The organism is Clavibacter michiganensis, from assembly GCF_021216655.1.
GTDB lineage: Bacteria > Actinomycetota > Actinomycetes > Actinomycetales > Microbacteriaceae > Clavibacter > Clavibacter michiganensis.
Genome location: NZ_CP080437.1, coordinates 2828115 through 2883883, shown reverse-complemented (window position 1 = coordinate 2883883; position 55769 = coordinate 2828115). Strand labels below are relative to the sequence as shown.

Below are 55769 nucleotides of genomic sequence, written 5' to 3'. Positions count from 1 at the left end.
GGTGGGGATCCACGCCTCGACGTCGTACTTGCGGGCGGCGCTGGATCCGAGGTCGCCCGCCGCCGTGTCGATGACGCGGTAGGAGAGGCCGAGGTCCTGCATCATGCGCTCCTGCATGGCGAGCAGGCGCTCGTGCTCCGCCTCGGCGTCGGCCGGGTCGACGTAGCTGAACATCTCGAGCTTCTGGAACTGGTGCACGCGGATGATGCCGCGGGTGTCCTTGCCGTAGGAGCCCGCCTCCTTGCGGTAGCAGGTCGACCAGCCGGCGTAGCGGATGGGGCCCTGGGCGAGGTCGAGGATCTCGTCGGCGTGGTACCCGGCGAGCGCCACCTCGCTCGTGCCCGTGAGGTAGAGGTCGTCGTCGTCGAGGTGGTAGACCTCGTCGGCGTGGGCGCCGAGGAAGCCGGTGCCGGCCATGATCTCGGGCTTCACGAGCGTGGGGGTGATGAGCGGCACGAGGCCCGCCTCGAGCGCGCGGGCGAGGCCGAAGTTCATCAGGGCGATCTCGAGCCGCGCGCCGATGCCCTTGAGGTAGTGGAAGCGGGCGCCGGAGACCTTGGCTCCGCGGCCCATGTCGATGGCGTCGAGGATCTCGCCGATCTCCAGATGGTCGCGCGGGGCGAAGTCGAACGAGGGCTTCGCGCCGACCTCCCGTACGAGCGCCCAGTCGTCCTCACCGCCGGCGGGGACCCCGTCGATGACGATGTTCGGGATCCGCCGCATGGCCTCGTCGAGCGCCGACTCGGCCTCCTGCGCGCGCTCCTGCGCGGCGGTGACGCGTGCCTTCAGCTCCTGCACCTCGGCGATGAGGCGCGGCTTGTCGGCCTTGTCGGCCTTCGCGACGAGCTTGCCGTGCGCGTTCTGCTCGGCGCGGAGGCCCTCGAACTCGGTGACCGCCCGGCGGCGCTCGGAGTCCGCGGCGACCGCCTGGTCGACCACCTCCACGGATGCGCCGCGCAGCTCCTGCGAGGCGATGACGAGGTCGGGATGGTCGCGGAGGGTCTGCGGATCGATCACCCCGTCACTCTAACGAAGCGGATCGGGCGCGTCCGGGCCGGAACCGGCCGGCGGCGACGCGTCAGTCGCCCGCGCCTGGCTCGGCCGAGACGATGCCGCGCAGCCAGTCGCGCGCCTCGAGGAAGACGTCGTCCTCGTACCGCGCGCGGTAGGTGCTGGGCGTGCCGTCGGCCCGGGGGTACGAGCCGAGGAAGGTGACGCGCGGGCTGAAGCGGCGGATCCCGAGCAGGGCGTCGGCCACGCGCTCGTCGCGCACGTGCCCCTCCGCGTCGATGACGAACCGGTAGCGGCCGAGCGCGTCGCCGATGGGCCGCGACTGGATGAGCGTGAGGTTCACCCCGCGGGTCGCGAACTGCTCCAGGAGGTCGAGCAGGGATCCGGCGCGGTCGTCGGGCAGCTCGACGATGAGGCTCGTCTTGTCGGCGCCCGTGCGCTGCGGCAGCGTGGTCGCGCGGCCGACGAGCACGAAGCGCGTGACGGCGTTCGGGTTGTCGCCGATGCCGCGGGCGACGGCCTCGAGCGGCTGGCTCTCCGTGATCTGCGGGGGCGCGATGGCGGCGTCCGCGATCCCGCCGTCCAGCAGGGACAGCGCCGCGGCCACGTTCGAGGACGCGGGCACGTGCCCGTGCGTGGGAAGCTCGCGCTCGAGGAAGCGGCGGCACTGGCCGTAGGCGACGGGGTGCGCGGCGACCGTGCGCACGTCGGCGAGCGCGGTACCCGGCCGCACCACGAGGTCGAACGTCACCGGCACGAGGTGCTCGCTGAGGATCCGCAGCCCCGGGATGTTCGCGAGCGCGTCCTGCGTGGCCGTCACCCCGCCCTCGATCGAGTTCTCGATCGCGATCATGGCGGCGACCGAGGTGCCGGACACGACGTCGGCGAGGGCCTCCGAGGCGTTGTTCACCGCGCGCCACGTGCGCCCGCGAGCGGCCTCCACCTGCTTGAGCGCTGCCTCCGTGAAGGTGCCCGACGGCCCGAGGTAGCTGTACGTCTCGTCGGGTCGCGGGGTCTCGGCCATGCCTGCACCCTAGATGGGAATCGGCCGGGCCCGGTGCCAGGATGGATCCATGCATGACCGCGCAGGCACCGCCGCCCTCCCGTCCGACCTCATCGACATCGACGAGCTGATCCGGGCGTACCACGACCTCCACCCCGACGTGGAGGATCCGGAGCAGAAGGTGGCGTTCGGCACGAGCGGCCACCGCGGCAGCTCGCTGAAGGCGGCGTTCAACGAGGACCACATCCTCGCGATCACGCAGGCGATCGTGGAGCACCGCGCCGAGCAGGGCATCACCGGCCCCCTCTTCATCGGCCGGGACACCCACGGGCTCTCCAAGCCCGCCGAGGACACCGCGCTCGAGGTGCTCGTCGCCAACGGCGTGCGCGTGCTCGCCGACTCCCGCGACTCCTGGTGCCCCACCCCCGCGCTCTCGCACGCGATCCTCCGCTGGAACCGCGACGACGCGCACGGGGACGACGACGTGGCCGACGGCATCGTCGTGACCCCCAGCCACAACCCGCCCGCCGACGGCGGCTTCAAGTACAACCCGCCGCACGGCGGCCCGGCCGACTCCGACGCCACCGGCTGGATCGCCGCACGCGCCAACGCGATCATCGCGGGCGGCCTCGTCGACGTGAAGCGCGTCCCGCTCGAGGAGGCCCGCGGGCGCGTCGAGGGCTACGACTTCCTCGGCCACTACGTGGACGACCTCGGCTCCATCATCGACATGGAGGCCATCCGGAAGGCGGGCGTACGCATCGGCGCGGACCCGCTCGGCGGCGCGTCCGTCGAGTACTGGGCGGCGATCGGCGAGCGCCACAGCCTCGACCTCGAGGTCGTGAACCCCGAGGTGGATCCCGCGTGGTCGTTCATGACGCTCGACTGGGACGGGAAGATCCGCATGGACCCGTCCTCCTCCTCCGCGATGGCGAGCGTGCTCGCGCGCAAGGACGACTTCGACATCCTCACCGGCAACGACGCCGACGCCGACCGACACGGCATCGTCACGCCCGACGCCGGGCTCATGAACCCGAACCACTACCTCGCCGTCGCGATCGACTACCTCTACGCGCACCGGCCCGAGTGGCGCGCGGACGCGGCGATCGGCAAGACGCTCGTCTCCTCCAGCGTGATCGACCGGGTCGCCGAGTCGCTCGGCCGTCGCCTCTGGGAGGTGCCGGTCGGCTTCAAGTGGTTCGTGCCCGGCCTCATCGACGGATCCGTGGGCTTCGGCGGCGAGGAGTCCGCCGGCGCGAGCTTCCTCCGCATGGACGGCACGGTCTGGACCACGGACAAGGACGGGATCCTGCTGGCGCTGCTCGCGTCGGAGATCCTCGCGGTCACGGGCAAGACGCCGAGCGTCCTCTACCGCGAGCTCACCGAGCGCTTCGGCGACCCGGTCTACGAGCGCGTCGACGCCGCCGCGACCAAGGCGCAGAAGGCGACGCTCGGCAAGCTCGACGGAGACGCCATCGCGGCCACGGAGGTGGCGGGCGACCCGATCACCGCGAAACTCAGCACCGCGCCCGGCAACGGCGCTGCGGTCGGCGGGGTCAAGGTCGTCACGGACAAGGCGTGGTTCGCCGCGCGCCCGAGCGGCACCGAGGACGTCTACAAGATCTACGCCGAGTCGTTCGTGGGGCTCGACCACCTGCACGCGGTGCAGGCGGAGGCCAAGCGGATCGTCGACGCGGCGCTCGACGCGTAGCGGGAGGTCGCGGATCCGGCGCCGCCCTGGGCGCGTTCGCATCCGAGGTGCATACGCTGGGAGCATGCGCCATTCCGGGGATGTGGACGCGTTCGTCTGGGACGAGCCGTCGATGCACCCCGCCGACGGTCCTCGCGATGCCGCGCCGGTCGTCGACCGGGACGTGCGGCTCCCCGACGGCCACGCGCGCCGCCGGATCGTGTCGCTCGGGGCGCTCCTCGCTGTGGTCGTCGCCGGCATGGTCGTCACGCACAGCGACGGCCGCGGGCTGTGGCCGGACGTCTTCTACGCCGCGGCGATCCACCTCGCGCTCATCGCGGTGATGCCGCGGGTCGACCCCGTCGTGCACGGGGCCGCCGTGCTCGTGTGGTGCACCGGCATCGAGCTGCTGCAGATCACCGGGTGGCCGGCGCTGTGGGCGCTGCACGTGCCGCTCTGCCGGCTGCTGATCGGCACGGGCTTCGACCCGGTGGACCTCGCGGCCTACGCGGCGGGGGTCCTGCTCGTGCTGCTCGTCGACCGGCTGCTGCGCGCCGGGCGCGGGATCGGCGACGCGGGCTAGGCGACGCTCCAGAAGTGGACCTCGGCGCCCGGGTGCTCCGTGGTGATGGTCGCGTCGAGGTCGCGGTAGTCGTTGTCGAGGTTGTGGCCGACCATCTTCACGACGTTCCCGCCGTCCTTCGGCTCGATGGCCGAGACGATCTGCGTGTGGTCGGGCGAGGAGTTGCGGTTCCAGTCGAAGATGACGATGTCGCCGACCTTCAGCTGGTCGCGGTCGGCGAGCTCGAGGCGCTTCACGCCGAGCGTGGACGCGTTGGCCGCGAGCCACTTGTCGAAGGTGGGCACGTGGATCCACGCGTAGGTCCAGTCGGATCCGCCGCCGCGGTTGTGCCACTCGTTCGTCATCTGCCATCCGCGCTGGATGAGGCTCTGGCTCACGAAGTTGACGCAGTCGCCGCCGGAGGGGTTGAAGTTCCCGTACTCCTCGAGGTTGTAGGCGTCCCAGTGGGCGAGCGCGTACTGGAGCTGCTTGTCGACCGGCGTCTGCGCGGCGTACGCGGCGGTCGCCGTGGTCAGCGCGGCGTCGCCGGCCATGACCTGGATGTCGGCGGAGCGGTCCTCGTAGTCGGTAGAGCGGGGCGCCACCACGGTGACGGATCCATCGCCGGCGACCTGCAGGTCGGTGCCCGCGGTGCCCGCGAACATGACGGCGGTCGCGCCGGAGAGGCCGGCGCCGGTGAGCGTGACGGTCTGGCCACCCGACACGGAGAGCGTCGCCGGCTCGACGGAGGTGACGGCGGGCGAGGACCCGGAGGCGGCGGGCTGCCCATCGGCTCCGGCGCCGAGGGTCGCGCGCGGCGCCGGCTCCTGACGGGTGCAGGCGGCGAGGACGGCGGTCACGGGGACCGCGAGCGCGGCGGCGAGGATGTTGCGGCGGCGGATGTCGGCGGTCACGTGGTGCTCCGGGGATAGGCGATGCCCGGGTCCCGGGCCTCGTCAGGATACCTCGCGTCCCCGAGCGTCCCTGGATGCCGCGGCCGGTTCACGCTCGGTGCCGCGCGACGTCCCTCACCCGCGGGATACCGGGGATTGACCAGACGTTCGTCTGACAAAACCTCCCGAGATCACCCTCGGTGCGCCATCCCCGACGCCGTGGCGCACGACGCCACGATCACGAACACCACCATCGAGGAGAGGAACACATGCCCCGCTTCATCGCCGCAGCATCTCCACGGAGGACGGACGAGCGGCCGCGCCGCAGCGCACGCCGACAGCTCGCCGTCCTCGCCATCGCCATCACCGCGGCCCTCACCACGGTCATCGGCCACTCCATCCCGGCGGAGGCCGCCGAGCACCCGGTCAGCGCGGCCACCGCCGTGCACGCGGGGGCAGCTTCCGCCGCCGCGCCGACGTCCGCCGTCACCGCTCCCGCCTCGGCCGCCGGCGGTACGTCGACCGCCTACACGCCGTCGGGCGCGGAGGCGGCGGACCCGCACCAGATCGGCGCGAGCGCGAGGTCGTTCGGCTGGAACTGGCACGGCGGCTTCTGAGTGGACATCCCCGCGAGCGCGTGGCCGATCCTCGTCGCGTTCGCGGGCAGCGCCGCCACGGCGGACTTCTGCCGGGTCCCGGAGGTCGGGTGGCTCCTCTGCGCGATCGGCGGCGCCGTGACCGCGGCCGTGGTCGAGTGGGTCAAGCACCACCCGCCGTGCCCGAACGACGGGACCTTCCGGTTCTACACCGGAGACCGGGAGAGCTACTGCCACTGATCCCGGCATCCCGCGATGCGCGCCCCCTCCCTGGGAGGGGGCGCGCATCCGCGCATAGGCTGGCGGGATGAGCGTCGACGTGACCCACGACCCCGACGGCTCGCGCTACACGCTGTGGCTCGACGGCGAGCGCGCGGGCTTCGCGGACTACCTGATCCAGGGCGACCGCATCGTCTTCACCCACACGGAGGTCGACCCCGCGAAGCGGCGCGGCGGCCTCGGCGGGGAGCTGGTGCGGGCGGCGCTCGACGACGTGCGCGGCGGATCCCGGACGGTCGTGGCCGCGTGCCCGTTCGTCGCGGAGTGGATCGACGAGCATCCCGACTATCGGGAGCTGCTCGAGCGGGGCTGAGCGGGTGCGCTCGCGAGGCGCACGCATGCACCTCGCGAGTCCGCTCCCCCGACGGGTCTCCCCGTCGCCCGCGGTCGCGAGCGGAGCCTCCTGGAGAGGTTCGATCGGACCGCTGTCGCCGCTCGGCCCCGCGGGGCCGGAAGGACGACGAGGTGACTCTATGCGCGCGGATCCGGATGGGAGCTGGGCCCGTCGCCCGGTGGACAGGTCCGACGTGGAGCGGACATCCGGGCTTCGCCAGGCGGACAGTCCCCCGTTCAGGGGACGCGCGTGAGCCACTCCGGCGTCGAGAACTTGTCCTCCACGAGCTGGCGGGTCTTCGCCCACTCCTCGGGCGTGACCCGCCCCGGCTTCCCGCCGTAGAGGCCCGTGAAGGTGTCCTTCATCCGGTCGATGATGTCGGCGCGGCTCATGCCCGTCTGGCTCCGGAGCGGATCCACGCGCTTGGCGGCGCTGGTGATGCCCTTGTCGCTGATCTTCTCGCGGCCGATGCGGAGCACCTGCACCATCTTCTCGCCGTCCATGTCGTAGCTCATGGTGACGTGGTGCAGCACGGCGCCCGCGCCCAGGCGCTTCTGCGCGGCGCCGCCGATCTTGCCGGTGGGGCTCGTGATGTCGTTGAGCGGCTGGTACGACGCGTCGATGCCCAGCGAGCGGAGCGCGGTGATGACCCACTCGTCGAGGTAGGCGTACGAGTCGGCGAACGTCATGCCCTGCACGAGGTCGACGGGCGCGTAGATCGAGTACGTGATGACGGCGCCGGCCTCCATGTACATGGCGCCGCCGCCCGAGACGCGGCGCACGACGTCGAAGCCGTGGGCCGCGGCCTGCTCGGCGTCGACCTCGTTGCGGAGCGACTGGAAGCTGCCGATGACGACGGCCGGCTGCTCCCACTCCCAGATGCGCAGCGTGGGGTTCCGGCGACCGGCGCCGACCTCCTCGGCGAGCACCTGGTCGAGCGCCATCTGCTCGACGGGCCGGTAGGCGCGGTCGTGGATGACCTCCCACTCGTAGTCGCCCCAGTTCGTGGCGCGCGCGAGCGAGCGGCGGATCGCGACGGCGACGGCCTCGGGCGAGAAGCCGAGGAGCACGGCCTGCGGCGGGAGAGCGCGGCGGATGGCGGCGGCGATCGCGTTGGCGTCGCTGTCCTCCGGGAGGCCGTTCACCGCGCCGTCGATGGCCTCGAGCGCGTCGTCCGGCTCGAGGAAGAAGTCGCCCGCCAGGCGGAAGCCGGAGATGCGCCCGTCGGTCACGTCCAGGTCGACCACGACGAGCTTGCCGCCGGGGACCTTGTACTCACCATGCATCCACCCAGCCTAGGCCGCGGCACGGGCCGCGCACGGATCCCGGATCACCATCGCCTGGGCGATGTGGGACGGTGGAGCGTGCGCATCATCTGGGCGGCCATCCGCCTCCTCACCGCCCTGACCGTGCTGGTCGCCGTCGCGAGCCAGTACGTCGTGAGCTCCTCGTACTGGCGCAGCATCGGGGTCGAGGGGATCTGGGGCAAGACGGTCGACTTCCTCATGTACTTCACGATCGAGTCGAACCTGCTGGCCGCCGTCGTGATGGCGGTCGGCGCGGTGCGGCTGCTGCGGCGGGCACCCGCGCCCGGACGCGGCTGGACGACGCTCCGGCTGGCGGCCACCACGTACATGGTCACGACCGGCATCGTCTACAACCTGCTCCTGCGCGGCCTGCCGACGATCCCCGGCGGCGACCTCCCGTGGTCGAACGAGGTGCTGCACGTGGCCGTGCCGCTGCTCGTGCTGCTCGACTGGCTGTTCGCGCCCGACCGCCGGGCGCTCGACTACGCCGCGGTCGGCCGGGTCGTGGTCTTCCCGCTCGCGTGGGTCGCGATCACGCTCGCGCGCGGGCCGTTCACGGGCAACGAGGTGACGGGGGCCGCCACCTACTACCCGTACCCCTTCCTGGATCCCGCGACGGGCGGCGGCGGGTACGGGACGGTCGCGGTGTGGGTGCTCGTCATCGCGGCGCTGATCTGCGGACTGACGCTCCTCCTCACGTGGGCCGGCCGTCGCGCGTCCCGCGCTCCGGCAGCCTGATCGCTCTCTCCCCGGCCGATCGTCGTTCGAACATGCGTTCGAACATCCGGGCTATGCTCGCGCCATGAGCATCGCATTCCAGGCCTCCCTCTTCGACGACCTCCAGGCGGATCCCGGCCTCGGCGCGCTCGGCGCGGAGGTCGAGCGGCTCGACCTCGGGCAGGGTGCCTGGCTCGACATCCGGCCCGGCTGGGTCAGCGACTCCGACGCGCTGTTCGAGCGCCTCGTGGAGGACGTGGAGTGGACGGCGGACACGCGGCTCATGCACGGGCGCACCGTGGAGGTGCCGCGCCTCCTGTCGTGGTTCGGCCCGCGCGCGCCCCTGCCCGCGCCCGTCCTCGTCGAGGCGCGCGATGCGCTGAACGAGCACTACGGCCGCCCGCCCGGGCAGGTGCTCGAGACCGCGGGGCTGTGCTTCTACCGCACGGGCGACGACAGCGTCGCGTGGCACGGCGACCGCGTGGGGCGCGCCATCGACCGCGACACCATGGTCGCCATCGTGTCGGTGGGCGCGGCGCGCACGCTGTCGCTTCGACCGAAGGGCGGCGGCGAGGTGCGGCGGTTCCCGCTCGGGCACGGCGACCTCGTCGTCATGGGCGGCAGCGCGCAGCGCACGCACGAGCACGCCATCCTCAAGACCCAGAAGGCCGTCGGGCCGCGCATCAGCATCCAGTTCCGGCCGGTCTGGCCCGCCTGAGCCGTCACCGCCCCGATCGGGGACACGCGGAGGCGATGGGAACGATCCCGCTGTTCAGGAGGCATTCCGCCGGATGTCGCGCTGGGCGACCAGCTGTTCCCCTCGAGCGGGGAGGATCTCGCCTGGCATCGACGCTCCCAGGCGCGACCCGCCGGGATCCCCCGCGTCGAGCCGAGCACGCGTCCGAGCGGAACCCCGCGACGGCGCGCGCCCTCCGCGTCGCCGCACCGTGGGATCCCCCGCCCGCGGGTCCCGGCACGATCCAGGAAGAAGGACCGTCACCGTGAGCACCTCCAAGCCCGAAGAGCACGCCCCGGACGTCGACCTCGCGGCCGGCGTCGACGCCGCGCCCCCGCTCGACCCCTCGCGCCCCTACCGCACCGGGATCCGCCCGGGCGTCAGCCGCCGCACCGTCCTGCTCGGCGGCGCCGCCGCGATCATGGCGGGCGTGGCCGCCGGATCCGCGGCCGGCGCGCCCGGCGCGGCCACGGCCGCCACGGCCGCCGCCCGCAAGAACCTCACCCGCTCCATCAAGGACGTCGAGCACGTCGTGATCCTCATGCAGGAGAACCGCTCGTTCGACCACTACTTCGGCACGCTGCCGGGCGTCCGCGGCTTCGGCGACAAGCAGGCCGTCGAGTACCCCGGCGGCGGCACCGTCTTCGCGCAGCCGGACGCGAGCCGCACCGACGGCGGGCACATGCTGCCGTTCCCGCTCGACTCGTCGCGCTTCAACGCGCAGGGCGCCGGCGGCCTCGACCACTCCTGGAAGGGCGGGCACCAGGCGTGGAACAAGGGCGCGTGGGACAACTGGGTCGTCGCCAAGAGCGAGCAGACCATGGGCTACTTCACGAAGGACGACCTCCCCTTCCACCACGCCCTGGCCTCCGCCTTCACGATCGCGGACCACTACCACTGCTCGCTCATCGGCCCGACGACCCCGAACCGCCTGTTCCAGTGGACCGGCACGATCGACCCGCGCGGGAAGGCCGGCGGTCCCGCCATCGACAACCCCGACGACTACGCCCCCGTCTTCGGCTGGACGACCTACCCCGAGCGGCTCCGGCAGGCCGGGATCACCTGGAAGACGTACGCGAACGACGAGGTCGGCGACGAGGGCACGCACCCCTACGTGGGCGACTACGGCGACAACCCGCTGTGGCTGTTCCACCAGTACCACGAGGCGCTCGCCTCGAAGGATCCCGCGACGCGTCAGCTCGCGCTCGACGGCGGGCTCCACGACGGGTGGAAGCCCGACTCCGGCAAGGGCCTCGACGTCACGCACCTGCTCGAGGAGTTCGGCCGGGACGCCGCGGCGGGCACGCTGCCCGCGGTGTCGTACGTCGTCGCGCCGTACGGCTGGAGCGAGCACCCGAAGGCCAGCCCCGACTACGGCGCGCACTACACGAACGCGGTGATCCAGGCGCTCATGAGCAACCCGGACACCTGGGCGCGCACGGTGCTCCTCATCAACTACGACGAGAACGACGGCTACTTCGACCACCAGCTGCCGCCGCTCGCCGAGCCCGGCACGCCCGACGAGTACGTCGACGGCCTGCCCGTCGGCTACGGCACGCGGGTGCCGCTCACGGTGGTGTCGCCGTGGAGCCGGGGCGGCTGGGTCGACTCGCAGGTGTTCGACCACACCTCGGTGATCCGCTTCCTCGAGACCTGGACGGGCGTGCACGAGCCGAACATCTCCGCCTGGCGGCGCGCGATCTCCGGTGACCTCACCTCGTGCTTCGACTTCGCGCACCCGGACTTCTCCGTCCCGTCCGCCGACGAGGTGCTGCCGATGAGCGCGACGCAGGCGCTCGTCGCGGCCGCCGACGCCGACATGGCGAAGCCGCCCGTGCAGGAGCCCGCCGTGGGCGCGCAGCGCATGCCCGAGCAGGAGGCAGGCAGCATGCGCCACCGCCCGCTCCCCTACCGGCAGGACGCCGACGTGGCCGTCGACCGCGCGAGCGGCCGGGTGACGCTGACGATGCGCAACCAGGGCAAGCAGGGCGTCTCGCACCAGGTGTTCCCCAACATCGCGCTGCCGTTCGCATCCACGCCCTTCACGGTGGCGCCGCGCGGGAAGGCCGCCTACACGTGGGACAGCTCGGCGCACGCCGGCGCGTACGACTTCAGCCTCTACGGACCCGACCGGTTCCTGCGCCGCTTCGCCGGCACCGTCGTCGCGGCGGGGACGGCGGACGTCCCCGTGCCCCGGGTCTCGGCCGAGACGATCCCCGGCGGCAAGCCCGTGCTGCGCCTCACGCTCGCGAACGACGGGACGCCCTCGGTGCACTACACGCTGACGGCCAACGACTTCATCACGCGCGAGCGCCACGAGACCGTGAAGCCCGGACGCAGCACGACGGTGAACTGGCCGGTGGACGAGTGGGGCTACTACGACGTGGTGGTCACCGACGGGGCCGGGTTCCGGTACCGCTACGCGGGTCGCGTGGAGTAGCGGCTCCGATCGCACGACGACGCCGGCCGGCCCCGTGGGGGTCCGGCCGGCGTCGTCATGCGCGGGGCGGGTCAGGCTCGGGCGCGGTCCTCGTCCTCGTCCTCACCCGCGGCGGCGGCGGCAGCCTTCGCGCCGCGCGCCGAACCGGTGTGCGCCTCGGAGGCATCCGGGCGCCCCACCTCCACGAGCTCCAGGTCGAGCGGCCGGGCGGCGCGCACGACGGCGTCGGCGTCGTCGATCCCGAGGCCGACGAGGAGCGGGATCCAGAGGCTGCGCAGGCGCTCCGCGGAGTCGTGCTCGGCCAGCCGCGGTGAGCGGTAGGAGAGCACGCCGAAGGTGGCGCTGAGCAGGACGTCGACGACGGCGTCGAGGTCCCCGGCCCGGATGTCCCGGACCGCGAGCTCCGCCTCCAGGCGCTCCCGGGTGAACCGCCACACGTCGAAGCGGCGCTCGACCGCGAGGCCGAGGCGCGGCATGTCCTGCAGGAGGCGGATGGCACCCGCGGCGACGGGGCAGACCTCCACGGTGCTGGCACCCGTGAGGAGGAAGACGATGAGCTCGTGCAGCGCCCCCGGCCGGTCGAGCGCCGCCTCGATGCGGAGCCAGCGGTCCTCCTGGTCCTCGACCACCGCGCCCGCGAGGCTCTCCTTGGACGCGAAGAGGTGGTACCCGATGGCGGACTTGGGCTTGCCCATCGCCTCGGCCACGCGCGAGAACGACGTGCCCTCGTAGCCGTGGGCCGCGAACTGCGCGCCCGCCGCCTCCATGATCTCCCGCCGTGCCCGGGACACCGCCGCCTGCCGCTGGTTCATGTCGCTCCTGTCCCATCCCCGTCCGGGAGTCGAGGAAGACTACCCGTCACGATCGACGGGACGGTGGCATCCACCCGAACGGACGGCGCCTGGTCCCGGATCGCAGTCGGCCCATCCTCGACCGGCCACCCTCCACAGGTGCTGAGAACGCTTCTCGATTGGGGATAGCATCCGCACGCGCCCCCGCGCACTCCCCCCTGAATCGAATACGGATCCCGCATGCCCTCACGTCCCTCGTCCCTCCCACCCGTCGAGGCCCGCGGGCCCGCCGAGCGCCCGCCGACGGAGGGCCGGATCCGCGCCCTCGTCCGGCGGACGCCGTCGTCGCGCGCGCGGACCGTCGCCCTCGGCACGGGCGCCGTCGCCCTCGTGGCCGTCGCGGCGCTCGTCGCGAGCGCGCTGGCGGGCACCGGATCCGCGTCCGCCTCGGCCGATGGCGACCCGTCCGCCGCGCGCGCCGCTGCCGGTCTCCGCGCGATCGACGGGTCGGCCCCGTCGTGGCCCGCCGGCACCTCGGCCGTCCGGGTCGGCGACGCTCCCGCGGACGCGACGGTCGCGCTCACGGTGCTGCTGGATCCGGCGCGCCCCGACGCCGCGCCGGCCGTCGCCGCCTGGCTGCGCGACCGCGGCCTCGACGTGGGCGACGCGCGCGACGAGGTGTCCGCGCTGCCCGTCTCCGGCACGCTGGCGCTCGCGTCGCGCGCCTTCGACACCGGGTTCGCCCGGTTCCGCGTCGCCGGCCGGGAGGTCGTCGCCCCGGAGCGGACCCTCGCCGTGCCCGCCACCCTGGACGCCGTGCGCGGCGTCGCCGGCACCGTGCAGGGCGACGTGCTGATGCCGTCGGACGCGGAGTCGGACACCGCGCAGGCCGCCGCCGCGCAGGCCGCCGCCGACGCGCAGTCGCCCGACGCCGCGGACCCCGTCCCCGCGCCGATCCCCGGGCAGGCGACCGGCGGATCCCCCGCCTCCTCCGCCGACGACGGCACGTGCGCCGCGTGGTGGGGCCAGCGCCTCACCGACGCGTGGCCCGCGTCCGTCGACGTCGCCCACCGCTCGAACTCGCTGTGCGGCTACGGTCCGGCGCAGCTGCGGCGCGTCGACGACGTGCCCGCCGAGGACCGCGGCACCGGCGCGACCATCGCCATCGTCGCCGCCTACGATGACCCGGACACCCAGGCGGACACCGACACCTACTCCCTGGCGGTCGGCGAGCCCGCCTTCACGGCCGGCCAGTACCGCGACCACCCGTCCGCCTCGCCGCGCACCGGCATCTGCGGCGGACCCACCGCATGGACCGACGAGCAGCACCTCGACGTGCAGGCGGTCCACGCGATGGCCCCCGACGCGACGGTCTCCTACTGGGGCGCCGACGACTGCACCAGCACGAGCCTCTACACGCGGATCCTCGACGCCGCCGAGGACGGACCTGACGTGATCAGCCTGTCCTTCGGCGCGATGGAGGGCCTCGACACGGCCGACGACCGCGAGCTGCTGAACCGCGTGCTCGTGGAGGCGGCGTCGCGCGACGTGTCGGTCTTCGCGTCCACCGGCAACGACGGCGACTACAGCGGCGTCGGCGACCACGGCGGGAACGCGACCGTGGCGTCCCCCGCGTCGAGCCCGTACGTCACCGCGGTCGGCGCGACGAGCACGGGCCTCGCGGAGGACGGCTCGATCGCCGTCGAGGCGGGCTGGGAGACGCAGACCCGCTTCGCCCGCAACGGCGCGCTGATCCCGCCGGGCTTCGCGTTCGGCGCGGGCGGCGGCCACTCGGCCGAGTACGCGCGGCCGACCTGGCAGGCCGACCGGCTCGCCGTCGCGGGCACCGGGCGGCTGCTGCCGGACGTGGCATCGCTCGGCGATCCCGACACGGGCTTCATCACCTACGGGCCGCACAAGGGCCGCACCGAGTACGCGGCGCACGGCGGCACGAGCCTCGCGACGCCGATGGTCGCCTCCATGGTCGCGATCTCCAAAGCCGTCACCGGCCGGCGCTTCGGCCTCGCGAGCCCCGCCCTCTACGCGCTGATGGGCACGGGCGCGCTGCGCGACGTGCAGCCCGCGTCCGCGGCCACGTGGTCGCCGAAGGGCCCGTCGGCGGGAGCGCTGTGGCCCGAGACGCTCTTCATGTGGGACACCGGGAGGCAGGGGCTCCGCTCCGCCCCCGGCTGGGACGACGTGACCGGGGCCGGCGTGCCCGCGGGTCGGGCGTTCATCGAGGGCCTCGGCGCGGAGGCGGGACGATGAGCCGGGCGATGCGCGGATCCACCTCGCGCCCCTCCCTCGGCCTCGTCGGCGCGACCGGCGCCGTCGCCCTCGCGACGCTCCTCGCGCTCGGCGGGCTCGCGCCCCTCGCGGCGCACGCGGCCGACGTCGTGCTCGCGCGCGCGTCCGGCGTGGAGATCATCGACATCGACGGCGACACGCTCACCGCGCCGACGCCGCTGGCCGAGTGGTCCGCGGGCGCCGCGGTGACGCGCACCGCCGCATCCACCGGGGACGTGCTGAAGCTGAACACCACGCGGACGACCGGCCTCTCCTCCACCGCGGGTCCGACGGGCGCGTCCAGCGCCATCGCGACCGGCGAGCTCACGCTCCGCGACCGGCCCGCGATCGTCTTCTCGGGCCTCGCCGTCTCGTGCACGCCGGGTGGCACGCCCGCCGTGCACGTCGACCGGCTCACCGTCGGCGGCGTGGACGTGACCGCAGACGCGAACGCGACGCCGGGCTGGTCGCGCGACCTGCCGGAGTCGGTCTACGGCGCGACCCGCGTCATCGTGGGGTCCACCGCCACCGGCGACGACGGATCCGCCACCACCGTCGGCATCGACGTGGAGGCGGAGGCCGGGGCGTCGGAGATCTGGCGCGTGCGCGCCGGATCCGTGACGTGCGCGGCGGCCGCGGCCGTGCCGGTGCCGACGCCGTCGGCATCGCCGACACCTGCGCCGACGCCCGTGCCCGACCCGGATCCGACGCCGGCCCCCGGCCCGACCCCCGCGCCGGATCCCTCCCCCGCCCCCGCACCCGGCCGCGTCGCGACGGGCGTCACGGTCACGGCTCCCGACGGCACGCGCGTGATCGACGGGCAGCCGCGCGTCGACGGCCTCGACCGCTCCGCCACCGCCGATTCCCTCACCGCGTCGGACGGATCCCCGGAGCACGCCGCATCCGTCCATGTCGAGACCGGCGCGGACGGCACCACCACGGTCGGCGTCGGCTCGTTCGAGCAGCTGCCGGGATCCCCCGCCGACCCGCTCGCCGAGTACCGGTGGACGGCGTTCCGCGTCTACGGCCTCACCGCCACGATCATGCCCTCGGGCGCCGTCTCGACCGAGTTCGCGGATCCGGGCAGCGCGGTCTTCGTCGACGGCCGCTGGATCGACACCACGACCGACCTCTACACGGGCGTCGACGAGCAGGGCGCGCCCCGCGTCACCGTCGCGTTCGGCGAGCGCGAGACGGCGGCCGACGGCACCGTCACGGTCACCGCCGTGCACTACCGCGACCTCACGGGCGCGCACCCGGACGTGCGCCTCGGCACGGTGGTCGTGCCGCCCGCGGCCGGGCAGGTCGTGGGCGCGTACGGCGTCGGCGTCACCGCGGCCGACGGCACGGTGCTCGTCGCGCCGCAGCCGGCCGCGACCGTCGCGGCACCGCATGCGTCGACGGACGCCGTGACCGGCACGGGGACGGATCCCGACACCGCGTCGGCCGTCGCCGTCGACCTCGGCACGGGCGACGCCGCGGGCACCGCCACGGTCGACGTGGGCGGGTTCCGCCAGGTGCCCGACGCCTCCACGGATCCGCTCGCCGACTACCGCTGGCCCGCCCTCCGGGTGAACGGCCTGCACGCGGCGGTCTCCGCCGCGGGCGCCATGACCGTGTCCTTCGCCGATGCGGGGAACGCGGTCTTCGTGGACGGCGTCTGGATCGACACCACCACCGACCTCTACACGGGCGTCGACGAGCAGGGCACCCCGCGCGTCGAGGTGCGGTTCGGCGAGCGGACGGTCGCCGCGGACGGCACGGTGACCCTCACCGCGCTGCACTACCGCGACCTCACCGGCCGTCACCCCGAGGTGCGGCTGGGCGTCGTCACCGTGGCGGCGGGCAGCGGTACCACGCCCGCGCCGGATCCGTCGCCGACGCCCGTCGTGATCGTGCCGGACACCGCGCCCACCGGCTGGTCGGCGTACGGGATCCGCGCGACCGGGCCCAGCGCCGTGACGGCGACGCCCGTGGCGCGGCCCGACGCGACCGCGACCGGTCTCGCTCCGGACGCCCTCGCGACGAGCGACGCCGGCGCCCCCGCGGCCGGCGGCACCGCGGCCGACACCGCCGGCGACGGCGCGGCGGGCCAGATCCGCGCCTCGGGGATCCGGCTCTCGTCCGCCCGCGGGTCCGGCAGCGCCTCGCTCGACGACGTGGACCTCTACCCGGGCAGCCGCATGGCCGTCCGGATCCGGGGCCTGCGCGTCGCGGTCGAAGAGGGCACGGCGCGCGTCTCGAGCGACGGCGGCCTCATCGCCGGGCAGGCGCTCGCGGCCGGCGACATCGCCCCGGGCACGCGGTTCGCGCTGCCCGACGGCGGATCCGTGCTGCTCGCGGAGGACGTCACCGCGTCCGCCGCGCGCACCGTGACGGGCCTGCACCTCGTCGACGCCTCCGGGCTCGCCGCGGACGTGGCAGCCGGGGTGGTCACCACGGCCGCGGTGGCGGTCGACCCGTCGGGCGGATCCGCGTCCGGCGCGGGAACCGGCACGGGAACCGGCGCCACCGGCACAGCTGCAGGCACCCCGGCGGGCGGCACCCCGGCGGGCGGCACCTCGGCCGGCGGTGCATCCGTCGCCGGCACGGGCGCGCTCGCGCCCGGAGCGCTGTCGGCGGACGGGTCCAGCCCGGCGGGCACCTCCGGCGCGAACGCCCGCGGGTCGCTGCCGCGCACGGGGTCGTCGCCCGCGTCGGCGCTCGCCCTCGCGGCGCTGCTGCTGGTCGTCGGATCCGCGGCCGCGCTGGAGGCCCGCCGACGCCGCCGCGCTCACCAGGGACGCCGCCCCGCGCGCGCCTGACCGGACGCGGCCGACCGCGCACGACCCGCCGCCCTCCGACCCGCATCCCGCGGGCCGGAGGGCGGCGCGCGTCACCAGCGGAGCAGCAGCACGTCGGATCCGCCCTCGCGTCCCACGGCCACGAAGCCGAGCGAATCGTAGAGCGCGCGGGCGCGGTCGTTGCCGTCCTCCACGCTGAGGCTCACGGCCGGCGCGCCGGACGCGCGGACCGCCGCGACGAGCGCCACGAGCAGCGCCCGCCCGAGCCCCCGCCCGCGCGCCGACGGCACGAGCGCCATCCCGAGCTCGGGGATGTCCGGCGCGACGAAGCCGTAGCCGCGGTCGTCGTCGGAGTAGAGGCGCGCCCACGCGGCGCCCGCCGGGTCCCCGGCGACCTCCGCCACCACGCCGACGTCGCCCGCGCGCGGCCAGCCGGAGACGTAGTGCGCGAGCTCCGGCGTGGCGAGCATGCGCTCGCGGGTCATGGATCCGTCGTCGCGCCAGTCCATCGACGCCAGCAGCATGTCCTCGAGGAACGGCAGGTCGTCGGCGCGCGCCGGGCGGAGGGTCGCGTCGGCCGCGGTCATGCGGGTCCCCCGTCCCCCGGAGTGGCCGGAGCAGCGGGAGCGGCCGGAGCGGCCGGCACCACGCGCGACTCCAGCCAGCTCCGCAGGTCCGCCACCACCTCGTCGCGGTTCGTCTCGTTGTAGATCTCGTGCCGCGCGCCCGGGTACACGATGAGCAGCACGTCGCTGAGTCGCGAGCGCCTGCTGTAGTCGCGGGCGAGCAGCTGCATCCCGCGGCGGCCGCCGAGCGAGTCCTCCTCGCCGCCCTGGATGAGCACGGGCAGGTCGGTCGCGAGCCTCTTGGGCGGGCGGCCCATGATCTGCACGGAGTCGCGCATCCGGTACGGCTTCAGGGCGTTGACGTCGAAGTTCCGGTCGTCGGCGCCGAACGCGCGCTGCGCCTCCGGATCCCGCGAGAGCCACTCGAAGCCCGACGCGGCCGGGTGCCGCCAGCGCTTGTTGAGGTCGCCCGTGTTGATCACGCCGGGCATCGCGAGCGACGCGCCGCTCAGCACGAGCCCCGCGTAGAGGTGCGCGGCGCGCGCGACGATGCGCTGCGCGAGGAGCGCGCCCCAGCTGTGGCCGAGGAGCACGAGCGGGAGGTCGGGGTGCTCGCGGCGGAGCTGCTCGCTCACGAGCTGGATCCCGTCGAGCGCCGCGAGGTGGCGCCTCGGCCCCAGCACGCCGATGCCGAGGTGGCCGAGCCCGGTGGCGCCGTGCCCGCGGTGGTCGTCGGCCGCGACCGTGAAGCCCGCGGCGTTCAACTCCCGCGCGAGCCGGATGTAGCGCAGCGCGTGCTCGCCGACGCCGTGCGCGATGTGCACCACGGCCCGCGGGCGCTCGGCCTCCCACACGTAGTAGTGGAGGGTCACGCCCTCCGCGTCCACGATGGTGCGGTGGTCGGCTCCGCCGGTGGAGCGCTCGTCGTCGGGCATGGATCCAGCCTAGGCGGCGGGCCGCCCGCCACCCCCGAGAGGGAGGCGTCCGGGATCAGGACTCGCGCGTGATCTCCACCCGCACGAACAGCTTCGACCGGAACGGCCCCGCGTAGATGCCGCGCAGGGGCGCGACGTCGCGGTAGTCGCGGCCGCGGCCGACGAGCACGTGCCGGTCGCCGATGTCGATGAGGTTGGTGGGATCCCAGCCACGCCACTCGCCGCAGAACCACTCCACCCACGCGTGCGACTCGCCCGTGACGGTCTCGCCGACGGCCGCGTTCGGCTTCGGGTGCAGGTAGCCGCTGACGTAGCGCGCGGGGATCCCGACGTGCCGGAGCGCCCCGATGACGATGTGCGTGATGTCCTGGCAGACGCCGCGCCCCTGCTCCCACGCCTCGCGCGCGGTCGACTGCACGCTCGTGACGCCGGCCATGTACTCGACCCTCTCGCCGATCGCGCGGGCGATCTCCGCGGCCGCCTCGCACGGCGTGCCCGCGCCGCCCGCGATCTCCTCCGCGAGCGCGCGGACCTCCTCGTGCGGCTCGGTGCGCACGGTCTGCGCGACCTGCTCCACGTGCTCGGTGGCCCGCTCGACGTCGACCGCGAGGTCGTCCCAGCCGAGCTGGTGCGGCTCGTGCGTGCGCGGCCGCACCTCGACGAGGCTCGTCGCCGTGAGCTCGAGCGACCGGTGGGGGCTGAGGATCTCGAACGACGAGACCCGGGTGCCGAAGTAGTCGACGTAGGTGTGGTGCCCCGGCTTCGGCTGGATGTCGAGGTTCGAGTACAGGACGAACTGGTTCTCGCTCGAGACCGGCAGCATGCGCGCCTCGTTGTACGACGCGGTCACCTCGCCCTCGTAGTGGAAGCCGGTCCGGTGGGTGATGCGCAGGCGGTTCACGAGTTCTCTCCGACCCAGCTGGGTGCCGCGTTGGTGGGGAAGTAGCGCTGGCGGACGGCCTCGCTGGTGGCGGATGTCGCCTCCTGCACGGCGTCCATGAAGCGCGGGAGGTCGTCGAGGATCTCCTGGATCGGCCGGTACTCCAGCTCGCTCCGGATCTGCCCGAGCAGCCGCTGCGCCTGGTCGGACACCCCGAGGCGGTCGGTGCGCGGCTCGATGTCGTGCAGGCACTGCTCGGCGCGGCGGATCGAATGCGTGATCGACCGCGGGAACAGCCGGTCGAGCAGCAGGAACTCGGCCGCGTTGCGCGCGCTCGGCACGCCGCGGTAGGTGCGGAGGTACGCCTCGTAGGCGCCGCAGGAGCGGAGGATCGTGGTCCACGAGGGGCCGCTCGCCTCGGTGAGGGCGCGGGTCGCGAGGAGGCGGGCCGTCATGTCGGCGCGCTCGATGGAGCGGCCGAGCGTGAAGAACTGCCAGGCCTCGTCGCGGCTCGTGCCCGACTCGACGAGTCCGACCGCGAGCGCCGAGCGCTCGCGCACCCAGCCGAAGAACTCGTGCACGCGGTCGTTGGCGATCTTCCGCGGCATGCGGGCGCGCGTCGTGTTGAGGCACTCCCAGAGCTCGCTCGAGACGATCTCGCGGGCGCGGCGGGCGTTCTCGCGTGCGGCGCCGAGCGAGTAGGCGATGGAGGCGGGCTGCGTGCGGTCGACCGCCAGGAGCGCGAGCACGTCGTCCCGGCCGAGCACGTCCTCGGAGGGCACGTCGCTGCCCATCACGCTGAGGAGGGAGCGGCAGGCGGTGTCCTCGTCGATCCACGGATCCTCCAGCAGGAGCTGCAGGTGCACGTCGAGGATGCGGGCGGTGCCGTCCGACCGCTCGATGTAGCGGCCGATCCAGAAGAGCGACTCGGCGATGCGCGACAGCATGGGCATCAGCGGTCCCCCTCGGCGGTGGCGGTGCGGGCGTCGGCGGTGCGGGCGTCGGCATCTGCGGCGGGCGACGCGGCCTGCTGCTGCTGCTCGTGCTGGTCGCGGTTGCGCGGCCGGTCGTGCGGCGACTGGTCCGGCGCCTTCTCCCCGTTCTGGATGATCGGGATGGACGTGGTCACGGCGGCCTGGTCCGCCACGAGCGTCTGCACGCTGCGCTCGCGGGTGGCCGCGGGGAAGCCGGAGTCGCCGACGACCCAGGTGTCCTTGGATCCGCCGCCCTGGCTGCTGTTGACCACGAGCTGGCCCTCGGGGAGCGCGACGCGCGTGAGGCCGCCGGGCAGCACCCAGATGTCGCGGCCGTCGTTCACGGCGAACGGGCGGAGGTCGGCGTGCCGCGGGCGCATGCCGTCCTCGACGAGCGTGGGGATGGTGGAGAGCTGCACGACGGGCTGCGCGATCCAGCCGCGCGGGTCCTTGAGCAGCCGCGCCCGGAGCTCCGCGAGCTCGCCCGCGCTGGCGGCGGGGCCGACCACGAGGCCCTTGCCGCCGGATCCGTCGACGGGCTTCACGACGAGCTCCGGCAGCCGGTCGAGCACCTCCTCGAGCGAGTCGGGCTCCTCCAGGCGCCAGGTGTCGACGTTCGGGATGATCGCGTCCTCCGCCAGGTAGTAGCGGATGAGGTCGGGCAGGTACGTGTAGACCAGCTTGTCGTCGGCGACGCCGTTGCCCACCGCGTTCGCGATGGTGACGTTGCCGAGGCGGGCCGCGAGCATGAGGCCGGGCGAGCCGAGCATGGAGTCGGCGCGGAACTGCAGCGGATCCAGGAACTCGTCGTCGACGCGGCGGTAGATGACGTCGACGCGCATGGGGCCGCCCGTGGTGCGCATCCAGACGCGGCCGCCGGAGCAGAACAGGTCGCGGCCCTCGACGAGCTCGACGCCCATGAGCCGCGCGAGCAGCGTGTGCTCGAAGTAGGCGCTGTTGTAGACGCCGGGCGTGAGGACGACGACGTTCGGGTCCTCGACGCCGTCGGGCGCGCTCGCGCGGAGGGCCTGCAGGAGCTTGTTCGGGTAGTCGCCGACGGGGCGGACGCGCATCGAGACGAAGAGCTCGGGCAGCGTCTGCGCCATGACGCGGCGGTTGGAGATGACGTAGCTGACTCCGGACGGGACGCGCACGTTGTCCTCGAGCACGCGCATCTCGCCGGCCTCGTCGCGCACGAGGTCGATGCCGGAGACCTGGATGCGGACGCCGTTGGCCGGGTCGATGCCCGCGGCCTGGCGGTGGAAGTGGCTGGACGAGCTGATGAGGCGGGCGGGGATCACGCCGTCGCGGATCGCGCGCTGCGGCCCGTACACGTCGGCGAGGAACGCCTCGAGCGCCCGGACCCGCTGTGCCACGCCCTTCTCGAGCCGACTCCACTCCGCCTGCTCGATGACGCGCGGCACGGCGTCGAGCGGGAACGGCCGCTCCTCGCCGGCGAAGTCGAAGGTGACGCCCTGCGCGAGGTAGCTGGTGGCGAGCGCGTCGGTGCGGTCCTTCAGCTCCTCCTTGGTCATGCGGGAGAGGGCCGCGTGGATCTCGCGGTAGGCCGCCCGCGCGACGGCGGGCTCCCCGGCGACGGGCGGATCCCGGAACATCTCGTCGAACGGCATCGCGCCACCGGAGGCGCGGCGTGCGGCCGCGAGCGTGCCGTATCCCTCGAACAGATCACCCATGCCGGGAGCGTAGCCGGGCCGTGTGTCCGGTTTGTTACCTGGCGCGGCGGGCGGAGGCGACGCGGTTCAGGCGTCGGTGCGCTTGAGGATGTGCGCGGGGATGGCGATGGACGCCGAGACGAGCAGGATGCCGGCGAAGAAGCTCAGCAGCTCGAAGCCCTCGATGTAGAACGCGAACGCGAACAGCGCCATGCCGCCCAGGAAGAGGGCGAACGCGATGATGAAAGCGACGATGTTCACGAGGGCACCTGATCCATTTCCGAGAATGTGGGCGACCGTCGCGCCGGGGCGCGGACGCGGTCTCCGACGAGTCTACGAGATCGCGGCGCGGGCGTCGCCCGGGCAGCCCGACCGGCTCAGCGCGCGGCCTGCTCCGGGCGGATCCCGCCGGCCAGCGCCTGGTACGCGCGCTGCGGACCGGGCGACCGCGTGAGCGACGCCGCGATGGCGTCGAGCCCGGCGCGCTGCGCGCCCGACGGGTTGAGCAGGAGCTTGGCCGCCTGCCGCAGCTCGGTGACGGTCGCGACGTTCGGGGCGAGCGCGATCCCGAGCCCCGCGTCCTCGAGGGCCGCGGCGCCCGCGAACTGGTCGGTCGAGAGCGGCAGCACGAGCATCGGGACGCCCGCGGTCGCCGCCTCGGTGACGGAGTTGTTGCCGCCGTGCGTGACCGCGAGGTCGGCGTGGGCGAGCAGCGTCACCTGCGGGAGGAACGGGCGGACGAGCCAGTCGGACGGGATGTCGCCGAGCTCGGCCCGGTCGGTGGATCCCGTCGCGAGCGCCACGCGCACGTCGAGGTCGCGGAGGGCCGCCGCGATGCGCGCGAGCACGTCGCCGCGGACGGAGAGGAAGCTGCCGAGCGACACGTAGACGATGGGGTCGCCGCCCGCGTCGATCCAGTCCCGCACCTCGGCCTCCGGGGCCTCGCGCCGCACGGCCGAGCCGATGAAGGCGTGCGGCGGCAGCAGCTCGGAGCGGTCGGGGTCGTGCAGCTCCTCGGGGTAGTTGAGCAGGAGCACGTCGCCGGCCTCCGCGAACGCGTCGCGGCTCGGGCGCATCGACGGCGCGAGGATCGCGAGGGCGTCGTTCCACTGCGCCGTGAAGCGGTCGCGCACGCGCTCGCACAGGGCGCGCAGCTCGTCGAGGTCCTCCTCCTCGGGCTCGAACGCGGCGGGCCACGCGGGCGGGAAGCCGTAGACCTCGTCGCCGACGGGCAGGGCGCTCGGGTGGCCGAGCACGACGTCCGCGTGGCGCGTGCCGGAGGCGAGGAGCGCGAGGCGGGCGCTGAAGGCGAGGTGGTCGACGATCACCTGGTCGGGGCGCACCTCGTCGAGGATCCGCTGCACGGCGCGCGCGGTCTCGACCGGCTCCCACAGCAGGTCGTCGCTCCGCGCCTCGGCCTGGAAGCGCAGGGTCTCGACCATGCCGCGGCGCGTGGCGGCGAAGAAGCCGCGGAGCGCGTCGTCCTCGCCGGTCGGCTGGTCCTCGGCCTTGATGGTGCCGGGGTTGGATCCGCGGCCGAGGCGGAGGTCGACCCGCTCGAAGCCGGAGGCCTCGACGATGCCGGCGGTCGCGGATCCGGTCGCCACGACCACGCGCTCGCCGGCCTGCTGCCAGGCCGACGCGAGCGTGATGAGGGGGAAGAGGTGGGACGCGTAGTCCGGGCTGATGACGAGCAGGGTCATGAGGCGCTGAGCTCCCAGAGGGTTCGGTCGTCGGCTGCGGCGACGTCGCGGTAGACGCGGGACAGGGTGCCCGCCATGGCCTGGATGGTGAAGGTGCGGGCGACCATGTCGCGGGCGCGGTCGGCGGCGGCGTCGGCGTCGGGGCCGGCCGCGATGTCGAGCGCGCGGGCGATCCCGGTGGCGAGGTCCCCGGGATCCGTCGTGTCGACGAGGAGGCCCGTCACGCCGTCCTCCACGTAGGTCGCGGGGCCGCCCGACGCGGGCGCGACGACGGGCAGGCCCATCGACATCGCCTCGAGCAGCGCGACGCCGAACTCCTCCTTGATGCTCGCGCACGCGTACGCGCCGCCCGGCGCCGTGAGCCCGGGGCGGCCGTAGCGGACGGCGGCGAGCCAGCGCGTGACGGTGTCGTTGCCGCGGTGGCCGGCGAGGAGGAGGCCGTGGCGCGCGGCGTCGGCCGGGCCGTCCGCGTCGGGGACGGCGTCGAGGATCCGCGCGAGCTGCTCGCGCTCCTCCGGCGTGGGCGCGTCGAGGTCGCCGCCCACGATGAGGAGGTTGGCGCGGGACCGGAGCGCGGGATCCGCCGCCCAGACGTGCGCGAGCTGCGCCATGCCCTTGACGCGGGCGATGCGGCCGACGCTGATGACGAGCGGCAGGCCGCGGCGCTCCTCGGGGAGGCCGCGCAGCAGGTCGTCGAGCTCGACGAAGGCGCGGGCGGGCGCGCCGTCCGCGTCGGCGCCGAGCATGGCGTCGTCGCGGGAGCGCTCGATGGCGGCCACGTCGATCCCCTCGGCGACGACGCTGTGGCGCTCGGGGTGCGCGTCCACGTCGATGCCGACGAGCCGGCGCATGTCGCGCTTCAGCTCCGGCCGCGGGAAGAGGACGGTGTGCGCGGCGTCGGCGGCCAGGCGCTGCACGAGCCGGACGCGGAACCAGTAGTGCTCGCGCTCGTCGACGCCGCCGAAGCGGTCGCGGGTGAGCGCGCCGGAGCGGTCGAGCGCGTCGACCACGCCGTGCGGATCCGGCGCGACCGTGAAGACGACGGGGATGCCGAGCTCGCGCGCGACCGTGGAGGCGGCGAGCGTGCCCACGTCGGCCATGCGGAGGTGCACGGCGTCGACGCGGCCCGCGGCGCGGAGCACGCGGCGGATCCCCCGCTCGGCCTCGACGCGGTGCGGCCACGCCTCGGGCAGCGAGCGCGGGCCGCCGAGCATCGGGATGTGCGCGAAGACGTGCCCGTCGTCGCCCGCGGTGACGCGGGCGAGGGAGGCGAGGGCCTGGTCGGGCGTTCCGCGGGAGAGCGTGATGACGCGGTCGACCGGGCGGTCGGGGACCGTCGTCGTGGCCACGTCGCGCGCCGCGGGGGCGTGCCCGACCGTGCCCGCCGGATCCACGAGCGCGTCGCCGAGGCGCACGAGCAGCGTCGCGATGCCCCCGTTGTCGCCCGCGCCCACGTGCGTGAGGCCGGCGTCGATGTCGGCGTGCAGGAAGAGCTGGACGACGGTGAGGCCGGGCCGCTCCGGCGGTGCGGGGTGGTCGCCGTGCTGCCGCGCGATGTCGAGCACGGCCAGGCGCGCGACCGCGGCCACCTCGTCGTCGCCGCGCGCGATGTCGGCGACGAGGGCGGCGATAGCCTCGCCCGCGGGCCGGTCGCCGAGCGCGGCGACCGCGGCGGACCGGGTGAGCGGGCCCTCGGCGGCGGCCGGGGCGATGCGGAGCAGCACGCGCTCGGGGATCCGGCCGGGCACGAGGCCCACGGTCTCGACGAGGCGCGACCGGGGACCGTCGCCCTGCACGCCGAGCAGCGCGTTCTCGAGCGCCAGCGCGACGTGGTCGGGCGTCGACCCCGCCCACTGCTGCAGGGTCCGCTGCGCGAGCATGCCGGGGAAGCCGCCCTCGACGACCATCGCGACGAGGCCGGAGACCGCGTCGAAGCGCGGCAGGCGGGTGCCGAACGCCCAGGCGGCGTGCTCGCGGATCCACCGGGTGTCGTGGTCGAGCAGCGCGACGAGCGCATGGTCGGCGGCCTCGTCGAAGACCTGGGCGAGCGCGTGGATGGCGGCGACGGCGGTGAGCTGGTCGGCGGGATCGGCGGCGGCGCGGGCGAGCAGGCGCACCGCGCGCCCGCCGCCGTCGCGGCTGGCGGCGACCGTGAGCTCGTCGGCCTCCTGCATCACGTCGAGGATGCGCGCGGCCTCCGCGACCTGGTCGAGGCTCGTCTGGATCCCCATGCTCGTGCCCCTTCTCGGGTCGTACTCCTTCGACGGAGCCGTGACGCGCCTCACGCGGGAGCGTCCGCCCCCGGGACAGCCTCCCGGCCCTCGCGAGTATTCCCCAGTCTGCTGCGAGAACCCAGCCGGGCGCCCGAGACGCCGGCCCGGATGCGGCCTGCCCGGGTCGCGCGCGACCCCGCGCGTACGCTGGCGGCCATGCCCCACCCCGCGCCGACCGCCCCGCAGATCCGCTTCGGCATCGTGGGGAGCGGCTGGCGCAGCGCCTTCTTCCTGCGCATCGCGCGCGCCCTCCCGGAGCGCTTCGCCGTCACCGGGCTGGTGACCCGCAGCGCCGACACCGGCCGCGCGCTCGAGGAGGAGTGGGGGATCCGCACCTTCCGCACCGCGGCCGAGCTGCTCGCCGCCGAGGCGCCCTCGTTCGTGGTCGTCTCCGTGCCGCGGACGGCCGCGCCCGACGTGATCGCCGACCTCGTCGACCGCGGCGTCGCCGTACTCACCGAGACGCCGCCCGGCGCGACCGTCGCGGACCTCGAGCGGCTCGACGCGCTCGTCCGCCAGGGCGCGCGGATCGAGGTGGCCGAGCAGTACCCGCTCTCGCCGCTGCTCGCCGCGCAGCTCGCGATCGCGGCCGGCGGACGGCTCGGGCGGATCAGCCAGGCGACCGTCGCGCAGTGCCACGACTACCACGGCGTCCGCGTGATGCGCCGGGCCCTCGGCATCGGCTTCGAGGACGCCACCATCACCGCCGCCCGCTTCTCGTCACCGATCGTCGCCGGGCCCGACCGCGACGGGGATCCCGTGCGCGAGGAGATCGTGACCGCCGAGCAGACCACGGCTCGCTTCGACTTCGGCGACCGCCTCGGCGTCTACGACTTCTCCGACCGGCAGTACTTCTCGTGGATCCGCCGCAACCGGCTCCTCGTCCGCGGCGAGCGCGGCGAGATCGTCGACGAGCACGTGAGCTGGCTGCTCGACGCGACGACGCCCACATGGGCCGACATCACGCGGGTGGAGACCGGGCAGGGCGGCAACCTCGAGGGGCACCACCTGCGCGGGCTGCTGCTCGGATCCGAGTGGATCCACGAGAACCCGTTCGCGCCCGGCCGGCTCGCCGACGACGAGATCGCGATCGCGCAGTGCCTCGTCGAGATGCACGCGCACGCGGCCGGCGGTCCGTCCACGAACCCGCTCGCCGAGGCGTCGCAGGACCACCACCTCGCGCTCCTCATGCACGAGGCCGCGGCCACCGGGCAGCCCGTCCGCAGCACGCGGCGGGCCTGGGCGGACTGACCCGCCCGCTCGTCGCCGGAGCGCGGCCGGCGGGGCGCGTCAGCCCGCCAGGTGCCGCCGGATCGCCTCGACGCCGACCTCCACCTCGCGGAACGACGTGGTCAGCGGGCTGAGCCCGAGCCGCAGGCCCGACGGCGCGCGGAAGTCAGGGATCACGCCCTCCGCCCATAGCGCGCCGACGATCTCGCGGAAGCGCGGGTGGTCGACGCTCACGTGGCTGCCGCGGCGGTCCTCCTCGCGCGGGCTCGCGACGCGCGCGCCGAGCGGCACGAGGTCGCGGTCGACGAGATCCAGTGCGAAGCCCGTGAGCGCGAGCGACTTGGCGCGGATCGCGGGCATGCCCGCCTCCTCGATCAGCGCGAGCATGTCCTGCATCGCGAGCATGCCGACGATGGGCGGCGTGCCGCTGAGGAAGCGGCGGATCCCGTCGGCCGGCACGTACTCCGGCCCCATCGCGAAGACGTCCTGCGCGCCCATCCAGCCCTGGATCGGCTGCCGCAGCTCGGCCTGCAGGTCGCTCCGCACGTAGCCGTGGGCGGGCGCGCCGGGACCGCCGTCGAGGTACTTGTAGCTGCAGCCGACCGCGAGGTCGACGCCCCACGCGTCGAGTTCCGTCGGGATCACGCCGACCGAGTGGCAGGTGTCCCAGAGGACGAGCGCGCCGGCGTCGTGCACGAGGCGCGTGATCGCCGGCACGTCCGCGAGGAACCCCGAGCGGTACGCGACCTGGCTGAGCACGACGAGCGCGGTCCGCTCCCCCACCGCCTCGGCGACCAGCTCCGGCGTGACCCCGGCGTCGGGCGCGACGTCGATCCAGCGGATCGTCATGCCGCACTCCTCCGCGACCCCCTCGAGCACGAAGCGGTCGGTCGGGAAGTTGTCGGTGTCGATCACGAGCTCGTCGCGGCCGGGGCGCGCGCGGACTGCGGCGCGCACGAGCTTGTAGAGGATCACCGTGGTCGAGTCGCCGACGAACGTCTGGCCGGGCGCGGCGCCGTACGTCACGCGGCCGAGGTCGTCGCCGATGCGCGTCGGCATCGCGAGCCAGTCCTCGTCCCAGCCGCGGATGAGGCGGCCGCCCCACCCGTCGCGCACGAAGTCGGCGACGCGGTCGACGCTCGCGAGGGTCGGCCGGCCGAGCGAGTTGCCGTCGAGGTAGGCGACCACGTCGTCGGACTGCACGAACAGGTCGCGGAAGCGCGCGAGGGGATCGCGGGCGTCGAGCTCGGCGGCTGACGGGAGGGGGCGGGAGGGGGCGTCGGTGCCGCGCGCGTCGGGTGTCACGTCCGCAGCCTACGAGCCGAGCCGGGAGACGGCACGAGCCGTGGCACCCGGAGGTGCCACGGCTCTCGGGTCCGTCGCTACTGGGCGGCGAAGTAGTACGGGTCGGCGAGGATGCCGGGCCTGACGGCCCAGGTCCCCGCGGCCGCATCCGCGCTGGGGATGGCGATGACGACGTTCCCCGTGCCCGAGGCCCCGGGGAACAGCTCGTTGATCGAGTCGAACTGCGGCTCCGGCGCGACGGCGAAGGAGTCGGACGTGGTGTGCGTCGTGCCTGCCGCGGAGACGTACTCGACGCCGATCTCGAACATCGGGCTGGCCGACTCGGTGCCCACGTACTTCACCGTGACGGGCACCATGGCGTACTGCGTGCCCGCGGGCGCGGGGTCGTTGAACATGTTCTCGGACGTGACCGCCGCGTTGGCATCGAGGACGGGAGCGCCGAGCGTGACCTCCCACTGCGGGGATCCACCCGAGAGACCCGTCACGACCGTGCCGATGGGAGCGGGGTTCTCTCGTGTCCCGACGGCCGGACCGGCCTCCTCCTCGGTCTCGTCCAGCGGCGCCGCGGACGACCCGGAGCCGCCCTCGCTGCGGGGAAGGCTCTCCGAGACCGCGGCGGCGAATCCGAGCGTGTAGACGACCGCGAGGATGATGCTGAGGACCAGCGCGAGGACGCCCACGATGAGCCCTCCCAGAGCGAGCGGCTTCCCCGCCTTGTGCCGCGCCAGCGCCACGATGGCGAGGACGATGGCGACGATCGCGGGGATGAAGACCACGTAGTTGAGGAACGGGACGAAGGCCCCGAGGAAGGCGACGATCGCGACGATGAGGGACGCGATGGCGAGGCCCTTCCCGCCGGAGGGGCCCGCCGGAGCGGCAGGCGCGTAGGGGGTCGCGTACCCGCCCTCGGGTGCGGGAGGGGGCGCGGGGTAGGAGTGCTGTTCGGGAGTCGAGTTCGGGTCTCGTGCGTCGGTCATGGGCACTTCTTACTAGAGCGACGGCGGCCTACAGCGCCGAAAGGGCCTCCTGCACCGCGAACTGGGGCCACCGATCCCGCGCTTCGCACCCGATAGGCGGCCGGCCGGCACCACATTCTCGCGAGGACGCCCCGAGAGCGGCCTCCCCGGACGGGGTGTCAGCCGGCGCGGAAGTAGTACGCGTCCGCGATCATCCCCGGCGCCGTGGCCCAGAGGCCGTCGGCGGCACCGTCGATGGGGATCTCGACGACGACGTTCCCGCTCGCGGTGCCCTGCGGCTCGAGCATCGCGGAGGCGTCCGTGAAGGCGGGCGCCGGCGCCTGCACGAAGCTGTCGGCGGCCGAGTACTGCGTGCCGTCGGGGGCGAGGAACCCCAGGGCCAGCTCGGAGAGCGGATCCCCCGTGCTCGACCCGAGGTACGTCGCGGTGACGGGGACGACCGCGTACTGCATGCCCTCCTCGGGCGGCCCGTTCGTCGGATCCGCCGCGAGCACGGCCGCGGTCGCGTCGAGGATCGGCGTGCCCAGCGTGACCCGCCACTCGGGGCCGTCGACGCCCTCGCCGGTGACCGGGGTGCCGATCGGCAGCGGGTCGTCGGGGCTCGTGCCGGGCTGGGCAGCGGCGTCGTCGCCGCCGGAGCCGTACGTGGGCGCCGGGCTCGCGAACCCGGGGTCTGTGCCGGCGGACTCCACCGCGTCGGTCACCGTGCTCACGAACGCGAACGTGTAGACGAACGCCAGCACGATGCTGAGGACGAAGCCGACGGCGCCGAGGATGAGGCCCGTCAGCGCCAGCGGCTTGCCGTCCATCCGCCGGGCGAGCGAGACGATGCCGAGCACCACCGCGACCAGCGCGGGGATGGCCGTGACGTAGTTGAGGAACGGGATGAACGCGCCGAAGACCCCGGCGATGCCCACGACCAGCGCCGCGATGGCGAGGCCCTTGCCGCCGCGGGGGCGGGGCGGCGGGCCGGAGACGTAGGGCGGCGCGGGGGCGGCGGGCGGGGCGCCGACCGGCGGCGCGTAGGAGGGGCCGGGCGGCGCGAAGCCGGGGCCGATGCCGGAGCCGGAGCCGGAGCCGGCGGATCCCGTGGCGGCGTCGTATCCGGCCGGTGGCTGAGGCGGCGCCGGATGGGCGGGCTCGTCCGCGGGCTCGGGCGCAGCGGCGGACTCAGGCGCGGCCGCGGGCGGGACGGCGGGCGGACCGTAGGGGCTGACGGGATCGGCCGTGGCGCCCACCGCGGACGCCTCCCCCTGGGCCGGGCCCGCGGCGGCCGGGCGCTCGGCGGCCGGGCCCTGGGCGGCCGGATCCTCGCCCCGCGGCTCGTCGGGGTGGGGTCCGTCGGTCCGGCCGGGGTCGCGGTCATCGCTCATGTGACGTTCCTAGCGGAGGGTGCCACCCGCGCGGCAGAGCCGTGCGCGAACCGCCCCGCATTGGGGGCGTCCCGGACCGCGGGTGCAGCACTCCGCACCGCGTCCCTGCCGTCCCGGCGCGCGCCGCGCGTCGGCGGAGGTCCGTTAACCTCGGGGCGTGCCCCAGCCCGCGTGGACCCCCGACGGCCCCGACCTCGTGATCCACGCGGAGAACCTCGAGGCCGTCCGCGCGCTCCCCGACGGCGCCTTCCAGCTCATCTACCTGGATCCGCCGTTCAACACCGGCCGCACGCAGGAGCGGCAGAACCTCACAGTGACGCGCACGCCGGATCCCGCCGCCGGTCCCGACGCGGACGCCGAGTCCGTGGCCGATCCGGCCACCGCGCTCGACGCCGCCGCGGCACCCGCACCTGGAACCGCTGCGGAGCCCGCCACCCCCGTCGCCCTCGCCCCCGCGAGCACCGCGACGCCCGAGCCGGTCCGCCCACCTGGCGCGCGCCTCGGCTTCCACGGCCGCAGCTACGACTCCGTCAAGGGCATGCTCTACGGATTCGACGACTCGTTCGCCGACTACTGGGACTTCCTCGAGCCGCGCCTCATCGAGGCGTGGCGCCTCCTGGATCCCACCGGCACCCTCTACCTCCACCTCGACTACCGCGAGGTGCACTACGCGAAGGTCGTGCTCGACGCGCTCTTCGGCCGCCGCTCGTTCCTCAACGAGATCGTGTGGGCGTACGACTACGGCGCCAAGTCCCGGCGCCGCTGGCCGGCGAAGCACGACACGATCCTCGTCTACGTGAAGGACCCCGTCCGCTACCGCTTCGACTCCGAGGGCGTGGACCGCGAGCCGTACATGGCGCCGGGCCTCGTGACCCCGGAGAAGCGCGAGCGCGGCAAGCTGCCGACGGACGTCTGGTGGCACACGATCGTCTCCCCCACAGGCCGCGAGAAGACGGGCTACGCGACCCAGAAGCCGCTCGGCGTCCTTCGCCGCATCGTGCAGGCGTCGAGCCGGCCCGGCGACTGGGTGCTCGACTTCTTCGCGGGATCCGGCACCACGGGCGCCGCGGCCCGCGAGCTCGGCCGCCGCTTCGTGCTGGTGGACGAGAACCCGCAGGCCGTCGAGGTGATGCGCGCACGTCTCGCGGGCGGCGGCACCGTCTTCGTCGAGCCGGAGACGGAGCCGGATCCGGTCGTCGGCTGATCCGCGATCGCCCGCCCGGCTACCCCTGCTGCGCGAGCGCGAACGGCAGCACCCGCGTGGCCCCCGCCTTCCGCAGCAGACGGCCGGCGACCGTGAGCGTCCACCGCGTGTCGACCAGGTCGTCCACGAGGAGGACGGGACGCGGATCCCCCGCGAGGTCGTCCGCGAGATGCGCCGGCACCTGGAACCGCGGGTGCACCCTCCCCAGCCGGTAGACGCTGTTGCCGCGCGCGGCGCCCGGCGCACCCGGATCCACGAGGTCGAGCGACCCGAGGAACGGCAGCCGCCCCACCTCCGCGATGCGCTGGGCGAGGCTCCCGACGAGCTGCGGCCGGCTCGCGGACGGCACATGGATGACGGCGCGCGGCCGCTCCGCCCAGCCCCACTCGGCGAGCACGCGCACGCAGGCGGCGACGAGCGCGTCGTCGACCGGCGCATCCTCCGCGCCGGCCGCGAAGACCGTGCGGAGGCGGCCGCCCCAGCCGAGGTCGGTGAGGCGCGCGAGCGCGCGACCCTCGTCCACCTGCTCCCCCGCCGCGATGGCGCCGCTGAGCGGCACGCCGACGGTCGACGCGCCCGTGGGCCAGCGCAGCCGTGGCTCGATCGGCAGCCCGACCCTGTCGAGCGCCTGCGATGCCGTGGCCGACGCCTGCTGGTCGAGCGACGACGGGTACCACGCGCCCGCGCACCGGTCGCAGCGGCCGCACGGTGCCGCGGTGTCGTCGTCGAGCTGGCGCTGCAGGAACTCCATCCGGCAGCCGAGGGTGGTCTCGTAGTCGAGCATCGCCTGCTGCTCGCGCACGCGCGCCGCCGCGACCTGCTCGTACCGCGCGCGGTCGTAGACCCAGGGGACGCCCGTGGCGGACCACCCCGGGGTGTCCCGGCGCACGGCGCCGTCCACGTCGAGCACCTTGAGCAGGAGGTCGAGCCGGCTGCGCGAGAGGCTGACCCGCGACTCGAGCGCCGGCACCGAGAGCGGCCGGTCGCTCTCGCCGAGCGCCTGGATGACGGCGGCCGCCTGCTGCTCGTCCGGCATGGACGCGGTGGCGAAGTACTGCCAGATGTCGGGATCCTCGCGGCCGGGCAGCAGCAGGACGTCGGCGTCGGCGGACCCGCGCCCGGCACGGCCGACCTGCTGGTAGTAGGAGACGGGCGACGACGGCGCCCCGAGGTGCACGACGAAGCCGAGGTCGGGCTTGTCGAAGCCCATGCCGAGCGCGCTGGTGGCGACGAGCGCCTTGACCTCGTTGCGCTGCAGCTCGCCCTCCGCCTGCTCGCGGTCGGCCGGATCGTCGCGGCCCGTGTAGGCCTTGACGGCGTGGCCGGCGTCGCGCAGCAGCCGCGCGGTGTCCTGCGCGGCGGAGACCGTGAGGGCGTAGATGATGCCGCTGCCCGGCAGCTCGTCGAGGTGGCTGAGGAGCCAGCCCAGCCGGTCGCGGCTGTTCTCGAGCCGCAGCACGCCGAGCCGGAGCGACCGGCGGGCGAGCGGCCCGCGGATGGTGACCACGGGCACGCGGTCGGTCTCGACGACGCCCGCGCCGGCGGATCCGACGCTCAGCTGCTCCTCGACGTCGGCCACCACGCGCGAGTTCGCGGTGGCGGTTGTGGCGAGCACGGGCACCCGCTCGTCGACGGAGGAGATGAGATCGCGCAGGCGCCGGTAGTCGGGCCGGAAGTCGTGGCCCCAGTCGGAGATGCAGTGCGCCTCGTCGACCACGAGGAGGCCGAGCCGGGCCCGGAGCGCGGGCAGCTGCTCGTCGCGGAAGCGCGGGTTGTTGAGGCGCTCGGGCGAGACGAGGAGGAGGTCGACCTCGTCGGCGTCGAGCGCGCGCAGCAGGTCGTCCCACTCGTGGGCGTTGCTCGAGTTCATGGCGACCGCGCGCACGCCGGCGCGCCGGGCTGCGGCGACCTGGTCGCGCATGAGCGCGAGGAGCGGGGAGACGAGGAGCGTGGGGCCGAGACCCTGCTGCCGGAGGAGCAGGGTGGCGACGAAGTAGACGGCCGACTTGCCCCATCCGGTGCGCTGCACGACGAGGGCTCGGGAGCGATCCTGCACGAGGGCCTCGATGGCCTCGAACTGGCCATCGTGGAAGTCGGCGCCCGCGACGCCGACGAGCCGCGACAGGTGCTCGCGGGCGGCGGACCGGAGGTCGGAGGGCGCAGCGGAGGAGGGTGGCGTCGCGGTGTCGGGCATGCGGCCATGCTCCCATCCGCCCCCGACCCCGCCGTCCCGCGGCGACCCCGCGGAGGGAGGGCGCGGCGGCCCGCGACCTGGGGAGGGACTACGGCTCGGGGGTGGATCCCGGCTCGATGGCCCGCGGCGCCCGCGCCGGTCCCGCGGCCCGGGCGGCCTGCACCGCCTGCTCGGCCTGGAGCTGCCGCATCCGCGCGATCCGCGCGTAGTGCCGCTCCTCCTCCTCGAGGTCGGCGAGCTGCTGCTCGGTGCTCCGCACGCGCAGGTCGACCGCCGCTGCCGCCCGCTCGTAGGCCGCGCTCCGGTCCGGCGGGCCGACGGGCTCGCGCCGCGCGTCCCAGTCGTGGCCGACGCAGAACCACACGATGCTGCCGATGAGCGGCAGGAAGACGATGAGCAGGATCCAGACGAGCTTCGGCAGGTGCTTGACCTGGTCGTCCGGACGGGTGATGAGGTCGACGAGCGCGCACACGGCCACGAGGAGGGGGAGCAGCCCGAAGACGATCACGGTCAGGGAGCCTAAGGGCGGCGCGGGGCCCGGCGGAAGGCCCTTGCACGGACGTCGCGGAGGGTCCGGCGACCTGGCCTTTCGCTCAGTGGACACGCACCTCGCATCTGTCAGGTGTTCAGGAGCCGTCCGTCCTACAGTCCAGTCGTGGGCCGCACCCGGTGGCCTCAGTGAGGAGGAGATCATGGGTCTCGACGACAAGATCAAGAACGCTGCTCAGGACATCGCGGGCAAGGCCAAGGAGGCGCTCGGCGACCACAAGGGCGACGAGAACCTCAAGGCCGAGGGCCAGAAGGACCAGGCCGCCGCGTCCGCCAAGAAGGCCGGCGAGGACGTCAAGGACGTCTTCAAGTAGAGCCAGACCAGCAGCGCCAGGAGAGGCGGCGACCCCACGGGTTGCCGCCTCTCCTCATGTCCGGGCCGTCACGTCACGGCGCGGCGGGAGCGCCGGAGTCCGCGATGATCCGCTGCACCAGCCCCGCGTCGAGCAGCGCGACCTCGTCGCCGTCGTCCTCCGCGTGCGCCCGCACCACGACCGACGCGACGCCGCCATCCGGCCGCACGTCGACCACGAGGAAGCCGGATCCGCGCACGATGCGCTCCGTGCCGGGCTCCGCCGCCATGTCCGTCTCGTTCGCGACGCCGGGCGCGACCAGCACGGGCACGCCCGCCAGCGAGCCGACGATGTGGTGGTGGTAGTGCCCCGAGAGGATCACCCGCACGTCGCTGCCGCGCACGATCTCGGCCAGCCGCTCCGGCCCCTGCAGCGCGAGCGACTCGTGCAGCGTCGTCGGCGCGGCCACCGGCGGGTGATGCAGGACGAGCACCGTGCCGTGCTCGGCCGGGGTCGCGAGCAGCTCGCGGAGCCCGTCGAGCTGCTGCTCGCGGAGAGCGCCGTAGCCCTTGCCGGGCACGGAGGTGTCGAGGGTGGCGATGCGCCAGCCGTCCACGATCGTGACGCCGTCGATGGGCGGCACGGCCGCGGGATCGCGTCCGTCGTCGGTGCCGGGAGCGCCGTGCCCGTCGCCGAGCACGAGCCGGAAGGCGGAGCGCACGTCGTGGTTGCCGGGCGTGAGCACGAGCGCTGCGCCGCGCGACGAGGTCCACGGCACGAGGCGCTCGCGCAGGAGCGCGTACGACTCGGCGGTGCCGTCCTCCGACAGGTCGCCCGAGCCGACGAGGAGCCGCACCTCGGGCACGCGGTCGGCCTCGACGAGGACGCGCTCGAGGGCGGCGCCCGTGTCGACGACGCCCTGGTGCAGGCCCCCGTCGCGGAGGAGGTGGGTGTCGCTGAGGTGGACGAGGCGCAGGGATCCGGGAGGCAGTGCGTGCATGCGCCGACCCTACGGGGACGGGCCGACACCGCGGAGGACGGCGGGCGGACATCGGGTGACGCCGCCCCTCGGGACCGGCGGCCGCGCATCCCCCGGCGGTAGCCTCGTGCCACGACGAGAGGGAACCCCATGGCGACGCGCGACGAGATGGACTGCTGGCTCACCGACATGGACGGCGTGCTGGTGCACGAGAACCAGGCCCTGCCCGGTGCCGCGGCCCTCATCCAGCAGTGGCAGGACCAGGGGAAGCCCTTCCTCGTGCTCACCAACAACAGCATCTTCACGCCGCGCGACCTCTCCGCCCGGCTCCGCGCGTCCGGCCTGCACGTGCCCGAGGAGTCGATCTGGACCTCCGCGCTCGCGACCGCCGCGTTCCTCGAGCAGCAGATGCCCGGCGGGTCCGCGTTCGTCATCGGCGAGGCCGGTCTCACGACCGCGCTGCATGAGGCGGGCTTCATCATGACCGACACGGAGCCCGACTTCGTGGTCATCGGCGAGACGCGCAACTACTCGTTCGAGGCGATCACGCGGGCGATCCGCCTCATCAACGGCGGCGCGCGCTACATCGCGACGAACCCGGACGCGACCGGCCCGAGCGCGGAGGGCGTGCTGCCCGCGACCGGCGCGGTGCTCGCGCTCATCTCGAAGGCCACGGGCAAGGAGCCGTACATCGTCGGCAAGCCGAACCCGATGATGTTCCGCTCGGCGCTCAACAAGATCGGCGCGCACTCCGAGAGCACCGGGATGATCGGCGACCGCATGGACACCGACATCATCGCGGGCATCGAGGCGGGCCTGCACACGGTGCTCGTGCTCACGGGCATCAGCGACCGCGCCGAGATCGAGCGCTACCCGTTCCGCCCCGACGAGGTGCTGTCGGGCGTCACCGAGCTGCTGGATCCGGAGCCGGTCGAGTCCGAGCTCTGATCACGCCGCGGTCCGGTCGGCGGTCGCGGCCGGGGCGAGCAGCGCCCGGATCCCCCGCGAGCGCAGCATCGCGACGCCGACGAGCGCCTCACCCAGCCCGCCCGCGATGATCACGACCCGGAGCGCGGTCTCCTGACCGAGCGGGTGCAGCGCCACCGTGAGCGCGCCGCCGAGGAGCACGGCCGGCGGGTAGAAGCCCTGCCCGAGGAGTCTCTTGGCGCCGAGCACCGCGCCCTGGCGCGCGGGCGGGATCCGCTCCTGCCAGACCGCGGTGAGGGGCGCGCCCTGCACCTGCAGCACGACGTTGCGGATGACGGCCGCGAGGATCCACACCGCCAGGAGCGCGCTCGCGCCCAGCGCGACGCGGCCCACCAGGCCGAGCACGACGGCGGACCCGGCGATGGCGACGAGCCGCGGGGTCCGGTCCCCGCGCGCGGCGACGAACGCGGCACCGGCGAGGAGCCCGGCGGATCCGGCGATGCTGAACGCCGCGAGGCTCGCGCCGGAGCCGATGCCCCCGGCGCCGAGGAGGAGGACGTACGCGGTCGTGGCGGATGCGGCGATGCCGTTCGCGAGGTTGAGCGCGCCGAAGCCCAACTGGAGGCGACGGAGACCGGGGTGGCGGATGATCCACGCGATGCCGTCGCGGGCCCCGCGGAACGGGTTCGCGATGCGGCGGTCGGGCGGCGCATCCCAGCGCACGACGAGGAGCGCGGCGACGCAGCCGAGCGAGGTGACCCCGTCGACGACGAACACGGCGGCGGGCGCGACGACGGCCGACAGGGCGGCGCCGAGCACGGGCGCGAGCAGGGTCGGCCCGTCCTGGAGAAGGGAGGTGACGCCGTTGATCCGCGTGAGGTCGGCCTCCCGGCGCATCCGGCGGACGCTCGCCGTGAGGGTGAGCGCGAGGGTAGACGCCGCCAGGGCCGACACCAGGGTCAGCGGGTAGACCACGGCGAGCAGGCGCCCGGGACCGATGGCGGACACCACGGCCATCCCGCCGGACGAGAGGGCGAGGACCGCGTTGCTCGCGAGCGCGGCGCGGCGGTGACCCAGGCGATCCGCGGCCCAGCCGGTGAACGGCGCGAGGTAGATGGACGCGACGGTGGACACCACCGTGAGCGCCGACAGCGCCAGCGCGCTGCCCGTCTCGCCGAAGACCTGCAGCGTGAGCGCGAACGAGGCCGCGCTCGCGCCGAGGGAGGAGACGGCCTGCGCGCCCCACAGGAGGAGGAACGCGCGGTCGTCGGGTCGGACGCGTGAGGTCACCGATCCCCCGTCCCCTGGATCCGCGCGCAGGTTCCGCGCACGGGGTGTCGAGGGTAGGGCGGGGGCGGGGATCCGCGGGGGCGGGATCCCCAGGCGAGCGGTGGCGCTAGGGGACGACGGGAGGCTGCGGCTTGCCGATGCTGTTCGTGAAGGTGCCGCCGCCCGCGCGCGAGACGAAGCAGTAGGCGTCGCGGTCGCCCGCGGTCCACTCGTCCTGGCTGATCGGGTACGCCGACTGGTACTGCACGTCGGAGTAGCCGCGGGCCGCCGCGTAGTCGATCACTGTGTCGGCGATGCAGAGCTCGTCGGCGGAGTCGCGCACGGCCTCCTCGCCGGGGAACGTGTCCCCGGTCTGCGGCAGGGCGACGCGGGCGACCATCTGCGCGTGGTGCTCGGAGCCGCAGTCGACGACCGTGAACTCCTCCTCCCACGGCGTCGTGTACGGGTCGATGCACTCGCCGCCGAGGAGCGCGTCCCATGCCTGGACGCCGGCCGCGGCCGGGCCCTGCACGGGATCGGTCGGGGTGGGCGACGGGGTAGGCGTGGCCTCGGGCGTGGCCGTCGCGACGGGGGCTGCATCGGGCGCGGCGGCGGATCCGAGCCGCTGGCCCAGGTAGAAGAGGCCGACGAGGAGCAGCACGAGGAGGATCGCGCCGCCGAACCAGAGGCCGGTGCGACGCGGACCGCGGGGTCCGCGCGGGGGCGCGGCGGCGGGAGGCGCAGGCATCCGGACCGTGTCGAGGACGGGGGCGCGCGGCGCGGGTGCGCGGGGCGCGGGCGGGGCCGCGTACGGCGGCGGGACCGGCGCGGGGCGGGGGGTCGGATCCGGACGCGGGGAGGCGGCAGGGACGGCGGCCGTGGGGGCGTCGCGGTCGTGGTGCGGGGCGGCGGCAGGGAGGATCCGCGTGCGGTCGTCGGCGCCCTCGGGGGCGGTGCGCCGGTCGTCGGCGTCGGCGTCGGCGCGGTCGCTCTCGGGATCCACCGCCACGTCGCCGAAGAGCAGGTAGATCGCGTCGACGGGCTCGGCGTCGTGATCGGCGTCGGTGGCGTCCGGCGGCGCGAAGGAGCTGGGTGCGGGGGTGGGATCGGTCGGAGCGACCTCGTCCCGCGGCTCGGCGTCGTGGTCGGGTGCGCGTTCGGCGTCCGACGGCGCGACGACCGGCGAGGACAGGACGGCCGTCTCCGGCTCGGGGTCGGCCTCCGGCTCGGGCGCGACCTCCGGGCGATCCGCGATCGGCGCGGCGTCGGCCCGCTCCGCGGGCGCGGCGGCGGGAGCAGCAGCAGCAGGCGCGGATCCGGATGCCCACGCCATCGCGGCGGCACGTGCCGCGGCGGCCGCGGGGGCGAGCGGCGCAGGAGCCGCCTCCGCGTCGACGTCGAGCTCGCCGAGCGGCTCCGGCTCGACCTCATCCGCGGGGTCGTCGACGACCTCCGCGTCCTCGTCCGTCATGTCGTCCCGGAGCGGCGTCAGCTGGACCGCGTCGTCGTCGTCCGGGTCCGCGGGCGCGGCGGGATCCTCGACGAGCTCGGCGTCGACCACCGGCGCGTCCGCGGGCACGACGGGCAGCGCCGCGCCATCCTGCGCGTCGTCGACCGGCTCGAGGACCATCTCGGCGGGCGCGTCGTCGCCGGGCGCGGGATCCGCTTCGACCTCGCCGGACATCACTTCGCCTGTGCCGTCCGCCGCGGGAGCGGGCACGTACCCGGGGTCGGGCTCGCCGGGGAACTCCACGTCGCCCGCGTCGATGGGTGCGTCCGCGATGCCGGGCTCGGGCGCCGGTGCGTCGAGGTCGGCGTCGTGATCGTGGGCGTCCTGGTCGGGATCGACCTGGTCGAGCGGGGCGACGCGCGCGTCGTCCTCGGTCGGGTCGAGCGGGACGATGCCCGCGAGGATGTCGGCGTCCGGGGGCTGCGGCGCGTCGGCGGGAGCGGGATCCACGCCGGCGTCGTCCTGCTCGGCGGCGTCCTGCTCCGCGGGCACGGGCTCACGGCCGGCCGGGCGACCCCAGCCGATGGGCGCGAGCGGCTGCGCGGGCCGCTCGCGGTCGGCGTCGGTGGCGGGACGGACCGCGAACGGATCGTCGTCGTCGTGACCGTGACCGGATCCGCCGCCGGGCGCCCCGCTCACTAGGCCAGCCCCAGGTCCTCGAGGCCGATCGCGTACAGGTAGCGGTGCCCCGCAGCCTCGATCACCTCGCGGGCGTCGGTCGAGCGGTCGACGACCACGGCGACCGCGGCGATCTCCGCGCCCACCTTCTCGAGCGCCTCGATGGCCTTCAGCGGGGATCCGCCCGTGGTGGAGGTGTCCTCGACGACGATGACGCGCTTGCCCTTCAGGTCCGGGCCCTCGACCTGGCGGCCGCGGCCGTGGTCCTTGGGCTCCTTGCGGACGACGAACGCGTCGTAGCCGCGGCCGACCGCGGCGCCCTGGTGCAGGATCGCGGCGGCGATGGGATCCGCGCCCATCGTCAGCCCGCCGATCGCGGCCACGTCGGGCACGTCCGCGATGAGGTCGAGCATGACCTGCCCGATGAGCGGCGCGACGCGGTGGTCGAGGCTCACGCGGCGGAGGTCGACGTAGTAGGTGGCCTTCTTGCCGCTCGTCAGGGTGAAGTCGCCGTGGAAGACGGCGTCCTCCTTGATGTGGGCGATGAGCTGCTGGCGCGCGTCGGAGGTCGTCACGCAGCCGATCCTACGGGCGGGGAACGGCGCGGGCCGGTGCGACGGGCGGGCGGGACGCCGACCGGATCAGGCGTCGGGCCCGGTCGGCAGCCCGAACACCGTGCCGACCGCGGCCACGTCGTCGCCGCCGTGGCCGGCCGACGACGCCTCCGCGTACGTCTCGCGGAGCGCCTCGAGCATCGCGGTGTCGAAGTCGTGCGCGTCCGCGCCGTCGAGCGCGGCGAGCATCAGCGTCACGTCCTTGAGCAGGCCGTCGAGCGCGAAGGACGGCGCGAGCTCGCCGGCGAGCATCGCGCCGCCCTTGAGGTGCGCGTACGGGGTGTCGGCGGCGCCGCCCGCGATCGCGTCGAGGAAGAGCCGGGGCTCGACGCCGAGCAGGCGCGCGAGGCCGAGCGACTGGCCGGTCGCCGCGGTGATGGAGGCGATCCACGCGTTGCACGCGAGCTTGAGGGCGGATCCCGGTCCCGCGTCCGACCCGGCGACCACGGTGCGCGAGCCGGTCGCCTCGAGGACGGGGCGGGCGACGGCGATGTCGTCCTCGGATCCCGAGACGAGGTGCACGAGGAGGCCCTGCTCGGCGGGGCCGCGCGTGCCGAGGACGGGCGCGTCCACGAGCCGGACGCCGTGCTCGGCGGCGAGCGCGGCGATCCGGCGGGTGCCCTCGACGCCGACGGTGGAGGACTGGAGCACGACGGCTCCGGGGCGCAGCGCGGGAGCGACCTCGGCGAGGACCTCGAGCACGGCATCCGCGTCGAACAGCATCACGACCACGACGTCGGCGTCGCGCACCGCGTCGGCGGCGGTCTCGGCGACGGTCGCGCCGGCGTCGGCGAGCGGTGCGGCCTTCTCGGCGCTGCGGTTCCAGACGGTGAGCGGCAGGCCCGCGCGGAGGATCGAGCGGCTCATGCCGGAGCCCATGACGCCGGCGCCGAGGAGCGCCACGCGGGGCTTCCCGTCGGATGCGGGGGTGGATGCGGGCGCGGCAGCGGTGTCATCGGTCATCCCCCGACGGTACGCCCGCGATCTGCGAGGTCAGCGGACGCGGCGCCGCCCGGACACGGCGACGAGCCGCCCGTCGCGATGGCGGGCGGCCCGTCGGGCGGTGCGGGGTGGATCAGACGGCGGGCGCCGCGGACGCGTCGTCGTCGGATCCCTCGCCGGGCAGCACGATGTCGGCGATCGTGACGTCGACGCGCGTCACCCGGCGTCCGACGAGCTCGGTCACCGCGTCGGAGATGGCCGCGCGCACGCCGGCCGCGACGTCCTGGAGCGGGACGCCGTACTCGGCGACGAGGGTCACCTCGAACGCGACGCCCGCCTCCTGGGCGTCGACGGCGATCCCCTGCGTGAGGTCGGTCTGGCCGATGCGGTCCCGGAGCTGGCCGATGACGCGAGCAGCGCCGCCGCCCAGCGCGTGCACGCCCGGGATGTCGCGGACGGCGAGGCCGGCGACCTTGGCGATGACGGCGTCGGTGACGGTGGTGTCGCCCTCGGCGAGGACGCTCCCCGTGGCGCCGGTGCTGGCGCCGGTGCTCGCGGGCGAGACGCGTGCGACGTCGGCGGGGGTGCTGGTGTTCTGGTCGCTCATGCGGTTCCTCCTCGTGGATGCCCGTCGGCGGGGCGCTGCTGTGGTAATCATGGGTGGGACGCATGGACGCCGCGGTTCGTCACGGATCGCACGCGGATCCGTCTCGTCTCCCAGCGCACACGGAGGTACGGCATGGCCCTCTCCTCCTCGTTGCAGGACGCGGGCGACGGCATCCTCGCCGAGCGCGCGGCCGACGGCGACGCCCGGGCGTTCGAGGTGCTCGTCCGCCGGCACGCCCCGTACATGCGCGCGTTCGCGATCCGGCTCACGGGATCCCGCGCCGACGCCGACGACGCCGTGCAGGAAGCCCTCATCACCGCGTGGGACCGGCTGCCGACGCTCGAGAAGCCCGACCGCGTGAAGAGCTGGTTGCTGCAGATCGTCAGCCGGAAGTCCATCGACCGGATCCGCGCCCGCCGCCCCGCCGACGACATCGACGACCACGAGATCGCCGACCGCCTCACGTCCCCCGAGCGCGACGCGGAGACGTCGTCGCAGATGCGCGCGCTGGCGGCTGTCCTCGATGCGCTCCCCCGCGAGCAGCGCGAGGTGTGGATGCTGCGCGAGGTGGGAGGCTTCTCGTACGAGGAGATCGCCGAGAAGCTGGGCTCGACGCCCTCGACCGTGCGCGGCCGGCTGTCCCGGGCCCGCACCACCGTGATGACGAGCATGGAGGCGTGGCGATGAGCGGCACCGGACCGGGCGATCCCGGGGAGCGCCTGCCCGTGGATCCCGCACCCGCGCTCGACGCCGACGGCGCGCCCCTCGACATGGCCGCCCTCGCCGACTACCTCGACCGCGGGCGCACCCCGCGCATCGCCGCCTACGAGGACGACCCCGAGACCCGCAACGCGCTCCGCGCCCTCGAGCACATGCGCGACCTCGGCCGCGAGCTCGTGCAGGTCGAGGCCGAGGAGCAGGAGGCGCCCGGCGACGACTTCTTCCGCGGCGTGCTCGCCCACATCAGCCGCGAGTCGCGCGCCGGCCGCGACATCCCGCTCTCCCACCCGGATCCGGCCGTCCGCCTCGCGCTCACCGAGGGCGCCGTGCGCACCCTGGTGCGCCAGGCCGGCGACGAGGTGCCCGGCGTCCTCGTCGGCCGGTGCACGCTCGACGGCGACGTCACGCGCGCCGGCGAGCCCGTGCGGGTGGAGCTCACCCTGAGCGTCGTGTGGGGGGAGCCGCTGCCCGAGCTCGCGCAGCGCGTGCGCGAGCGCGTCCATGCGGCCCTGCTCCGGCACACCGAGCTGCGCGTCGAGGCGATCGACGTGACCGTGGTGGACGTGCAGGCGCGTCCCGTGCAGGAGGAGGCCGGAGATGACCCTCGACGATGACGCATCGGCTGCGCCCGCCCCCGTCCCCGTGCCGCTCCCGGCACCCGCCGACCTGTCGCGCGACCTGACGGCCGTCCTCCGCGCCGTCGCGGGCGTGGCCGACGTCTACGCGCCGCGCTCGCCGATCCTGCTGGCCGCCCAGCAGGTGGTCGAGGGCGTCGTGGCCGGATCCTCCACGGCCGTCGAGCAGCTCGTCACCGTCGAGACCGGCGAGGGCACCGTGCTCGTGGAGGCGTCCATCGCGGTGGACGCGTCGGGCCGCGCGAGCGACACCGCGCGCGCCGCGGTCGACGCCATCCGCGCTCGGCTCGCCGAGTCGATGGGCGCCGAGGCCGCAGAGCGGGCGGCCGTGACGGTGCGCATCGGCAGCATCGGCTGATCCGCCCCGACCCGGCACCCGCGCCCGGCGGCGTCGCGCCCGCCCGGTACCGTGGACGCATGCGCGTCGCCACCTGGAACGTCAACTCCATCCGCACCCGCGTGGGCCGCGTCGTCGACTGGCTCGTGCGCGAGGACGTCGACGTGCTGGCCATGCAGGAGATCAAGTGCAAGCCCGAGCAGTTCCCGATGCAGGCGTTCGAGGAGGCCGGCTACGAGGTCGCCGTGCACGGCCTCAGCCAGTGGAACGGCGTCGCGATCGCGAGCCGCCTGCCGCTCGAGGACGTCGTCACGACCTTCGAGGGGATGCCCCGCTTCGGCAAGCCCGACGCCTCGGGGCAGCCGCCGCTCGAGGCCCGAGCGATGGGCGCGACCGTCGCGGGCGTCCGCCTCTGGAGCCTCTACGTGCCCAACGGCCGCGCGCTCGACGACCCGCACTACTCCTACAAGCTCGAGTGGCTGGGTGCGCTCGCGGCTGACACGCGCGCCTGGCTCGCCGCGGATCCCGCCACCCCGCTCGCGCTCATGGGCGACTGGAACGTGGCGCCGCTCGACACCGACGTCTGGGATCCCGCGCTCTTCGAGGGCAAGACCCACACCTCCGAGCCGGAGCGCGCCGCCTTCGCCGCGTTCCTGGACGCCGGTCTGGCGGACGTCGTGCGGCCGTCGATCCCCGAGGGCTACACGTACTGGGACTACCAGCAGCTGCGGTTCCCGCGGAACGAGGGCATGCGGATCGACTTCATCCTCGGGAACGACCGGTTCCAGGAGCTCGTGGGCTCGCCCCGGATCCACCGCGACGAGCGCAAGGGCGACGGCCCGAGCGACCACGTGCCGGTGGCCGTCGACCTCGACGTCGAGACCGAGCTCGACGACGACCGGCCGATGATCTTCTGATCCCCCGCCCCGCGCCGGCATGGCCGCTCGCGCTCCCGCCGACCCCGCCGATTCCGGCCCGGCGGGACGCGCCCCGTAGTCTCGTGCCGTGACCCCCGACGACGACGCGACCCCGGAGCGCGGCCGCCGCGCCTCCCGCGGGCGCCGGTCCGCCACCCCGCCGGCCCGACGCCGGCGCCTGCCGGAGGTCCCGAGGATCGCCCTGCCGACGCTCCCCCGCGGCCGGGGCCGAGCGGACGAACGGTCCGAGACCCGCGCGGCCGCCCGCTCCGCCGCCCGCGACGACGATCCCGCCGGCCCCGACTGGGTGCCCCGCTGGATCCTGCGGATCGACCGCCGGATCCTCGTCACCACGCTCGTCTCGATGCTCGTCGCCGCGGTCGTGGGCGGGAGCATCGCCGCCATGGGTCTCGGCCTCATCTTCGTCACCGACGCGTGCGACGTGGACGCCTACGTCTGCCGCGACTCGCTCTTCACGATCGGCTACGGGATCGCCGTCGCGGGCCCGCTGTTCCTCACGGGGATCGCCGTCATCGTCGCGCTCGTCGGCATGATCCGCGGGCGCACGCGGCCCTGGCTGGTGCTCCTCATCGGCGTGGGCGCGTCGCTCGCGGCGTACGTCCTCGGCGCCGTGCTCGTGCTCGTCGCGGTGCCCGGCTCCTCCCCCATCACCTGATCCCGCGCGCCAGCCCGGCGGCCCGCCGCCGCGGAGGCGGGGGTGCGGCGGTCCGCTAGCGTGGGAGGTCCGGCGCGCCTGTCGCGGATCCGGGGTACGGCCGCGCATGCGGCATGCGAGGGGGCGGTAGTGGACAGCGGACGTGTGGCTCTGGTCATCGAGGACGACGGCGACATCCGCCAGCTGCTCGAGGTGGTCCTGCGCCAGGGCGGCTTCGAGGTGCACTCCGCCGGCACCGCGACCGAGGGCGTGCGGCTGGCCGAGGAGGTCTCCCCCGACGTCATCACGCTCGACGTGGGCCTGCCCGACTTCGACGGCTTCGAGGCCGCGCGCCGCATCCGCCTCGTGAGCGACGCCTACATCGTGATGCTCACGGCGCAGGGCGAGGAGGTCGACACCCTGCTCGGGCTCGAGGCCGGCGCCGACGACTACATCGTGAAGCCGTTCCGCCCGCGCGAGCTCCGCGCCCGCATCTCGGCGATGATGCGCCGACCGCGCGGCGGCGGGGACGCGACGGCGACGCCCGCTGCGGGGATCCCGGCCGCGGCCGACGCCTCGGGCACGGCCGCCGACGCGGACGAGCCGGTGCAGGCCGCCGCCGTCGCCACCACAGCCGTCGTCTCGCCCGCGATGCCGACCGAGGCCGCGCCGGACGACGCCGACGTCCTCCGCCACAACGGCCTCGAGCTCGACGAGGGCACCCGCCACGTCACGGTGGACGGCGCACCTGTGGACCTCACGCGCACCGAGTTCGACCTGCTCGCATCGATCCTCGCGAGCGGCGGACGCGTGCGCACCAAGGGCGACCTCGTGCGCGACATCCGCAGCGGCTCCTACGCCGTCGCCTCGTCCACCGAGCCGGAGGAGCGCGCCGTGGAGGTGCACCTCGGCAACCTGCGCCGCAAGCTGCACGACGACCCGCGCGAGGCGCGGTGGATCCAGACGGTGCGCGGCGTCGGATACCGGCTCGCGCCGCCGCGCGGCTGAGGCACCGGGCACTGCTCGCCGCTCGCCGGCGGGCGCCAGGGGCTGCCGCGGGACCGGTGGGTCCCGCGGCAGCTGCGCCGTGGATCGGGGTCCCCTCGGGTGGGATCCCGCTCCGTTCCTCCGACCGGCCTGTCGCGGGAGCCGGTCGGGCGTGCGCGTCGGCCGTCGGGGCGGCCTCGCGCACGGGTCTAGTCGGGCGAGTGTCCGGCCTCCGCGCGGATCCACGAGCGCATCGCGTCCATGCTCCGCTCGCCCACCTCGCCGAGCTCCGGCAGCATGGCCGCGGCACGGGCGTGGTCGGCCGCGCGGATGGCCCGCTCGAGGTGCGCCGCTACGTCGCTGAGCAGCAGCGCTCCCGCCATCGCCGCGGAGCTCTTCACGCTCAGGCACGCGTCGAGCGCGGCCGGGCGGTCGGCGGCGCGGACGGCGGCGTCGAGGCGCTCCCAGCGGCTCGGCCACAGGTCGACGAAGAAGCGCAGGAAGTCGACGCAGGCGTGCTGCCCGTCGGTGAGCGCTCCGGGGCACATCGGCTCCGCGGGAGCCGGGGCGGAGGTGAGGGCGCCGACCGGACGGGGGGATCCGGCCGGCGCGTGCCCGCGACCGGGTGCGGGGGCACCACGGGTCGCGAGGCGGTCGTCCGGACGGGGGGATCCGGACGACGGGGTCCCGCGGCGCGGCTCGGGGTGGCCGCGCGGCGGGGTCACGCCGCCCGGCGCGGGAACGCCGGGGGGCGGAGCGGGGGTGCCCGTCGTGGGGACGACGGACAGGCGGGCGGGGCCGGGCTCGTCCGACAGCTCGACCAGCAGCTGCTCCAGGACGCGGACGTCGAGGAGCGGGGGGAGCTGCGGGACACGGGCGGTTCGGGCGCTCACGCCCGGCCGCCGACGAGACGATCGGAAGGACCGGGGAGGCCGCCGTCGGGCACCGGCCGCGCATCCGTGGATCCGGCCCGGCACCCGGTGCGCGCGGCTCGGGTGCCGCTCGCGGGGTGGTCGTGGGGGATCATCCGGTCCTTCGATCGCTCGTGTCGGACGGGTGGCCCCGTCGTTGCTCGAGCCTGACACCGCCGGATGCCGGATCGGATCAAGGTGGGGACAAGATCAGCTCAAGTCGGCCGCGATGTGGCACGCCCGATGCGGAGGGGCAGCCGCACCCGCATCGTGGTGCCCGCCCCGACGGCGCTCTCCACCTCGATGGAGCCGTCGTGCGCCTCCACGATCGAGCGCGTGATGCTGAGGCCGAGCCCCACGCCAGCCACCGTGCTCGCGCGGGCGGAGTTGGTGCGGAAGAAGCGCGTGAACAGCTGCGACGTGTCCTCCGCCGACATCCCCACGCCGTCGTCGGTCACGCACAGGCGGAAGTGGTCGCCGTCCACCCCCACCTCGGTGATGACCGTGCCGCCCTCCGGCGTGTACTTCACCGCGTTGCTGAGCAGGTTGTCGAGCACCTGCCCGATGCGCACGGCGTCGACCTCCGCGACCAGCTCCTCGTAGTCCGGCTCGACCAGGGTGACGCCGCTCGCCTGCGCGTGGGGGCGGATCACGTCGAGCGCGTTCTCGACGATCTCGCCCACGTCGACGAGGTTGCGGTTGACGGCGAGCTTGTGCTGCGCCGCCGTGAGGAGGTCGCCGATGAGGCCGAGGAGGCGCTGCGCGTTGCGCTCCACGATCGCGAGGCGGGCGGCGGTGATCCGGTCGTCGAGGTCGTCCTCCTCGAGGTCGTCGGCGATGAGCTCGACGTAGCCGAGGATGGAGGTGAGCGGGGTCTTCAGCTCGTGCGAGACGCTCGCGACGAAGTCCTCGCGCTCGGTGACCGCGAGCGCGAGCGCCGTGACGTCCGTGCTGACGACGACCGTGCCGAAGATGCGCCCGGAGGCGTCCACGAGCGGGGACAGCGACGAGAGCACGGCCTTCTGCGCTCCGCCGTCGCCGATCCAGTACACCTCCCGCCCGACGATCTCGCCGGCGCGGGCCCGGGCCACGAGCTGGCGCTCCGGCGGCACGACCGTGACGCGGTCCTCCTCGTAGACGAGGCGGCCGAGCATCGGGTCGTCCGGATCCGCGGGGCCGGCGAGCGCCATGAGCTCGCGGGCCGCGCGGTTGCGCAGCATGATGCGGCCCGTCGCGTCGAGCACGATGACGGTGTCGTCGATCGCGTCGAGCACGCCGTCGATGATCGAGTTGCGCTCCTGCAGGTCGACGAGCGTGCCCGTCAGCTCGCGCTGCATCTCCTCCAGGCGCGCGTGCTGCCGGATCAGCTGCTGCGCGAGCAGGTTCACGGCGACGGCCACGAGGAGCATCACGACGGGCAGGACGACGAGGTGCGACCAGCCGGTCGTGCCCTCGGGCACGGTGCCCGTGCGGAAGTAGGGCAGCGCCAGCACCGACGCCGTGCCGAGGGCGCCGAGCCACAGCACGTGCAGGGCGAAGGCGTACGCCAGCCAGATCACCGGGAACACGATGAGGAACGCGGTCGACGGCACCTGGTCGCCGATCGCGTCGTGGCAGAGGGCGAGTGCCACGAAGTCGAGCATCGGCAGCACGGCCACCCAGTCGGCGTCGATGCGCTCCCAGGGGATGACGGCCGCCACGATGGTGACGATGGCGGCGACGACCGTGCCGGCGACGAACCCGGGATGGGCCACGGAGTCGAGGTCGCCCGTGCCGGCGACGACGCCGACGACGGCGAGGCTCAGGATGAAGGGCAGCTGCGCGTGCAGCGGCTTCGAGAGCGTCATGCTGCGGAGCCTGGCCTGCGCACGGGACACCGGATCGCGCCGCACGTCGGAGGGAGCAAGCTCGCCCACGTGACCCCCCGGATGCGGTCACCCCGTCCCGCTCATCGATACTAGCCACGAGTGGAGCGACCGCCCCGGGCCGACGTACCCCGTGCTATGAGCCCGTACGATTCCCGGATGGTCGACCTCCCGCACGAGCACCGCGTGGAGATCGCGTTCCTCGTCGCCTCGCCGGTGCACCGGCTGGAGGGACGCCCGTCCGACGGACCGCGGGACGAGCCGGGCGAGCCGCCGTCGCGGGTCTCGGTGCGCGTGCGCGCCGGGCTCGGGATCGTCGGCGACCGCTACTTCGGCCAGCGCGCGCACCGCACGGCGGCGGTCACGGTGATGGCCGTCGAGTCGGTGGAGCGCGTGGCGCGGGAGCTCGGCGTCGAGGCGGGGCTGGATCCCGTCGACACGCGCCGGAACGTCCTGCTGCGCGGCGCGGACGTGGACCGGCTGCGCGGTATGCGCTTCAGCATCGACTCGGGTCACGGGCCCGTCGAGTTCCAGGGGCACCGGCCGGCGAACCCGTGCGCGTGGATGGACGTGATGCTCGCGCCCGGCGCGTTCCGCGCGCTCCGCGGCCGCGGCGGGGTGCGCTGCGAGCCGCTCGGGGACGGGATCCTCACGGTCGGCCCGGCCGTGCTCCGCACCGAGCGGCCGCTCGGGGACGAGGACGGCGACGGGGCGCGGCTCTTCTGACGCGCCCCGCCGCGCATCCGGCATCCCGGATCAGTGGACGGGCGTGCCGCCCGTCACCGCGATCGTCTCGCCGCTCGTGAAGCTCGACTCCTGGCTCGCGAGGAACACGTACGTCGCCGCGATCTCGGCCGGCTGACCCGGGCGGCCGTAGACCGACTGGGATCCGAACTCCTCCACGTCCGAGGCCGACTGGCCGACGGGCTGCAGCACGGTCCAGAACGGGCCGGGCGCGACCGAGTTGACGCGGATCCCCTTCGGCGCGAGCTGCTGCGCGAGCCCCTGCGTGAAGTTCCGGATCGCGCCCTTGGAGACCGCGTAGTCGATCTTGTCCGGGCTCGGCTGGTACGCCTGCGACGAGCTGGTCGTGATGATGCTGCCGCCCTTGGGCAGGTGCGGGATCACGGCCTTGCTCAGCCAGAACAGCGAGTAGACGTTGGTCTTCATCGTGCGGTCGAGCTGCTCGGAGTCGAGGTCGAGGATGTCGTCCTCGTTGCGCTGGTAGCCCGCGACCATCACGAGGCAGTCGACGCCTCCGAGCGCCGCCACGGACGCCTGCACGATGTCCTGGCATGCGGTCTCGTCGGAGATGTCGCCGGGCACGAGCGCGGCGGTGCGCCCGTCGGCCTCGATGGTGGATGCGGTGTCGCGCGCGTCCTCGAGCTCCTCGTCGAGGAAGTTGAGCGCGATGTCGGCGCCCTCGCGCGCGAACGCGATCGCGACCGCCTTGCCGATGCCGGAGTCCGCGCCCGTGATGAGCACCTTGCGGCCCGTCAACCGTCCGAAGCCGACGTAGCTGTCCTGGCCGTGGTCGGGCGTCGGCTCGAAGCGCTTCTCGTCGCCGGGCCCGGTCTGCTCCTGCTGCGGGAACGGCGGGGACGGGTACTGCGCGATCGGGTCCTGGATCTCGTACTGGTTGCCGGAGTTGCGGATCTCGCTCATGCGCTGCGCCTTCGTTCGGTGGTCGTGGGGTCGCATCCAGCCTGGCCCGGCGGGCGCGCGGCGTCCGGGGCGCGGCTCCTACGATCGGGGCATGACGACGACGCCCGACGCCGACCTCCCGCCCGTCGAGTTCGCGTTCCCGGGGCCGCTGCGGGATCAGCTCGTGGCCGCCATCGTCTCGGGTGAGAAGACCTCGACGAGCTCGCTGCTCGCCCAGTACGCGGCCGACGACGAGGAGCTGCCGGTCGTCGGATCCCTCGGCGCCGTCATCGACTCCGCCGGGCGGCCGGTGCTCGTGATCGAGACGACGGCCGTGGAGATCGCGCGCCTCGCGGACGTGCCGCTCGCGCACGCGCTGGACGAGGGCGAGGGCTTCACGACCGTCGCCGAGTGGCGCGCCGGGCACGAGGGGTTCTGGGGATCAGCCGAGGTGCTCGCGGAGCTGCCCGACGGGTTCCGGCTCGACGACGACACCGAGATCGTGATGGAGCGCTTCCGGGTGGTGGGCGCCGCGGACCGCCCCGCCTAGGGTCGGATGATGCGCCCCCTCCTCTTCGCCGCCCTCGCGACCGCCGCCCTCGTCGCCCTCTCCGGCTGCGCGACGGCGGATCCCGGTCCGGCGTCCGCGCCGACCGTCGCCTCGGCCGACGCGGCGACGACCGGCCTGCTCGCGGCGGACACGACCGCGGCCGCGACCGCGACCGTCACCCTGCCGCCCGTCGGCACCGGCTTCGACAACCAGCTCGGCGGCGCCTCGCCGGTGCCGGCCGGCGTCGGGATCGTCGTGCGCGACAGCACGGACGAGCCCGCGGAGGGCGCGTACGGCATCTGCTACGTCAACGGATTCCAGACCCAGCCGGGCGAGACCTGGCCCGACGACCTGCTGGTGCAGGGCGACGACGGGCCGCTCGTGGACCCGAACTGGGACGACGAGTCCATCCTCGACACCTCGACCGCGGCGAAGCGCACGGCCATCGCGGCCCGGCAGGCGACGACCGTCGACCGCTGCGCCGACGCCGGCTTCCCGGCCGTCGAGTTCGACAACCTCGACTCCTGGTACCGCTCCGCGGGCGCCCTCGACGCCGATGACACGCTGGCCCTCGCGACCCTCCTCGTGGATCACGCGCACAGCCGGGGCCTCGCCGTCGCGCAGAAGAACACCACCGACATCGGGTCCCGCGGTCGCGACGAGGCCGGCTTCGACTTCGCGATCGCCGAGGAGTGCGACCGCTGGAAGGAGTGCGCCGACTACACGGCGGTCTACGGGCCGCACGTGCTCGACGTGGAGTACACCGACGACCTGCGCGGCACGGCCGACGAGGTGTGCGCGCGGATCCTGGCGCTGGATCCCGCGCCCCGCGCCATAGTGCGCGACCGCGACCTGGTGCCGTCGTCCGAGGACGGATACGCGTACGCGGCCTGCTGAGCGATGTCGCCCGCCCCGTGACACGATGCGGGGATGGACGACGACGACCGGCGCACGGAGATAGCGGAGCTGCGCCGGCGCGTGTTCGGGCCGGATCGCGACCCGCGCGATGCCGCAGCGCTCGCGCGGCTTCGGGAGCTCGAGGGGCGTGGAGCCGTGCCGTCGGCGGATCCGCAGCGGGGCGACCCCCACGGCGCGCGTGAGGCCGACCTGCGCGACGTCGATCCCGACGCGGTTCCTCCCCGGCGCGAACGCCGCCTCCCGCGCCTCCGCCCACGCCTCGCCGCGGTCTGGACGGCCTCGATCGTGATCGCGGTCGTCGCCTCCGCCGGCGCCACGGCCTGGTGGCTCGGCGACGAGCGCGGCACCGTCGCGATGCTCGCGCTCGAGCCGCCGCCGGTGCCGGACAACGCGACCTACCTCTCGGTCGACACGGGATCCATCGCCCCGGGTTCCCTGTTCGCCGCGTTCCACGGGATCTCGGTGGCGCGGATCCCGGTGCCCGACCCCGCAACGGGCGTCGAGGAGACATGTCTCGTCGCCGGCCCGGCAGAGCAGGACGGTGCGGTCAGCGGCGTGCCCGGTTGCGCGACGGGCGGCGTCCCGGCGCGCACCGCGCTCGTGGTCACGGCCGACCAGCCGCAGGAGCTCCGCGACGCGTTCCCCCTGGGCACCACGCTGACGTTCGAGCTGGACGGCGACGGCGAGACCGTCCGGGTGCGGACCGTCGGCGGCTGACGCGCCCTCCCCACCCGCATCGCCACGTCGGCGTCCCGAGCTCGATGGCCGACGTGCGGCAGCCCAGGCGGATCCGCTAGGTTGTCATCCGTTCGGGGAGCGCACCTATCGGGGTGCCTCGTCTGGTTCGATTTCCGGAGCTCTCCACCATCCGCCGCACGCGCGCCGCCGTCACTTGTCCCACACGCGGATCGACGGCAGGCCACGATCCGCGGGCTCGGCGTTCACGAGCTCCTCGACGAGCGCGGTCTTCCCCGCGGTGTAGGCGCGGCCGTCGGCGGCGGTCTCGGCGAGCGCCGCCTTGAGGTCGTCGTAGCGGCGGCGTGCATCCGGGTCGCGCAGGAGCCGGTCGCGGAAGAGGCGCTGCGGGCAGGCGTCCCATGCGTCGTCCGCGAACACGTGGAGGATGTGCGTCCGCGATCCGCCCGCCGACCGCACGTGCACCCCGTGGTTCCGCGGGCCCGCGCGGTGCTGCGCGTAGCCCAGGGGCGCGAGCGTCGCGTCGAGCCCGAGCGGGTCGGTGCTCCTCGAGGCGGATCATCGCGGCCACCCTACCGACGCGGCCGCGCAGGCCCCTAGGCTCGACGACCGTGCCCTCCTCCCCCTCGCGTCGCGCCCTCGTCCTCGGCGGCACCGGAGCCATCGGCGGCGCGACCGCAGAGCGGCTGGCCCGAGACGGGTGGTCGGTCGACGTGACGGGCCGCGATCCCGACCTCATGCCCGCCGGGCTCCGGGACCTCGGCGTGCGCTTCCACACCGTCGACCGCGCCGACGCCCGCGGCATCGAGCGGCTGACGGGCGACGGAGTCGACCTGCTCGTCGACCTCGTGGCGTTCACGGCGGCCGACGTCCAGGCGCTTCTGCCGGTGATGCGGGCGAGCGGATCCGTCGTCGTCGCGTCCTCGCGCGCCGTGCACGTCGACGACGCGGGTCGGCACGTCAACGGCGACGAGCCGCCGCGCTTCCCCGTCCCGATCCCCGAGGACAACCCGACGCTCCCGCCCGCCGCGCCGGGAACCGACCCGTTCACGCGCGAGGGCTACGCGCCCTCGAAGGTCGCCGTCGAGCGGGCGGCCCTCGACGGCGGGCTGCCGGTGACGGTGATCCGCCCGTCCAAGGTGCACGGCCGGTGGGCGAGGAACGCCCGCACCCGAGCCGTCGTCGAGCGGATGCTCGCGGGCGCGGACACGATCGAGCTCGCCGACCGCGGCGCGTCCGTCGACCACCTCACCGCGGCGGCGAACGCGGCGGCGCTCGTCGCGCGGGTCGCGGACGTGCCGGGCGCGCGGATCCTCCACTCCGCCGACCCGGATCCGCTGACGGCCGCCGAGATCGTCGCCGTCATCGCCGAGGAGCTCGGCTGGCGCGGACGCATCGTGCCGCTCGAGCCCGGCGTCGCGGGCGGCGCTCACCCGTGGGCGGCCGCGCACCCGATCGTCCTCGACACGCGCGCGTCCCTCGCGCTCGGCTACGCCCCCGTCGGCCCGGGCGCCGTGCTGCTGCGCGCCGAGGTCGCCTGGATCCGCGACGGGGAACGCCCGCGCGGCTGACACCCGGCTCACCGGCCCCGGGCCCGCGTCCGCGTCCGCCGTGGACAGCCCGGCCGCGAGCGCGCCCGCCCTGCGACCATGCGCTGCATGCCCTCCGTGACCGTGCGCCCCATGACCCCGTCCGAGTTCGCCGAGATGATGGCCGCCGCCGACGAGGACTACGCGGCCAGACAGGTCGAGGCGGGCCTCTGGCCGCCGGAAGGCGCCCTCGCACGGGCGACGGCGGAGACCGCGAAGTGGCTCCCCGACGGGATCCGGACGCCGCGCACCCTGCTCCTGCGCGGGCTCGACGAGCACGGCGTCGGGGTCGGCAGCGCCTGGGTCGCGCTCGACGATCCGA

Annotated in this window: 54 protein-coding genes (2 of these 54 cut by a window edge); 26 read left to right on the top strand and 28 right to left on the bottom strand. The window is 74.6% G+C overall.

The genetic code is table 11. The features are described from left to right. Both serS and pheA read right to left on the bottom strand, forming a co-directional pair. Window positions 1–1017 carry the 5' portion of a serine--tRNA ligase gene (gene serS, locus K0V08_RS13630; RefSeq protein WP_011931735.1) on the bottom strand. It extends 264 nt beyond the left edge of the window, so the window shows 1017 of its 1281 coding nt (coding positions 1–1017); it begins with the start codon at window positions 1015–1017; its stop codon lies off the left edge, out of view. 61 nt (window positions 1018–1078) lie between these two features. Further along, on the bottom strand, window positions 1079–2035 hold the full coding sequence (pheA, locus tag K0V08_RS13625; protein ID WP_079531463.1) for a prephenate dehydratase: 957 nt from the start codon (window positions 2033–2035) through the stop codon (window positions 1079–1081). 49 nt (window positions 2036–2084) lie between these two features. Here pheA and pgm point away from each other — a divergent pair, with 49 nt between their 5' ends. Both pgm and K0V08_RS13615 read left to right on the top strand, forming a co-directional pair. Beyond that, a complete protein-coding gene (pgm, locus tag K0V08_RS13620) occupies window positions 2085–3725 on the top strand; it encodes a phosphoglucomutase (alpha-D-glucose-1,6-bisphosphate-dependent) (protein ID WP_079531461.1) in 1641 nt (546 codons plus the stop codon). Between the two features lie 64 nt (window positions 3726–3789). Further along, complete coding sequence (locus K0V08_RS13615; protein WP_050976285.1) at window positions 3790–4287, top strand: ribosomal maturation YjgA family protein; 498 nt, start codon at window positions 3790–3792, stop codon at window positions 4285–4287. Here the strand turns inward: K0V08_RS13615 and K0V08_RS13610 are convergent. Further along, on the bottom strand, window positions 4284–5180 hold the full coding sequence (locus tag K0V08_RS13610) for an amidase domain-containing protein (RefSeq protein ID WP_011931731.1): 897 nt from the start codon (window positions 5178–5180) through the stop codon (window positions 4284–4286). The genes K0V08_RS13615 and K0V08_RS13610 overlap by 4 nt on opposite strands. 248 nt (window positions 5181–5428) lie before the next feature. Between K0V08_RS13610 and K0V08_RS13605 the strand changes: the two genes are divergently transcribed. From K0V08_RS13605 to K0V08_RS13595, 3 genes are all read left to right on the top strand, one after another. Beyond that, the gene (locus tag K0V08_RS13605; RefSeq protein ID WP_011931730.1) at window positions 5429–5776 is read left to right on the top strand and encodes a hypothetical protein; all 348 of its coding nucleotides are present in this window, start codon (window positions 5429–5431) and stop codon (window positions 5774–5776) included. Continuing rightward, window positions 5777–5995: a hypothetical protein gene (locus tag K0V08_RS13600; RefSeq protein ID WP_011931729.1), complete on the top strand. Its 219-nt coding sequence runs from the start codon at window positions 5777–5779 to the stop codon at window positions 5993–5995. Window positions 5996–6062: 67 nt separating this feature from the next. Beyond that, window positions 6063–6347: a GNAT family N-acetyltransferase gene (locus K0V08_RS13595; protein ID WP_011931728.1), complete on the top strand. Its 285-nt coding sequence runs from the start codon at window positions 6063–6065 to the stop codon at window positions 6345–6347. Window positions 6348–6604: 257 nt separating this feature from the next. On the opposite strand, the gene K0V08_RS13590 is transcribed toward K0V08_RS13595, so the two are convergent. Then, window positions 6605–7654: a lipoate-protein ligase LplAB gene (locus K0V08_RS13590; RefSeq protein ID WP_079531458.1), complete on the bottom strand. Its 1050-nt coding sequence runs from the start codon at window positions 7652–7654 to the stop codon at window positions 6605–6607. A 78-nt stretch (window positions 7655–7732) separates the two neighbouring features. Between K0V08_RS13590 and K0V08_RS13585 the strand changes: the two genes are divergently transcribed. From K0V08_RS13585 to K0V08_RS13575, 3 genes are all read left to right on the top strand, one after another. Beyond that, window positions 7733–8413, top strand: coding sequence for a Pr6Pr family membrane protein (locus tag K0V08_RS13585; RefSeq protein ID WP_079531456.1), 681 nt, complete (start codon window positions 7733–7735; stop codon window positions 8411–8413). 64 nt (window positions 8414–8477) lie between these two features. Beyond that, complete coding sequence (locus tag K0V08_RS13580; RefSeq protein WP_011931725.1) at window positions 8478–9110, top strand: alpha-ketoglutarate-dependent dioxygenase AlkB; 633 nt, start codon at window positions 8478–8480, stop codon at window positions 9108–9110. A 283-nt stretch (window positions 9111–9393) separates the two neighbouring features. Beyond that, on the top strand, window positions 9394–11568 hold the full coding sequence (locus K0V08_RS13575; protein ID WP_079531453.1) for a phosphocholine-specific phospholipase C: 2175 nt from the start codon (window positions 9394–9396) through the stop codon (window positions 11566–11568). 71 nt (window positions 11569–11639) lie between these two features. Here K0V08_RS13575 and K0V08_RS13570 read toward each other — a convergent pair whose 3' ends face one another. After that, a complete protein-coding gene (locus K0V08_RS13570) occupies window positions 11640–12380 on the bottom strand; it encodes a helix-turn-helix domain-containing protein (protein ID WP_079531451.1) in 741 nt (246 codons plus the stop codon). Window positions 12381–12599: 219 nt separating this feature from the next. On the opposite strand from K0V08_RS13570, the gene K0V08_RS13565 reads away from it, so the two are divergent. Beyond that, on the top strand, window positions 12600–14627 hold the full coding sequence (locus K0V08_RS13565; RefSeq protein WP_174240017.1) for a S53 family peptidase: 2028 nt from the start codon (window positions 12600–12602) through the stop codon (window positions 14625–14627). Next, window positions 14624–17449: a hypothetical protein gene (locus K0V08_RS13560; RefSeq protein ID WP_079531448.1), complete on the top strand. Its 2826-nt coding sequence runs from the start codon at window positions 14624–14626 to the stop codon at window positions 17447–17449. Before K0V08_RS13565 ends, K0V08_RS13560 begins: the two co-directional genes overlap by 4 nt. 71 nt (window positions 17450–17520) lie before the next feature. Here the strand turns inward: K0V08_RS13560 and K0V08_RS13555 are convergent, their stop codons facing one another. The 8 genes from K0V08_RS13555 to K0V08_RS13520 form a co-directional block, all read right to left on the bottom strand. Then, window positions 17521–18015 carry a GNAT family N-acetyltransferase gene (locus K0V08_RS13555; RefSeq protein ID WP_011931720.1) on the bottom strand — a complete coding sequence of 165 codons (495 nt, stop codon included), beginning with the start codon at window positions 18013–18015 and terminating at the stop codon, window positions 17521–17523. Then, entirely contained in the window at window positions 18012–18929 is a 918-nt protein-coding gene (locus tag K0V08_RS13550; RefSeq protein ID WP_011931719.1) for an alpha/beta fold hydrolase, read from the bottom strand. Before K0V08_RS13550 ends, K0V08_RS13555 begins: the two co-directional genes overlap by 4 nt. 55 nt (window positions 18930–18984) lie before the next feature. Further along, entirely contained in the window at window positions 18985–19830 is an 846-nt protein-coding gene (locus K0V08_RS13545) for a transglutaminase family protein (RefSeq protein WP_079531445.1), read from the bottom strand. Next, on the bottom strand, window positions 19827–20756 hold the full coding sequence (locus K0V08_RS13540) for an alpha-E domain-containing protein (protein WP_041464281.1): 930 nt from the start codon (window positions 20754–20756) through the stop codon (window positions 19827–19829). Before K0V08_RS13540 ends, K0V08_RS13545 begins: the two co-directional genes overlap by 4 nt. A gap of 5 nt (window positions 20757–20761) precedes the next feature. After that, window positions 20762–22477 (bottom strand): circularly permuted type 2 ATP-grasp protein, encoded by a 1716-nt coding sequence (locus tag K0V08_RS13535; protein WP_011931716.1) that lies wholly within the window; start codon window positions 22475–22477, stop codon window positions 20762–20764. Between the two features lie 66 nt (window positions 22478–22543). Then, entirely contained in the window at window positions 22544–22717 is a 174-nt protein-coding gene (locus tag K0V08_RS13530; RefSeq protein ID WP_012297729.1) for a hypothetical protein, read from the bottom strand. A 116-nt stretch (window positions 22718–22833) separates the two neighbouring features. Then, a complete protein-coding gene (locus K0V08_RS13525; RefSeq protein WP_011931715.1) occupies window positions 22834–24159 on the bottom strand; it encodes a nucleotide disphospho-sugar-binding domain-containing protein in 1326 nt (441 codons plus the stop codon). After that, entirely contained in the window at window positions 24156–26390 is a 2235-nt protein-coding gene (locus K0V08_RS13520) for a glycosyltransferase (RefSeq protein ID WP_079531443.1), read from the bottom strand. The genes K0V08_RS13525 and K0V08_RS13520 overlap by 4 nt, the downstream gene beginning before the upstream one ends. Window positions 26391–26588: 198 nt before the next feature. Between K0V08_RS13520 and K0V08_RS13515 the strand changes: the two genes are divergently transcribed. Further along, window positions 26589–27683 carry a Gfo/Idh/MocA family oxidoreductase gene (locus K0V08_RS13515; protein ID WP_079531440.1) on the top strand — a complete coding sequence of 365 codons (1095 nt, stop codon included), beginning with the start codon at window positions 26589–26591 and terminating at the stop codon, window positions 27681–27683. A gap of 39 nt (window positions 27684–27722) precedes the next feature. Here the strand turns inward: K0V08_RS13515 and K0V08_RS13510 are convergent, their stop codons facing one another. The 3 genes from K0V08_RS13510 to K0V08_RS13500 form a co-directional block, all read right to left on the bottom strand. Further along, window positions 27723–28967 (bottom strand): kynureninase, encoded by a 1245-nt coding sequence (locus tag K0V08_RS13510; protein WP_079531438.1) that lies wholly within the window; start codon window positions 28965–28967, stop codon window positions 27723–27725. 77 nt (window positions 28968–29044) lie between these two features. Then, on the bottom strand, window positions 29045–29944 hold the full coding sequence (locus K0V08_RS13505; protein WP_079531436.1) for a DUF4190 domain-containing protein: 900 nt from the start codon (window positions 29942–29944) through the stop codon (window positions 29045–29047). 158 nt (window positions 29945–30102) lie between these two features. After that, on the bottom strand, window positions 30103–31317 hold the full coding sequence (locus K0V08_RS13500) for a DUF4190 domain-containing protein (protein WP_174240016.1): 1215 nt from the start codon (window positions 31315–31317) through the stop codon (window positions 30103–30105). A gap of 157 nt (window positions 31318–31474) precedes the next feature. On the opposite strand from K0V08_RS13500, the gene K0V08_RS13495 reads away from it, so the two are divergent. Then, a complete protein-coding gene (locus tag K0V08_RS13495) occupies window positions 31475–32521 on the top strand; it encodes a DNA-methyltransferase (RefSeq protein ID WP_231689082.1) in 1047 nt (348 codons plus the stop codon). A 19-nt stretch (window positions 32522–32540) separates the two neighbouring features. Here the strand turns inward: K0V08_RS13495 and K0V08_RS13490 are convergent, their stop codons facing one another. Both K0V08_RS13490 and K0V08_RS13485 read right to left on the bottom strand, forming a co-directional pair. Further along, window positions 32541–34715, bottom strand: a complete 2175-nt coding sequence (locus tag K0V08_RS13490) for a RecQ family ATP-dependent DNA helicase (RefSeq protein ID WP_079531433.1) — start codon at window positions 34713–34715, stop codon at window positions 32541–32543. A gap of 88 nt (window positions 34716–34803) precedes the next feature. Then, the gene (locus K0V08_RS13485) at window positions 34804–35223 is read right to left on the bottom strand and encodes a PLD nuclease N-terminal domain-containing protein (protein ID WP_079531431.1); all 420 of its coding nucleotides are present in this window, start codon (window positions 35221–35223) and stop codon (window positions 34804–34806) included. A gap of 184 nt (window positions 35224–35407) precedes the next feature. Between K0V08_RS13485 and K0V08_RS13480 the strand changes: the two genes are divergently transcribed. Next, window positions 35408–35578 (top strand): CsbD family protein, encoded by a 171-nt coding sequence (locus tag K0V08_RS13480; RefSeq protein WP_011931706.1) that lies wholly within the window; start codon window positions 35408–35410, stop codon window positions 35576–35578. A gap of 73 nt (window positions 35579–35651) precedes the next feature. On the opposite strand, the gene K0V08_RS13475 is transcribed toward K0V08_RS13480, so the two are convergent. Beyond that, window positions 35652–36557, bottom strand: coding sequence for a metallophosphoesterase (locus tag K0V08_RS13475; protein ID WP_079531428.1), 906 nt, complete (start codon window positions 36555–36557; stop codon window positions 35652–35654). Window positions 36558–36686: 129 nt separating this feature from the next. On the opposite strand from K0V08_RS13475, the gene K0V08_RS13470 reads away from it, so the two are divergent. Continuing rightward, window positions 36687–37484 carry an HAD-IIA family hydrolase gene (locus K0V08_RS13470; protein WP_079531424.1) on the top strand — a complete coding sequence of 266 codons (798 nt, stop codon included), beginning with the start codon at window positions 36687–36689 and terminating at the stop codon, window positions 37482–37484. Here K0V08_RS13470 and K0V08_RS13465 read toward each other — a convergent pair whose 3' ends face one another. The 5 genes from K0V08_RS13465 to K0V08_RS13445 all read right to left on the bottom strand — a co-directional run bounded on the left by K0V08_RS13465 (window position 37485) and on the right by K0V08_RS13445 (window position 43023). Beyond that, entirely contained in the window at window positions 37485–38753 is a 1269-nt protein-coding gene (locus tag K0V08_RS13465) for an MFS transporter (protein WP_079531421.1), read from the bottom strand. 106 nt (window positions 38754–38859) lie between these two features. Beyond that, window positions 38860–40881 carry a septum formation family protein gene (locus tag K0V08_RS13460; RefSeq protein WP_079531418.1) on the bottom strand — a complete coding sequence of 674 codons (2022 nt, stop codon included), beginning with the start codon at window positions 40879–40881 and terminating at the stop codon, window positions 38860–38862. Beyond that, the gene (gene pyrE / locus K0V08_RS13455; RefSeq protein WP_079531416.1) at window positions 40881–41435 is read right to left on the bottom strand and encodes an orotate phosphoribosyltransferase; all 555 of its coding nucleotides are present in this window, start codon (window positions 41433–41435) and stop codon (window positions 40881–40883) included. The genes K0V08_RS13460 and pyrE overlap by 1 nt, the downstream gene beginning before the upstream one ends. 66 nt (window positions 41436–41501) lie before the next feature. Further along, window positions 41502–42437, bottom strand: coding sequence for an NAD(P)-dependent oxidoreductase (locus K0V08_RS13450; protein ID WP_079531415.1), 936 nt, complete (start codon window positions 42435–42437; stop codon window positions 41502–41504). Window positions 42438–42549: 112 nt separating this feature from the next. Further along, the gene (locus K0V08_RS13445; RefSeq protein ID WP_011931699.1) at window positions 42550–43023 is read right to left on the bottom strand and encodes an Asp23/Gls24 family envelope stress response protein; all 474 of its coding nucleotides are present in this window, start codon (window positions 43021–43023) and stop codon (window positions 42550–42552) included. Window positions 43024–43155: 132 nt separating this feature from the next. Here K0V08_RS13445 and K0V08_RS13440 point away from each other — a divergent pair, with 132 nt between their 5' ends. From K0V08_RS13440 to K0V08_RS13415, 6 genes are all read left to right on the top strand, one after another. After that, window positions 43156–43710: an RNA polymerase sigma factor gene (locus K0V08_RS13440; protein ID WP_011931698.1), complete on the top strand. Its 555-nt coding sequence runs from the start codon at window positions 43156–43158 to the stop codon at window positions 43708–43710. After that, the gene (locus tag K0V08_RS13435) at window positions 43707–44357 is read left to right on the top strand and encodes an Asp23/Gls24 family envelope stress response protein (RefSeq protein ID WP_079533626.1); all 651 of its coding nucleotides are present in this window, start codon (window positions 43707–43709) and stop codon (window positions 44355–44357) included. Before K0V08_RS13440 ends, K0V08_RS13435 begins: the two co-directional genes overlap by 4 nt. Beyond that, entirely contained in the window at window positions 44341–44736 is a 396-nt protein-coding gene (locus tag K0V08_RS13430; protein ID WP_079531411.1) for a hypothetical protein, read from the top strand. Before K0V08_RS13435 ends, K0V08_RS13430 begins: the two co-directional genes overlap by 17 nt. 59 nt (window positions 44737–44795) lie before the next feature. Beyond that, window positions 44796–45632, top strand: coding sequence for an exodeoxyribonuclease III (locus K0V08_RS13425; RefSeq protein WP_079531408.1), 837 nt, complete (start codon window positions 44796–44798; stop codon window positions 45630–45632). A gap of 88 nt (window positions 45633–45720) precedes the next feature. Next, window positions 45721–46308, top strand: a complete 588-nt coding sequence (locus K0V08_RS13420; RefSeq protein ID WP_079531405.1) for a hypothetical protein — start codon at window positions 45721–45723, stop codon at window positions 46306–46308. 129 nt (window positions 46309–46437) lie between these two features. Then, on the top strand, window positions 46438–47295 hold the full coding sequence (locus tag K0V08_RS13415; protein WP_011931693.1) for a response regulator transcription factor: 858 nt from the start codon (window positions 46438–46440) through the stop codon (window positions 47293–47295). A 188-nt stretch (window positions 47296–47483) separates the two neighbouring features. Here the strand turns inward: K0V08_RS13415 and K0V08_RS13410 are convergent, their stop codons facing one another. Both K0V08_RS13410 and K0V08_RS13405 read right to left on the bottom strand, forming a co-directional pair. Continuing rightward, window positions 47484–48167 carry an Hpt domain-containing protein gene (locus K0V08_RS13410; RefSeq protein ID WP_227266948.1) on the bottom strand — a complete coding sequence of 228 codons (684 nt, stop codon included), beginning with the start codon at window positions 48165–48167 and terminating at the stop codon, window positions 47484–47486. A gap of 233 nt (window positions 48168–48400) precedes the next feature. After that, complete coding sequence (locus K0V08_RS13405; RefSeq protein ID WP_228510782.1) at window positions 48401–50032, bottom strand: sensor histidine kinase; 1632 nt, start codon at window positions 50030–50032, stop codon at window positions 48401–48403. 177 nt (window positions 50033–50209) lie between these two features. Between K0V08_RS13405 and K0V08_RS13400 the strand changes: the two genes are divergently transcribed. Next, window positions 50210–50776, top strand: a complete 567-nt coding sequence (locus K0V08_RS13400) for an MOSC domain-containing protein (protein ID WP_011931690.1) — start codon at window positions 50210–50212, stop codon at window positions 50774–50776. Window positions 50777–50806: 30 nt separating this feature from the next. Here K0V08_RS13400 and K0V08_RS13395 read toward each other — a convergent pair whose 3' ends face one another. Beyond that, complete coding sequence (locus tag K0V08_RS13395) at window positions 50807–51715, bottom strand: SDR family oxidoreductase (RefSeq protein ID WP_011931689.1); 909 nt, start codon at window positions 51713–51715, stop codon at window positions 50807–50809. 91 nt (window positions 51716–51806) lie between these two features. Between K0V08_RS13395 and K0V08_RS13390 the strand changes: the two genes are divergently transcribed. The 3 genes from K0V08_RS13390 to K0V08_RS13380 are packed head-to-tail and all read left to right on the top strand — an operon-like array spanning window position 51807 to window position 53879. Further along, window positions 51807–52244 (top strand): ASCH domain-containing protein, encoded by a 438-nt coding sequence (locus K0V08_RS13390; protein ID WP_011931687.1) that lies wholly within the window; start codon window positions 51807–51809, stop codon window positions 52242–52244. A gap of 9 nt (window positions 52245–52253) precedes the next feature. Further along, window positions 52254–53141, top strand: coding sequence for an endo alpha-1,4 polygalactosaminidase (locus tag K0V08_RS13385; RefSeq protein ID WP_079531397.1), 888 nt, complete (start codon window positions 52254–52256; stop codon window positions 53139–53141). Between the two features lie 33 nt (window positions 53142–53174). After that, window positions 53175–53879, top strand: coding sequence for a hypothetical protein (locus tag K0V08_RS13380; RefSeq protein ID WP_079531394.1), 705 nt, complete (start codon window positions 53175–53177; stop codon window positions 53877–53879). A gap of 171 nt (window positions 53880–54050) precedes the next feature. On the opposite strand, the gene K0V08_RS13375 is transcribed toward K0V08_RS13380, so the two are convergent. Further along, the gene (locus K0V08_RS13375; protein WP_079531391.1) at window positions 54051–54365 is read right to left on the bottom strand and encodes a GrpB family protein; all 315 of its coding nucleotides are present in this window, start codon (window positions 54363–54365) and stop codon (window positions 54051–54053) included. Between the two features lie 104 nt (window positions 54366–54469). Here K0V08_RS13375 and K0V08_RS13370 point away from each other — a divergent pair, with 104 nt between their 5' ends. Next, window positions 54470–55429 (top strand): NAD-dependent epimerase/dehydratase family protein, encoded by a 960-nt coding sequence (locus tag K0V08_RS13370; protein WP_079531388.1) that lies wholly within the window; start codon window positions 54470–54472, stop codon window positions 55427–55429. A gap of 87 nt (window positions 55430–55516) precedes the next feature. Further along, window positions 55517–55769: the 5' portion of a GNAT family N-acetyltransferase gene (locus tag K0V08_RS13365; protein WP_079533624.1), read on the top strand. It continues 224 nt past the right edge of the window; 253 of the gene's 477 nt are visible here — the first part of the coding sequence; the start codon lies at window positions 55517–55519; its stop codon lies beyond the right edge, outside the window.

What these genes read in the sequence shown, in the direction of transcription:
- pheA (WP_079531463.1), bottom strand. Translation starts at nt 2,035, where the DNA reads ATGGCCGAGACCCCGCGACCCGACGAGACGTACAGCTACCTCGGGCCG.
- pgm (WP_079531461.1), top strand. Translation starts at nt 2,085, where the DNA reads ATGCATGACCGCGCAGGCACCGCCGCCCTCCCGTCCGACCTCATCGAC.
- K0V08_RS13615 (WP_050976285.1), top strand. Translation starts at nt 3,790, where the DNA reads ATGCGCCATTCCGGGGATGTGGACGCGTTCGTCTGGGACGAGCCGTCG.
- K0V08_RS13605 (WP_011931730.1), top strand. Translation starts at nt 5,429, where the DNA reads ATGCCCCGCTTCATCGCCGCAGCATCTCCACGGAGGACGGACGAGCGG.
- K0V08_RS13595 (WP_011931728.1), top strand. Translation starts at nt 6,063, where the DNA reads ATGAGCGTCGACGTGACCCACGACCCCGACGGCTCGCGCTACACGCTG.
- K0V08_RS13590 (WP_079531458.1), bottom strand. Translation starts at nt 7,654, where the DNA reads ATGCATGGTGAGTACAAGGTCCCCGGCGGCAAGCTCGTCGTGGTCGAC.
- K0V08_RS13580 (WP_011931725.1), top strand. Translation starts at nt 8,478, where the DNA reads ATGAGCATCGCATTCCAGGCCTCCCTCTTCGACGACCTCCAGGCGGAT.
- K0V08_RS13570 (WP_079531451.1), bottom strand. Translation starts at nt 12,380, where the DNA reads ATGAACCAGCGGCAGGCGGCGGTGTCCCGGGCACGGCGGGAGATCATG.
- K0V08_RS13565 (WP_174240017.1), top strand. Translation starts at nt 12,600, where the DNA reads ATGCCCTCACGTCCCTCGTCCCTCCCACCCGTCGAGGCCCGCGGGCCC.
- K0V08_RS13560 (WP_079531448.1), top strand. Translation starts at nt 14,624, where the DNA reads ATGAGCCGGGCGATGCGCGGATCCACCTCGCGCCCCTCCCTCGGCCTC.
- K0V08_RS13555 (WP_011931720.1), bottom strand. Translation starts at nt 18,015, where the DNA reads ATGACCGCGGCCGACGCGACCCTCCGCCCGGCGCGCGCCGACGACCTG.
- K0V08_RS13550 (WP_011931719.1), bottom strand. Translation starts at nt 18,929, where the DNA reads ATGCCCGACGACGAGCGCTCCACCGGCGGAGCCGACCACCGCACCATC.
- K0V08_RS13540 (WP_041464281.1), bottom strand. Translation starts at nt 20,756, where the DNA reads ATGCTGTCGCGCATCGCCGAGTCGCTCTTCTGGATCGGCCGCTACATC.
- K0V08_RS13535 (WP_011931716.1), bottom strand. Translation starts at nt 22,477, where the DNA reads ATGGGTGATCTGTTCGAGGGATACGGCACGCTCGCGGCCGCACGCCGC.
- K0V08_RS13525 (WP_011931715.1), bottom strand. Translation starts at nt 24,159, where the DNA reads ATGACCCTGCTCGTCATCAGCCCGGACTACGCGTCCCACCTCTTCCCC.
- K0V08_RS13520 (WP_079531443.1), bottom strand. Translation starts at nt 26,390, where the DNA reads ATGGGGATCCAGACGAGCCTCGACCAGGTCGCGGAGGCCGCGCGCATC.
- K0V08_RS13515 (WP_079531440.1), top strand. Translation starts at nt 26,589, where the DNA reads ATGCCCCACCCCGCGCCGACCGCCCCGCAGATCCGCTTCGGCATCGTG.
- K0V08_RS13505 (WP_079531436.1), bottom strand. Translation starts at nt 29,944, where the DNA reads ATGACCGACGCACGAGACCCGAACTCGACTCCCGAACAGCACTCCTAC.
- K0V08_RS13500 (WP_174240016.1), bottom strand. Translation starts at nt 31,317, where the DNA reads ATGAGCGATGACCGCGACCCCGGCCGGACCGACGGACCCCACCCCGAC.
- K0V08_RS13490 (WP_079531433.1), bottom strand. Translation starts at nt 34,715, where the DNA reads ATGCCCGACACCGCGACGCCACCCTCCTCCGCTGCGCCCTCCGACCTC.
- K0V08_RS13480 (WP_011931706.1), top strand. Translation starts at nt 35,408, where the DNA reads ATGGGTCTCGACGACAAGATCAAGAACGCTGCTCAGGACATCGCGGGC.
- K0V08_RS13475 (WP_079531428.1), bottom strand. Translation starts at nt 36,557, where the DNA reads ATGCACGCACTGCCTCCCGGATCCCTGCGCCTCGTCCACCTCAGCGAC.
- K0V08_RS13470 (WP_079531424.1), top strand. Translation starts at nt 36,687, where the DNA reads ATGGCGACGCGCGACGAGATGGACTGCTGGCTCACCGACATGGACGGC.
- K0V08_RS13450 (WP_079531415.1), bottom strand. Translation starts at nt 42,437, where the DNA reads ATGACCGATGACACCGCTGCCGCGCCCGCATCCACCCCCGCATCCGAC.
- K0V08_RS13445 (WP_011931699.1), bottom strand. Translation starts at nt 43,023, where the DNA reads ATGAGCGACCAGAACACCAGCACCCCCGCCGACGTCGCACGCGTCTCG.
- K0V08_RS13440 (WP_011931698.1), top strand. Translation starts at nt 43,156, where the DNA reads ATGGCCCTCTCCTCCTCGTTGCAGGACGCGGGCGACGGCATCCTCGCC.
- K0V08_RS13435 (WP_079533626.1), top strand. Translation starts at nt 43,707, where the DNA reads ATGAGCGGCACCGGACCGGGCGATCCCGGGGAGCGCCTGCCCGTGGAT.
- K0V08_RS13430 (WP_079531411.1), top strand. Translation starts at nt 44,341, where the DNA reads ATGACCCTCGACGATGACGCATCGGCTGCGCCCGCCCCCGTCCCCGTG.
- K0V08_RS13425 (WP_079531408.1), top strand. Translation starts at nt 44,796, where the DNA reads ATGCGCGTCGCCACCTGGAACGTCAACTCCATCCGCACCCGCGTGGGC.
- K0V08_RS13405 (WP_228510782.1), bottom strand. Translation starts at nt 50,032, where the DNA reads ATGACGCTCTCGAAGCCGCTGCACGCGCAGCTGCCCTTCATCCTGAGC.
- K0V08_RS13400 (WP_011931690.1), top strand. Translation starts at nt 50,210, where the DNA reads ATGGTCGACCTCCCGCACGAGCACCGCGTGGAGATCGCGTTCCTCGTC.
- K0V08_RS13395 (WP_011931689.1), bottom strand. Translation starts at nt 51,715, where the DNA reads ATGAGCGAGATCCGCAACTCCGGCAACCAGTACGAGATCCAGGACCCG.
- K0V08_RS13390 (WP_011931687.1), top strand. Translation starts at nt 51,807, where the DNA reads ATGACGACGACGCCCGACGCCGACCTCCCGCCCGTCGAGTTCGCGTTC.
- K0V08_RS13385 (WP_079531397.1), top strand. Translation starts at nt 52,254, where the DNA reads ATGCGCCCCCTCCTCTTCGCCGCCCTCGCGACCGCCGCCCTCGTCGCC.
- K0V08_RS13380 (WP_079531394.1), top strand. Translation starts at nt 53,175, where the DNA reads ATGGACGACGACGACCGGCGCACGGAGATAGCGGAGCTGCGCCGGCGC.